The following is a 57671-nucleotide window of genomic DNA, read 5'->3' as shown; positions in this document are numbered from 1 at the left end:
GGGATCATTTTATCTGCTTGAGGAGGATTTACCTTTAGACTTTGCGATTGGTGATTTTGACTCTCTTTCTTCTGAAGAAAGAGAACGAGTGCGACAGAATGCAAAAAATTTTTTTCAAGCTCCGGCAGAAAAAGACGATACGGATACGCAACTCGCATTATTGATGGCTATTGAGCATTTTCCCAATGCAAAGATTGATATTATCGGTGCAACTGGTGGAAGAATCGATCATTTTTTAGCAAATTTATGGATTGTACTGGAGAAACGGTTTCAGCCTTTCGCTCATAATATTAGTCTATTAGATAAGCAAAATGTCATTCGGTTCTTTTTGCCAGGGAAGTATTCCATACGTAAAGAAAAGGGCATGAAATATCTGGCATATTGTTGTCTGACTCCCATTGACAATCTTTCATTATTGGAAAGCAAATACCTATTGGAAAATGTGAAGGTTGAACATCCTACATCATTTGCTAGTAACGAATTCATAACGGATGAAGCATCTTTTATATTTGAAACGGGAATTATTGCTGTTATTCAAAGCAAAGATTAAGAGACATTCAAGTCTCTTTTTTTATTTTTGAAAATTTCAGAAAGCTAATTACAAAAAAAGCATTAAGACGTACAACTTAACTTTTGTTTACATCGTTTTAGTGGTAAAATTAAGGCTATCAGTTTGGAACTCATTGAGGTGTCTTTGTGAAAAAGTTTAATCCTAATAAAAATATCATAATCACATTAATTATTGTGATTTTAGTTGTTTCTGTGTTGAGTGTGACGATTGCTAGAAGAGCAGTTGGGAATTCATCCAGTTTTGTGCAATCGGCAGTCAACGACACGATTGGTATCGTGGACAAGGTGATTACAGCTCCAGTACGGTGGATCGAAACCGGTGCAAACTCTGTAAAGAAACTTTTTGTCACGTATGAAGAAAACGAACGTTTAAAAGAGAAAATCGATAGTTATGATGAGATTGCTCGATCAAATGAAAATTACAAGCGAGAAATCGAATCATTGAAAGAAGAGCTTGAGTTAAACGAAACATTGACTAACTATGAAAAAATTACTGCCAATGTTATTAATCGTTCACCAGATACATGGCAAGACATGCTTGTTGTGGATCGTGGCACGAAAGATGGTGTCGAAGTAAATATGGCGGTTATGTCCCAAAAAGGTTTGATTGGGCGTGTGATTGAAGTGAATGCAGCATCTTCAAAAATCGAATTGTTGACTTCTGAAAATCAAAATTCAAATCATTTTCCTGTTCGAATCAGCGGGAAAGACGGCGAAACTTTTGGAATTCTAAGTAGTTATGATCAAAAAGAGAAGTCCTTGGTTATCAGTCAATTGACTGGAAGTACACAATTGAAAGAAGGCGATGTTGTACAAACCTCGGGATTAGGAGGGAATTCTCCAGCCGACCTTGCTGTTGGGACAGTTGTTAGTACCACCAAAGATGAATTTGGATTAGATACAAAAGTATATGTAAAACCTTATGCACAAATGTATGATATTCAAGCAGTTACTATTATCAAACGTTTGGCGGGTGACAAATAGGCATGAAAAAAAATACGTATTTAAAGTACTTTGCCGGAGCATTTTTTTTCTTGATGATGTTGTTAGATGGACAATTAACCCGTTTACTTGAGCGCTGGACGCAAGATAATTATATAGCGAGTGCACATTTACTATTGATTGCCTTCCTATGTGGTGCCAGATATTTGCCTAAAAACTACTTGATTATAACTGCATTGATCATTGGATGCTTGTATGACCTTTACTATATTGGCATAATTGGTATTTATGCTGTCGCATTCCCGATGATTGTGTGGATCATGTATATTTTAAATAAAACGCTATACCAAAACATATTCACCATGTTTTTTGGAATGATTATTTTCGTTACGGGTCTTGAAATGGTAACTTTGGGGATACAGTTGTTATTTAAAATAGCAACAGTCAATACTTCATTTTTTGTCTCTCGTTTCTTAGCACCGACACTGCTATTAAATATTATTTTATTTGTTATTTTAGTTATTCCATTTATGAAGCTATTCAAAGAAGAATAGCTTCATTTTTTTTGTTATGTTTTATATCGAATCTGGTAGATTATTTGAAATCTGTTTGTAACATTCTTTTTATCTGCTTGACATGTATCTATGTTACAATCGCTTTATCGTAAAAAGACTTTAGATATTCTTATATATTTTAAAATTAACTTAAACTTTCAATGAAAAGTCAGGCGGAGGAATGAAGGGTGAAAAAACGTATTCTATCAGTAATATTAGTGAGTTCCATTGCGCTTACTTCAGTTGTAGCACCAACACTTGTCGCAGCAGACGACTTTGATAGCAAAATTGAACAAAAAGATCAAGAAATCAGTAACTTAAAAAATCAACAAGCTGATGCTCAAGCACAAATCAAAGCATTGGAAAATGATGTTGCAGCTATCAATGAAAAAGCTGAAGCATTATTGACGCAACAATCTACTTTACATGCTGATTCAGAAAAATTACAAAAAGAAATCGACGACTTGAATGTTCGTATTGAAAAACGGGAAAAAGCGATTCAAGAACAAGCAAGAGATGTCCAAGTGAATGGACAAAGCACCAATTTTATCGATGCCGTTCTTGAAGCAGATTCTTTAACGGATGCTATCGGTCGCGTTCAAGCTATGACGACGATTGTTAGTGCTAATAACGAATTGGTTCAACAACAAAAAGCGGATCAAGAAGCGGTTAAAACGAAAAAAAATGAAAATGATAAAAAACTAAAAGAAATTGAAGCAAATCAACTTGAGCTTGAGAAACAAGTAGGAGCACTTCAATCGAAGCAAGCAGACTTGAATGTTTTGCAAGCAGATCTTGCTTTGCAACAATCATCTAAAGAAGATGAAAAAGCCGACCTAGAAAAACAAAAAGAAAGCTATCAGGCTGAACAGGCACGAATTGCTGCCGCAAAAGAAGCGGCAAAAGCAGCTCGAGAACGTGAAGAAGCTGCGCAAGCCGAATCAAGCACAAGTAGTACAACAAAAACAGGCGAATCAACTTCGTCGAATGAGTCAAGCTCAAATGAATCAAGCTCAACAAATGAATCTTCCAGTACTAACAGTACCGGAACAAGTGACTCAGTAGAAAATGATACACCAAAACAAGAAACAATTGTAAATAAGCCTGAAAATAAACCAGAAAACAATACAAACGTTCCTTCACAATCTGTAAACGGATCAGCAATTGTTTCAGAAGCAATGAAATATCTTGGTACACCATATGTCTGGGGCGGAACGACACCGAACGGATTCGATTGTTCTGGTTTTACTCAATATGTGTTTGCAAAAGTAGGAATTTCATTACCTCGTGTGACCTATGATCAAGAGTATTCTGGCACGGTTATCTCAATCAATGAAGCAAAAGCTGGTGACCTATTATTTTGGGGATCGCGCGGAAGTACGCACCACGTGGCTATTGCACTTGGTGGGGGACAATACATTCATGCACCTACCACTGGACAAAGCGTTTCAGTTAGCAGCTACTCTTATTACGCACCAAGTTTTGCTGTGCGTGTTAATTAAATAAAAAATGGTAAAAATAAGGCAATAACTTAAGCTGACGTTTTTCGTCAGCTTTTTTGGTACATTCAAAAGGAGGAAGCATAATCTATGGTTATTCCTTTTTGGAGAAAACCAAATTATACTAGTGTTAGGTAGGTGAGGAGGATGAAGGGAATAAAAGACAGAGGACAAACAATTCAATTTTTAAAACTCTATACTCATTATTTTTCTGATATGATGATGCCAAATGTAAGTATTTTTATTGCATGGGCAGTCATTGCGTTTGCCGTACCCGTACTAGATGCGGATCAGGGGGGGTTGATCAAGTCAGAAGAAGCTATTTTACATTTTCTCTTACCAATATTGCTTGCTTACACTGGCGGAAAAATGGTTGAACCAACAAGAGGTGGAGTTTCAGGAGCAATTGCAATTTTAGGGATGATTTTAACCTCTCAATTTCCACAAGTTTTTGGAGCAATGATTATCGGTCCGTTAACGGGTGGCATGCTTCGATTCTTTGATCATATCTTTTCTCGAAAAGTAAAGACTGGCTATGAGATGCTCTTTCGTAATTTTTCTGCAGGCTTAATTGGAGGTCTTCTATTTTTATGTAACTTTTTTGTATTTGGCCCTTTGCTCGATCAGCTTAGTCAACAAAGTTATCATTTAGTTGATTTTTTTCTCAAGCAGAATTTATTTCCTGCTATTCATCTTTTTCTGGAGCCACTAAAGGTTCTTTTTTTTAATAATATTATCAATCATGGTCTATTTACGCCGTTGGGTGTTGAAGGCGCCAGTATTCATGGAACGTCGATTTTATTTCTGCTTGAAGCCAATCCTGGTCCTGGTTTAGGCGTCTTGTTTGCATGTATGAGGTATGGTTCTAAAAAAGCAAGAAATGGGGCGACTGCTGCTGCATTTGTGCAAGCAATAGGAGGTATTCATGAAGTTTATTTCCCATTTATTTTAATGAACCCATTATTGATTATCGCACCGATTTTAGGTGGAGCTACTGGTACATTTATTTTTCAAATGAGTAAAGTTGGCTTACGATCACCGGCTTCACCAGGTTCTATTTTGGCTATCTTAACAAATACGCCAAATCACATGTGGTCAGGCGTATTAGCTGGAGTATTGGTAAGCACGCTTGTTTCTTTTTTTGTTGCCTATTTTGTTTTGACCTATCACTCAGTGAATGAAAAAAGTACGGAAGGAACAATATGTATGGATAAAGTAAAGAGAATTATCGTTGCATGCGACGCAGGGATGGGATCTAGCGCAATTGGGGCAAGTTTATTAACTAAACATTTAGAAGAAGCAGCCATTTCCATACCTGTCGATTATAAATCAATTTATCAGTTGAAGGATGGAGAAGATCTTTTAGTTATTACCCAATCAGGGCTTGGTGCTTTAGCTCAAACTAAGACACCTCAAGCACAACATTACTTCTTGAGTAACTTTTTAGCGGAATCAGAGTATGAAACACTAGTTAAACTTTTAAAGCAAGAGCAAGAAACGGTAGCAAATGTTTCTTTTAAAGTTGGGGAAAAAATCCCAACATTGATTTTTTTGTATGAAGGCAAGAAAAGAGGCGCTCAAACGATGGCTGTTGCAATCGTTCGTAAAATTGCCAATGAATTAGCCATACCTATTGAGGTAAAGAAAGAAGATATTGAGACAACCCAGTTTAATCCAGAGGCATTATATATCGTTCAAAAAGATTTTCAGCAAATGGCTGCATTAACAAATGTCACCCACTTAGTTGTCGATGATTTAGTGACAACTTCCAAATATCGTCAATTGATGACAGAAGGAGTCGCCTATGTTCTTGACTAAGCGTGAAACTATTTTGTTGACTGAGCTAATGAACAGTAACGGTCCTGTTTCTATGGACCGAATGATGCAGCTTTTGAAAGTAAGTAAGCGGACTGTCTACCGCGAACTAGCCAATTTAGAGAATTCGTTGCGTACTGTAGGGGCATCCTTAGAAAAAGAAGGTCGTGGACATTTTCGAGTCATTGTCGGGAATAGTATCACTCAGCTGCAAGAAGCAATTATGTCTGATCCATCCCAAGAGTTTGCGTCAATAGAGCGACAACATAGGATTTTGCTGCAATTAGCAACTACTGCTAAGCCGATTAGTAGCCATCGTTTTTTAGAGCTCTATCAAATCAGTAATACTACTTTTTTTTCTGATATTAAACAATTAGAAGAAAGTTTGGCGCGCCTTCCGTTGACAATTGTCCGTAATCAAGGATATGAGCTCAAAGGACCAGAAAAACATCGACGTTTAGTAGCAGCGAATACGTTGATGATGGAAATAAATGAATACCAGTTTTTTCATTTTCCTGAAGCAGAACAAACGGCGCATTTTTTATTTGAGTTTATTGAAAAACAGTACTTGATTTTAGCGCAAGATCTTATAAGAGAAGTGGTTGAACCTAAATATCCTGAGTTAAGTGATCGCAAGTTGGCTTTTATTGGTATTATGCTTGCTTTAGCCATGGAGCGAGTAGCAACAGGATTTTCAGTAGAGGAAGAAAGTTATCCAAGTCAAATCAACAAAGATTTGCTGAAGGTAGCTAAACAGATTTTTGCTCAAGTTGCTGAACAAACGAAGCGGTTGTATTCGGTTAATGAAATAGTTTTTTTTGCGATTTTATTAGGGGATTTTTCTAATTCTTTTGACCGCGATTTTTTTGAAGAGAATTTTGATACAACTTTGGCATATCAGGTAAAACGGTTGATCGAACTGATTAGCCAGCACACTGAGGTTGATTTTTTTGAAGATGAAATTTTATATAAAATGTTGCTAACACATATTTCTGGGGTAATGACCCGAGCGATTTTGGAAGAGAACCATCTAAACAATCCAATTTTAGAAAAAATAATGAAACAATATGAGGAAATTGCAGAAGCAATCCGTTTAAGCTTACCGCTTGTTTTCCCACAACAGCAGTTTTCAACAGAAGAAATTGCCTATATGGTATTGCACTTCGCAAACTCATTAGAAAAGAATCCTAAAGTGATGGAAGTCAATATTGCAGGTGTATCACCAAGCGGACTGGCTTCAATTAGTTTGTTAGAGATGCAGCTAAGAAAGCAATTTCCATTTATCAATAAAATTACTTTTTTCCGTGTGGGGGATATCGAACAGGATAAAATTGAGGGCAACTACGACTTGGTGATTTCCACATCTTTGTTGCCAGGTTATCGAGGAAAATATAAGCTAGTATCTCCTATTTTATTGGAAGAAGACATTCAGGAACTAAAAGAAGAATTTCGTCTGCTTAGTCAGAAAAAGAGACTTTCTCATGCAATACCTACGCCAGTTTCTACTAGGGAAGATACCTATGAAGATGTTCTAGCATTTATTGAGGAGATTAACCGCTTATTAGAATTGTTTACTCTTCAAACGATTGACAATGGCCCCAACTTAGAAGAAACATTATCTGAAGTGATGAAACATTTTTCCAAAGCGTTAGTGCAAGACAGAAAAAAAGTAGCCAATAAATTAGTGAAGCGCTATTTACAAGCCCCTGTTGGAATACCGAAGACTCACTTTGCCCTTTTTCATGCGTCAAGTACAGAAATTTTGCAACCAGTTTTCAAAATCTTTGATTTATCACAAGGACTATCACTTTATGCGATGGATAAACAAGAGATTAACGTAACTCGCTTGTTAGTTATGCTCGCTCCTTATCCAATCGATGAGCAAAGCAGTAAAATCTTAGGGAGGATTAGCGGTTCCATCATTATGAATGATCTCAATACAGAAATATTTAATTCAGGAAATTTTTCCATCATTTATCAATTGCTTGCTACGCTTTTGATTGAAGAAATCAAACAATAATGGGGAGGAGAAAATAGTGGATATTCCAGCAACACATATTTTGTTAGATCAGCGATTCCAAAGTGCAGAAGAAGCATTGCATGAGATAGGTACATTCTTAGTAGACCAAAAAATGGTTCAACCTCAGTATATAAACAGTTTAGTTCAGCGACACAAAAAATATGGTGTTTATATAGGAAACTTTGTAGCCTTGCCTCATGGAGAAGAAGAGGCAGACAAATGGATTAATGAAGAAGGGATTTGTCTTGTTCAAGTACCAGACGGTGTCGATTTTGGCGATGCAAAAGAATCAAAGGTCACTACGATTCTGTTTGTGGTTGTTCTCAAAGAAAAGCAGTTATCATGCTTGCAAGAAATTGCTTTTTTTTGTTCAGATATCCAAAATGTAAAACTATTAAGCGACGCCGCTACAATAGAGGAAGTCCAAAAAATACTATCGCTAGAAGAGTAGAAAAGGGCATTTATTGATTAGTCATGCATTATGCATGGCTTTTTTTTGTAGATAAGAGACAAATTTTGTCACAGTTTCCTGTGACAAAGTACGACTTTCGAAGCTTTCGGAAAGCGCCTACAATCAAGGTGTAAAAACAAGTTGGGAGGAGAATGAAGATGGAACAAGTACAAGCAGACAGGAAGGCGTCTTTAAAGTCGAGGGTCCAAAAACTAGGTAGTACATTGTCGAGTATGGTAATGCCCAATATTGGCGCATTGATTGCATGGGGCGTGTTAACGGCTCTCTTTATTCCAGATGGCTATCTGCCAAATGAATCCTTTGCTTCAATGGTCGGTCCGATGCTGACTTATCTAATACCGATACTGATTGGATACACGGGCGGGAAAGTAATTGCTGGAGATCGGGGCGCAGTTGTTGGGGCAATCGCTACAATGGGGGTCATTGTGGGAACAGACATCCCAATGCTTTTAGGTGCAATGATTATGGGGCCATTAGGCGGATATACGATTAAGAAGTTCGATGAATTTTTTCAAGATAAAGTGCGGGCAGGCTTTGAGATGCTAGTCAATAATTTTTCTGCGGGTCTTCTAGGTTTTGCTTTGGCTCTGTTAGGCTTTGTTGTCATTGGACCTGTTGTAAACGCATTGACAGAAGTAATGGCAGCAGGCGTTGCAGTGATTGTCAATGCACATCTGATTCCATTAGCAAATATTTTTATTGAACCTGCCAAAATCCTATTTTTGAATAATGCCATCAATCACGGAATTCTGACTCCATTAGGTACGGAACAAGTAAGCGAGTTTGGTAAATCAATTCTATATTTATTAGAGGCAAACCCAGGGCCTGGATTAGGTGTTTTATTAGCATTCACTTTCTTTGGCAAAGGCGCGGCAAAATCATCTGCTCCAGGAGCAATCATTATCCACTTTATAGGTGGTATTCATGAAATCTATTTCCCATATGTGATGATGAAGCCATTAATGTTTTTAGCTGTTATTGCAGGAGGTGTTTCTGGGAGTTTCACTTTTCAATTATTAGGTGCAGGTTTAAGGGCACCAGCTTCTCCAGGTTCGATTATTGCTATTTTAGCGATGACACCGTTGAATTCGGTGATGAGTGTCGTCTCTGTTTTAGCAGGGATTGCTGTTGGAGCAACCATATCGTTTCTTGTGGCGGCAGCAATTCTAAAAGCCGATGCCAAAGACACTGTAGATAATTTTGATGAGAAGGTACAGGAAATACACCAAGCAAAACAGCGTTCAAAAGGAGTGGCTCTAGAATCGTTAACAGGCATTCAGAAGATTATTTTTGCCTGCGATGCTGGTATGGGTTCAAGTGCAATGGGGGCTTCCATTTTGCGTAAGAAAGTTAAAGATGCTGGTTTGGCTCAACAAGTCACTAATCAAGCAATCAATAATCTGACAGATGATGCGCATACATTGATTGTGACACAAAAAGAGTTACAAGAGCGGGCAAAATTAAAAGCACCAAATGCAACATTTGTTGCTGTAGAAAATTTTTTGAATTCTCCTAAATATAATGAGATCGTGGCCACATTGTCAGGCTCAGGAGTTGAGGAAGAGAAAAAAACGAAAGCAGTAAATTATAAGCCACTGCCTCTAGAGGAATTAAAGGGCATTCATGAAGTTATTCTTGCCCATGACGATCGTGAAGGCTCAGCGACCATGGCGAGAAAGGTTTTTCAAGACTTATTAGCGAAAGAATCTCTCTCATTATCACTTAAAAAGGTTCATATCGATAATCTAAAAGCGGATGCTTCATCATTGGTAATTACCAAAGAAGAGCTGACAAAGCAAGCGCGGTCGCTAGCACCAGATGCAGTCCATCTATCTGTCAGCAATTTGATGCGAACGTCAAACTACCAGCGTGTAATCACAACACTTAAAGAAGCTCTTTAAGGAGGAAGAAAAATGAAACTATTAGAAAAAGAAATGATTGAGCTGAATCAACAGTTTGCGAACAAAGAAGAAGCGATTCGTTATTGTGGGAAAAAACTTGTTGAGGCCGGATATGTTGATCCGGAATACGTCAACGCTATGATCGAACGAGATGCAATGTTATCTGTCTACATGGGGAATTTCATAGCTATCCCACACGGGACAGATGAAGCAAAAAAATATGTCAAAAAATCTGGTATCTGCATTGTTCAAGTGCCTGAAGGCGTAAATTTCGGGACAGATGAGGATGAAAAAATCGTTACGGTATTATTTGGCATTGCTGGAATAGGTGAAGATCATTTGCAGTTGGTACAACAAATCGCTCTCTTCTGTAGCGATATCGATAATGTGGTCGAATTAGCGGATGCTTTGAGCAAAGAAGAAGTCGCCGCTAATCTAACAGTGGCATAGGAGGGGAAAAAGATGAGAGCAGTTCATTTTGGTGCAGGGAATATTGGTCGAGGGTTTATCGGAGAGATTTTGGCAGCAAACGGTTTTGAAATAACCTTTGTTGATGTAAATGAAACGATTATTGCTGCGCTTCAGCAACGTAAATCCTATACAATTGAATTAGCAGATGAGAACCGCGAACAGATTTTTATTGAACACGTGACAGGAATCAATAACGCAAAAGAACCGGATGCGGTTGTTCAAGCAATTGTCGAAGCCGATATTTTAACCACTGCCATTGGTCCTGCAGTATTGCCTCGCATTGCACCGCTCATTGCAAAAGGGCTGGATCAGCGAGCAATCAAGAAAAAGGAGCAAGCAATTGATGTCATCGCTTGCGAAAATATGATCGGTGGATCCACTTTTCTAAAAGAGGAAGTAGAAAAGTATAGCCAACAACTCGCTTACCTGGAGAATAGTGTTGGTTTTCCAGATGCAGCAGTGGATCGCATTGTTCCGATGCAACAACATGATGATCCTTTGTTGGTTCAAGTAGAACCATTTTGTGAGTGGGTAGTTCAAGAAACAGCAATGAAATCAGTACTTCGTCTACAAGGCGTACAATACGTACCAGATCTGAAACCTTATATCGAGCGTAAATTGTTTAGTGTGAACACAGGTCATGCTACAGTAGCTTATACAGGAGCTCTACAAGGCTATGAGACCATCGATGAAGCCATGCGTGACCATCTAGTTGTGATTCAGCTGAAATCCGTTCTAGAAGAAACTGGTCAACTTTTAGTCGCCAAATGGGATTTTGATCCTGATGAACATGAACAGTATATTGAAAAAATTATTCAACGATTCAAAAATAACTACATTTCGGATGCTATTGCTCGAGTAGCCCGCACCCCTTTGCGAAAATTAAGCGCACAAGAACGATTTATTCGCCCCGTCCTTGAATTGCAAATGAGAAATGTGCAACCGTTCCATCTCTATGAAACGATTGGTATGATTTTCAACTATCATGATCCTGAGGACGAGCAAAGTCAACAATTGAGAGAGTTACTGGAAGCAGCTAATCTTTCTCAAGTGATCACAGAAGTCACAGGTGTAGAGGATCAGAGAATCATTGAGAAGATCAAACAAAACATTGAAAAATATGCTTATGTAGCTGCATGATCATTGGCTGCCGATTGCTATTCCAAATCATGGATAAGCCATCGGTAGCCAGTGTTTTTTAGTCTATTTTGACAGGAAGTTTGACCTTCTGAATCATTCACGTGATAATAAAGGGAGAAATGAGGGATCGGGATGGAGAGATGGTTTGAAGAAGCCCAACTACATGTGATTGAATTACCTATCAGTTGGCAAGATGGTCGTCCTTGTTATAGTGCGTTTATTCGAGAATTGCCAATGCTGCAGGCAGAAGGTGGTTCACGGAAAGATGTCTATCGACAATTGGCGGAAGCCTATCAGATCTATTGGGAAAAACACCAACAAACGGAAGAAGAGGAGATGACTTCTTCTTTGCTATCACTCGATGAATTACTTAAATATTATGATGGTGAGACATTTGATGGTTTTGACATTTCTATGGATGAATAGAAATATTAATTAAAAGAACTTGCGAACAAAAACAGCAGGTAAAATCGCTAAAGGATAGAAAAATAGGGAGTACGATATTCGTACACCCTATTTGTGAGTTCTTCGTTTAAAATTTAGGCTTTATTTGTTGCCTTCAAGTGCTGTTGTAATGGCTTGATTAAATGCATCCAAATCATCAGGATTACGACTAGTGATCAAATGATGCGTGTCGTCAATCACCACAGGCTCATCTTTGACAGTAGCACCTGCATATGTTAAATCTGGACGAATGGAATCATAGCCAGTCAATGTTAATTCTTTTGTCAATCCGGTTTGAATAAAGAGTTGAGGTCCATGACAGATAGCAAAAACTGGTTTTTCAGATGTCAGAAACTCTTTGGTCAAAGTGACATAGCGTTCATCTGTACGTAATTGGTCTGGAGAAAAGCCACCAGGAATCAACAAAGCATCAAAATCGGAAAAATTGATTGTATCAATAGACGCGTCAACTGCAAAAGTGGTTCCTTTTTTTCCTGTGACAGTGTCCACGCCTTCATTACTGATAATGACAACTTCATGTCCAGCATTTTCCAGTGCTTCTTTTGGTGAGGTTACTTCAATATCTTCAACTAGATCGGTAATGATAGTGGCAATTTTACTCATCAAATCTCCTCCTTAAAAATTAACTTTTATTCATCTTCAATTTCTATGCTAACGAAGATTCATACCGCTGACAAATAATCTGTTCAGAGCAAAAATAAATTAGATAAAAAAGAAAGAGAGAAAAAAATGGCAACAATTCAATTATTTATTACAGATGAGCCGCTCGTTTTTGAAAAAGCTGTCTTGCAATTTATGGGTGAAGAGCAAATAGTCGAAAAGAATCTGAGGTTCAAAGATGCTACTATAGAATTATCAAAGGAAGTAGAATCTACATGTGTCTCATTGGTCAAGCAAGGCATTCTATGGCTGGAAGAAACAGGTGAAGAAGAAGACTACATTGACTTGCTTTATTTGGATTTTCAAAATACAACCCACTCAAAGACAACGGCATCTATTTTGTCACGACCTTTTTATCAAGTAGAAGAGACTCTCCAACCTGTTCTTGAGGAAGTTGGAGATGTGCTCGCGGAGAAATTCTTCGAAGAGTGGAGCAATCAACTAGCCGAATTGTCTGATGATGAACTGTCCTATGCTTATTTCATCGACGGTGCTCGGATCACTTTAGAATTGACTGAGCCATTTGAGCTACAAGAATCGATCTTATTAAAAGAGCTGATAGTGGATTATCACTCTGCGTTAACTCGTTCTGTACAAAAGTTTTACGAATTTCTTATTTAGAGCCTAGCAGAAGCTAGTTTTTGTTTGTAACCGAAAACATTTTTACTTTTTTTTAAATCTGTTCCGTTAATCCTTCGTAGTCTTGACCATTTCCAAGGAAAGAACTATAAAGAAAGTAAGTACTCAATGAGTGCAAAAAAGATAAGAATCAAGACAAGGATGGAAAATTATGCGAAAAGTACCTCCTATTTTGAAACCAATTGCTCTCTTGACCATTTCAACCATCATCGCTACTGCAACTGGTGTTGTGAATTCCAGTAGCTATCGGCAGTCAAATGGAACTAGTCACTCGACTGAGATTACTGAAACGACCGAAACCATCGATGTTAGTCACTCGCAATCGGTAGACAGTCAACCTGTGTCTGAAAGCACAGAACCTTCAACATCAGCTGAAGATCATGGAGGCACTACATCTTCCACAACAAATAATCAGCGAACTGTTCCTTCATCTTCGATAGAGGATAGCTCTACACCACCAGCTACAGATGTCCCTTCTTCAGAGAACGGGCAAAGCGAGGAAACGACGCCGTCAAGTCAGGATCAGAATGCGGCTGACCAAGAAGCAGTCATCAATGAGGATCAAGAAAATGAGTAGGTGAATAAATGACTTTTTTATTAGATATGATCAATGGGATTCATAAGTTCTTAGGTTATCTGGATATTAGTCCTAAATACTTGAATCGGGCCTATACATTACTTAGTTTGATTCCAACGGCTTATATTCTGCGTATTGTTTATGGTCTCTATCTCAATCAAAATTATTTACAGATGGCTTTATACGGGATAGGATTCTGCGTGTTGCTCTATTTCTGGGTTCTAAATATTTTTTATTACTTTTTTGATAAAAATCTTAAGGTAGATATTACTCAGCTTTTTGTGAAGTATTTACCTGATGAAGTATTCAATATTGAAGGAGAAAAAATTAGCACCACACAAATCGATCGTTTATCTACAGAGAAAGCAGTTATTGATTTTGAAGAAGACTATCAACTGGTATTGGCTGACTATTTACAGAAACTCATTTCAAAAGATGAATTAGCAACGAATGCTATCGCACAAGGATTTGTGATTCCTAAAAATACCCTTTATCCCTACTACTTTGTCAAACAACGGTCAGATTCTGAATACTCGTTGCAAATTGGTACGAGCTATAGTGACTTAACAACAATTGGCCGTATTCATTGGAACGGGGAAAAAGCTTTGGAACCAGTTGGGTTGTTCATTACTGGCGGAGATTTTGTCAAAAATGATGTAAAATATCATGAACCTTATAGTTTGAAGCTTTATGTCAAAAAAGAAGAAATACCCACAGCAACAACTCGACAAGCTTATCGTCAAACTGGTAAGGCAAGGTAGAAATACAACAAAAAAGACTTCAGAAACTGATATTTCTGAAGTCTTTTTTACTTTTTGCGATAATTCAATTATTCGATTGGAATATGCTTACCTGGCGCGTCTTTGTAACTTGCCTTTGGTAAATTCAAGGAAAGGACACCATCTTCGAACCGTGCTTTGATCGCTTCTTCATCAATGTCAGGTATAGTGAATGCACGTTGATAAGCACTGCTAGATCGTTCTTTACGCAAGTAGTGACCAAGATCATCTTTCTCTTCGCTTTCTTCAATTTGGGAAGCAGAAATTGTTAGAGTATCATTCACGAAACTAACACGGATATTTTCTTTTTTTATACCAGGAAGATCAGCTTTGACTACATAATGATCTTCATATTCTTTAATATCTGTATTCATTTGTCGTTCTTGCCAGAAACTGTTCATCAATTTGCCTAATAGTTCTTCTCCACCAGGTAGATCTCTAGGAATTAGATTTGCCATAATTTCCCCTGCCTTCTTGATCAAATTTGTTACTCTTATTTTACGAGGAACGATTTCAAAGAGCAACCCAAAAGCTGATAAAGATCAAAAACAGGAGAAATATCTCAACTATCTCTAAAGAATCTGCTATGATAGAACTAGTTAACTATCAGATGATTGGGTGAATAAGATGGAAATTATTGAAAAAGCGCCTGCTAAGATAAATCTAGGACTTGATGTTTTGGGTAAGCGAGCAGACGGTTACCATGAATTGGAAATGGTGATGTCCAGTGTTGATCTAGCCGACCGTCTGATAATGGAAGAGCTAGAAGAAGATAAAATCATTATCGAAACCAATAAGGCCTTCTTGCCGATCGATAAACGCAATAATGTATATCAAGCAGCCAGTATTGTCAAAAAACGCTATGGTATCAATAAAGGTATCTTGATTCGGATCACGAAAAATATCCCTGTAGCAGCAGGCCTTGGCGGTGGCAGTACAGATTGTGCAGCAGCGCTAAGGGGGATGGACCGCTTATGGCAATTAGGTCTGACGATGCCGGAATTGATCGATATAGGAATGGAAGTAGGTACTGATGTCCCTTATTGCATTTATGGAACGACTGCGTTCATCTCTGGTAAAGGAGAGAAAGTCACGCCGTTGCGCCCGATGCCGCAGTGCTGGGTGGTCTTAGTCAAGCCCCGACTAAGTGTTTCAACAGGTAAAATTTTTCAAGAAGTTGATCTAGATCAGTTGCATCATCCAGATATTCAAGAACTTTCTGATGCAATTCTTGCTGAAGATTATCAACGAATGATTGCTGCAATGGGAAATAGTTTGGAATCGATCACGATTCCTAAGCATCCAGTCGTACAACAAATCAAGGAACGAATGATGAAATATGGTGCGGATGTGGCACTGATGACTGGAAGTGGACCGACTGTTTTTGCCTTGTGCCAGAAATACTCACGGGCTCAGCGAGTGTATAATGCTTTAAAAGGTTTTTGTGAAGAGGTTTATCTAGTTCGCACATTAAAATAGTAGGAAACAAAAGGACAAATTAAAAAGCAGATGCACACATTCAAAAAATGTGACATCTGTTTTTTGCTTAGCGGATATATGAATCAATTTTCCCATGTTTTCCGATTTACTGGCAGAGGAACGCTCTAAATCGGAAAACATACGATTTGTCTTGACGAATGAGGTTTCCTTTGGTAGAGTAATTTTTGCTGATAAATCGGATTAGTTCCGTTTTAATAAGAAAAGAGGAATCATCATGAAAAAATTACTAGCTCTATTTTTGCTTACCAGTACTGTTTTATTAGGGGCTTGCGGAAAAGGATCAGAACAAGTCGCAGAAGAAAGTCAGGATTTGCAGGTTATTACGACTTTTTATCCAATGTATGAGTTTACCAAAGAGGTTGTTGGAGATACAGGTAAAGTATCTTTGCTTATACCGGCGGGCACAGAACCCCATGATTATGAACCTAGTGCGAAAGATATGGCAAAAATTATGGATGCAGATGTTTTTGTGTACAATAGTCTGGAATTGGAAACATGGGTGCCAACAATGACAGATTCGATCGATACTGACAAAACAGTTGTTATCGAAGCGGCCAAAGAGATTGATTTAGCTGAAAATGAAGACCATGGAGAAACGGAAGCAGAAGCAGAACATGGGACAGACGCCCATACCCATGAATTAGATCCGCATGTGTGGACAGATCCAGTAATGGCAATCAAAGAAGTTGAAACGATTCGAGATCAGTTAAGCGAGAAATTTCCAACGAAAGCAGCTACATTTAAAAAGAATGCCGCTGCTTATATTGAGCAATTGAACGCATTGGATCAAGAGTATACTGCTGCTTTGAAAGATGCGGTCAATCGAACATTTGTCACACAACATGCCGCTTTTGGATATTTGGCAAAACAATATGATCTAGTCCAAGAATCGATTGCTGGATTATCTCCAGATCAAGAACCAACTCCTAGTCGGTTAGCAGAGCTAAAAGAATATGTTGAGGATCATCAAGTCAAAGTTATCTATTTTGAAGAAAATGCTTCTTCTAAAGTAGCGGAAACTTTAGCGAATGAGACTGGGGTTGAATTGGCTGTATTGAATCCGTTAGAAAGTTTGACGGAAAAACAGATTAGTGATGGAGAAACATATCTCACAGTAATGAAGGAAAATCTGCAAGCTTTACAAAAAAGTATCAAGTAAGGAGGCACATCTGTGCGTTATATCGATGTAAAAGGACTAACGTTTTATTATGATGATGAGCCTGTATTAGAGGATATCTCTTATTTTGTTGAAGATGGGGAATTCGTCATTCTAACAGGAGAAAATGGGGCTGCAAAATCTACCTTGATTAAAGCAACATTAGGGTTGTTGAAACCATCAAAAGGAGAAGTAATACTGGCTACCAAAAACAGAGAAGGACAAAAGCTAAGTGTAGGCTATATTCCACAACAGATTGCCTCGTTCAATGTAGGCTTTCCAAGTACAGTCTTAGAATTGGTCCAATCTGGCCGTTATCCGAAAGACCGATGGTTTAAGAAGCTGACAAAGCGGGATCATGAACATGTTCGGCGAGCATTGGATGCAGTAGGTATGTGGGAAATGCGCAAAAAACGGATTGGCGAACTGTCCGGAGGGCAAAAACAGCGAATCAGTTTAGCACGTATCTTTGCGACTGATCCAGATTTATTTATTTTGGATGAACCAACGACAGGGATGGATGAGCAATCACGAAATTTATTTTATGAATTACTGCGTCACAATGCACACGATCATGGGAAATCGATTTTGATGATCACCCACGATCACGAAGATATTAAGGAGTATGCGGATCGACAAATTCGGTTGGTTCGAAAGGAGGATTCACCATGGCGTTGCTTTCATATGAATTCATGAGGCGTGCTTTTTTGGCTGCAATTTTTATTGCCGGAATCGCACCGATGCTAGGTGTGTTTCTTGTGATCCGAAGACAGTCTTTGATGGCCGATACACTCTCACATGTTTCATTAGCTGGTGTAGCATTAGGCTTTTTTCTTAATTTGAATCCAGATCTCACGACCTTATTAATCGTAATCATCGCCGCGGTCATTTTGGAATATTTACGAACACTTTATCGGAGTTATTCAGAGATCTCAATTGCGATTTTGATGTCAGGCGGTTTGGCATTAGCATTGGTCCTTATGAATCTGAGTGGAGGAAACTCAGCGACCAGTATCCAATCCTATCTCTTTGGTTCCATCGTGACAATTACTCAGGATCAAGTTTGGTTTCTAGGCTTTTTATTTTTAGCTGTATTCGTTCTCTTCTTTCTATTCAAACGTCCGATGTATGTCCTGACTTTTGACGAGGATACGGCTCATGTAGACCGTTTGCCAGTGCGGATAATGTCGATGCTTTTTAATGTTTTGACAGGGATTGCTATCGCTATGATGATTCCCATCGCTGGTGCGTTACTGATTTCTGCGATTATGGTATTGCCAGCTGCAATCAGTATGCGTTTAGGCAAGAGTTTTAATGCGGTGATTTTGATCAGTGTCTTGATTGGTCTATTCGGTATGCTGTCGGGATTGACTAGCTCTTTTTATCTCGATACACCTCCAGGCGCTACGATCACATTAGTATTTATCGGTTTGTTTTTAGTCATCAATGTGGTCAAGCGTATTGTCATTCTTTTCCAACGAAAACAACGGTTAAAACGATAAGAAACGAAAATTTTTCGTTTCTTTTTTTCTTTGATTGAATGAAAAGCGAACAATTCTTTAGATTTTCAAGATAATGCTCGCATTTATACGCAAAAAGCCTTATAATAAGACGAATAAATTAAAGGAGTGGGCATGTGTGAAAATTCGTCGAAGTGAACGATTGATAGATATGACACATTATTTATTGAATCATCCGCATGAATTGATTTCATTGTCATTTTTTTCAAAACGCTATGCTTCTGCTAAATCATCGATCAGTGAAGATCTAGCGATTATCAAAAAGACCTTCAAAGAACGTGGTACGGGAACTCTCGATACAATTCCAGGTGCAGCTGGCGGTGTTTTTTTTGTGCCTGAGATTTCAAAAGAAGAAGCCTATGCCTATGTTGAAGGGTTAGCGGAACGCCTTTCTGAGCAAGATCGACTGCTGCCTGGTGGTTACGTTTATCTCTCGGATTTGCTTGGAGAACCTGAGCTACTGCGGCAAGTAGGCCGTATCATTGCTTCGAAGTATCTGGATAAACAAATTGATGCAGTCATGACTGTTGCTACTAAAGGAGTGCCAATCGCACAAGCGGTATCTTATTATTTAAATGTTCCCTTTGTGATCGTTCGGCGAGATTCTAAAATTACGGAAGGGTCAACAGTCAGCGTGAATTATGTTTCTGGGTCATCTGAACGAATCGAGAAAATGGAATTATCAAAGCGTAGCTTAAAACGCGGTTCCAAAGTCTTAGTCGTAGATGACTTTATGAAAGGCGGCGGCACTGTGAACGGTATGAAGAGCTTGATCGAAGAATTTGAAGCTGAACTTGTTGGCATAACGGTTTTTGCGGAAGCTAAATTTAAAGGAAAACGTGCTATTTCTGATTATAGTTCGCTGCTGTTTGTTGAAGACGTTGATACTCAGACGAAAACGATCTCGGTCGTGCCGGGGAATTATTTTGAAACAAAAGACTGATTTTGAATCAGTCTTTTTTAATTGGTCTAGTTGTGTTTTTCCTTATATATTGAAAACCATCCTTAGTTGGGCTAAACTGGACATATACAGAAATCAATCAGTCGGAATCGATAGGAGTGGAACACGTGGAATCACGTTTTGCAATTATACTTGCCGCAGGCAAAGGTACTAGAATGAAATCCAAGTTATACAAGGTTTTGCATCCCGTTTGCGGAAAACCTATGGTAGAACATATCATGAATCGCGTAGTGGAGACAGAACCTGATGCAATCGTAACAATCGTCGGACATGGAGCAGAAATGGTCAAGCAACAATTAGGGGACCGCAGTGAGTATGCTTTACAAGCAGAACAGTTAGGAACTGGCCATGCAGTTGTTCAAGCAGAGCCTTTCTTAAGAGAAAAACGGGGAACAACGTTAGTAATCAGTGGAGACACCCCTTTGTTAACGACTGAGACATTGAATAATCTTTTTGAGTTCCATCAGGAACAAAAAGCCTCAGCAACGATTTTAACTGCGCAAGCTGAAGATCCGACCGGATATGGTCGGATTGTACGCAATCAAATGGGTGTCGTAGAAAAAATCGTGGAACAAAAAGATGCCTCTGTGGAAGAGGCGATGATCCAAGAAATCAATACGGGAACGTATTGTTTTGACAATGAATTATTATTTGATGCATTGGCAAAATTAGATACCGATAATGCACAAGGGGAATATTATCTAACAGATATTATTGAGATCTTGAAAGCAGAAGGGAAGATTGTAGCTGCTTATCAAACGGATGATTTCAATGAGTCGTTAGGAGTCAATGATCGATTAGCGCTGGCAGAAGCGAATCGTTTGATGCGCAAGCGTATCAATCAGCAGCATATGCGCAATGGTGTGACATTGATTGACCCTGATACTACTTATATTGATGATGGCGTGGAAATTGGAGCAGACACACTGATTGAAGCTGGTGTCGTCATCAAAGGTGCAACGAAAATTGGTGAAGACTGTGTCATCACTGCATCTTCTCAAATCATAGACAGTCAAATCGGTGATGATGTAACGATCAAGGCATCTGTGGTGGAAGAAAGTCGAATCTACAACGGGGCAGATGTCGGACCAAATGCACATCTGCGTCCAAAAGCAGACATTAAAGAAAGAGCCCATATTGGTAATTTCGTAGAAATAAAAAATGCAACGATCGGTGAGGGAACAAAAGTAGGGCATCTCTCTTATGTCGGAGATGCAACGCTAGGGAAAAATATCAATGTTGGTTGCGGCGTCGTCTTTGTAAATTATGATGGCAAAAATAAATTCAAGACAGTTGTCGGAGACAATTGTTTTATCGGCTCTGGTTCGAATTTAGTGGCGCCATTGCAGATTGAGGAAGAAACCATGATCGCTGCTGGCTCTACAATCACAAAAGATATTCCTAAACATAGCATGGCGATTGCCCGAGCAAGGCAGGAAAACAAAGAAGGCTATGCAAAAAAATTGCCTTATTTGAATGAAGAAACTGCGAAATGACTTGATTTATTTAGCAAAAATGACTACTATTTACTAGGAAGAAGATTCTGGTGAACTAGTAGTCTTTTTGCCAGATGAACGCAAAGAAAGTGGAGGTTCTCATGTCAAATCATTATTTTGATCCAAGATTGAAGATTTTTTCGCTGAATTCTAATCGTCCGTTAGCTGAAAAAATCGCAGCTGCAGTAGGTGTGGAATTAGGTAAGTGTTCAGTGAACCAATTTAGCGATGGCGAGATTCAAGTTAACATTGAAGAAAGTATCCGTGGTTCACATGTCTATGTTATTCAATCCACAAGCAGTCCAGTAAACGATAACCTAATGGAGCTACTGATCATGATTGATGCCTTGAAACGTGCAAGTGCGAAAACAATCAATGTAGTGATGCCTTACTATGGTTATGCGAGACAAGACCGTAAAGCTCGTTCCCGCGAACCAATCACTGCTAAATTGGTGGCGAACATGATCGAAAAAGCTGGCGCAAATCGTATGGTTACCTTAGATCTACATGCTTCACAAATCCAAGGCTTTTTTGATATTCCTGTAGATCACTTGATGGGTGCACCATTGATTGCTAATTATTTCTTGGAAAGAGATATTCAAGGAGATGACGTTGTAGTCGTTTCACCAGACCACGGCGGAGTGACTCGTGCGCGTAAATTAGCAGAATTCTTGAAATCACCAATTGCGATCATTGATAAACGACGTCCAAAAGCAAATGTTGCTGAAGTAATGAATATCATTGGTCACGTAGAAGGCAAAACGTGTGTCTTGATCGACGACATGATCGATACGGCCGGAACAATTACTCTAGCAGCGAACGCATTAAAACAAGCTGGTGCAAAAAGTGTTTATGCTTCATGTACTCATCCTGTTTTATCAGGACCTGCTTTGCAACGGATCGAAGATTCAGCTATCGAGCACTTAGTAGTTACTGATTCAATTTTCTTGCCAGAAGATCGTAAATCTGAAAAAATTGACGAAATCAGTGTTAGTGCATTGATGGGAGAAGCAATCAAACGAATCCATGAGAATAAACCTGTTAGTCCACTGTTTGAATCAAAATTATCGATTTAAAAATGATAACCCAAAAGAAGCATCTCGTCTAGACGCGGTTGAGATGTTTCTTTTTTTATCAGAGCGAGTTTTCTTTTCTTTTTTTTATTTTGTGGTATTCTTGAAGATGACTTGCAGCAGTGCAAGCAAAATAAAATAGAATCTAATCACAAAGGGGAGTCTGAAAAGGCTGAGAATGAGAGTACTCTAAACCCTTCGTACCTGTTTCGATCATGCGAACGTAGGAATTGTGACGAGTTGAAGTGTCTAACACTTCTCCTTTGTGAATTGTGATGATTCTAAAGGAGGAGTTTTTTTGTGGGAAATGGTACAAAAATTTGGATAGAGGGAACGATTATGGCGGCACTGGCGATGGTACTATCGCTGATTCCTTTAGACTTTGGAAGTAGTTTTTCAATTTCTTTAGGACAGATTCCATTAACAATATTTGCTATCCGTAGAGGCTGGAAGCCAGGATTAATGGCCGGATTGGTTTGGGGATTGCTGCATTTCCCATTAGGTAAAGTCTGGTTTTTGAGTGTTCTTCAAGTATTGATTGAGTACCCATTTGCTTTTACATTTGTGGGTTTTGCCGGACTTTATGCAAATAAAATTCATTTGGCGATTAGAAATGGTTCGAAGGGTAGCGTGCAACGACTACTTGTACAAGCAACATTCACAGGCGCATTTGCTCGTTATTTTTGGCATTTCCTTGCCGGTTGGGTTTACTGGGGCGCATATGCTCTCTGGGGGATGAAACCTTGGCTTTTCTCTCTGGTAATGAATACCGCCAGCGGACTTGCTACGGCAATCGTCACGGCAATTATCTTACTAATTGCTTATCGAACGTCCCCAGAGGTATTTGTACCTAAGGACGATTATTTAAATCGGACTGCGTAAAAAAAGACTTGTTCTCCAAAATCAAAATAGGAGAGCAAGTCATTTTTTATCGATAAAACCAAAAGCTAGATCATCTTGATCCAATTCCAACTGCCATTCTTTTTTATTTGCAAAGTAGCGAAGCGTTGCCACTTGATAGTCTTCTTTCAGAGAGAGGTGGCTATTTTTGAGCCCAGATTCCTCGACTAAGTAAATCGGGATTGTGTAGGTTTTATCGACCAATTGTTCTTGATGGAAACATAAGATGATTCCTTCCTGCATGACCCCCCGCAAGTCTTTGAGAAGATTTAAATCAAGTTTAGAGACCGGAGTAGGCTTTTTGAAGAAAGAAAGTCGATCATTTATTTTTTCTAGAACGATGTGCGTGATTTTGTCAGCCAAAATTCGGTAATATTCTTCCAGGTAGCGGTAGTAAACACGGGAACGCTGATCTTTGAGGTCGAAATAAACAAAGTTGTTTTGCAGTTTGTAGAAAAACGGAGAATGAAGATGCGTTTTCATATGCCCAAAATATAACAATTCTGAAATTTCTAGCGGTGTTAGCTCCTTTACCATTTCTAAATCATTAAAGTCGATCCATTTGATTTCTTCTGTGATCCGTCCGCGGTTGAGTTGTTGAAAGAAAAGGTGGACATCTTCAATGCCTCGGATAATCTTTAGCCCTGTATGCGACTCAAATTCACCAAATTCACTAGAGGGATCAAGCAACAACAGATTTTTTGGCTGGTGAACGATGCTCTTGTTGAAATCTTGAGCATCCACTCCGCGAGTCGAAACGGCATTGCTGGTTGTATCAATATGTACATAAATCGTGTTCGACATGCCAATTAATCCCTCCCTGATAATAAGTTCATTCTACAATAAAGTGTATCAAATTGCTTGTATCTTTTCGTTTAAAGTTATATTACAAAATAACGGAAAAAACAATTTTTAAGATTACGTTTTTTTATGAAGCAAAAAACTTTGCTTTTTTATTAAAAAAAATCCAAAATTGGCGCTTCTGCAATGATTTTGTTATGATAGGAGTAATAAAAATTGGAGACGAAAAACGATGAAAAAGAAACGAACTTTGTTCCATTGGCTCTCGAATCTATTTTTGGTCCTTTTGTTATTGATTGGTCTTGCTTTGATTTTTAATAATCAAATCAAAAATTTTCTGATCAAACACAACGGAGATGCTTACGCAGTTTCCGAGATCTCTAGAGCCGATGTCAAAAAGAATATGGAGGCAGACACTACTTTTGATTTTGATGCCGTTGAACCGGCCAGCTCAGAAGCAGTTCTTAAAGCTCAACTAAGTAACAGCACATTACCAGTGATCGGTGGTGTTGCGATACCTAGCGTAGCGATTAATTTGCCGATTTTTAAGGGGTTATCGAATGAAGTTTTGCTATATGGAGCAGGAACTCTTAGCCCAACACAAAAAATGGGCGAAGGAAATTATGCACTAGCTAGCCATCGTGCGCAGTCGCCAGACCTTTTGTTCACACCTTTAGATGATGTGGCTATTGGCGCAACAATTTATATTACGGATTTAGAAAATATTTATACATATACAGCAACTTCAACCGTGCGGGTTCAACCAACAGATGTTTATTTATTGGATGAAGTAGCAGGGAGAAAAATGATCACATTAATTACATGTGGTGAAATGGGTGGAGTAACCAGACGTGTGGTTCAGGGTGATCTTGAATCGGTTACACCAGTTGCTGATGCGACAGACGAGATGCGGGCCGCATTCAATATGGAACAGCGGACTTTTTAAATGATAAGAATACCACGAATGATGTCAGAAATTTTCATTGATCATCCGTGGTTTCTTTTTTGCATTTGAGGAGGAGTCGGATGAAGACAACAAAAATTTATTTTTCTGATTTATATGTATCCCAAGATGTGTTTCAACAAAGCCGACTAGTTTTCCCTTTTTTTTCTAGTCATTCGGAGGCGCGAGCCGCTTTTCAATCAGTGGTCAACGAACAGGGGTGGCGATTGACGAATCAACACGGCACAGTCTATCTGTCTTGTGTCCATGAAGGGCCGCTTCTGACCATTCAGAATTTGTTGCAGGTGCCAAGTGATGCATTTACTTGGGAGACACTTGTTTCGATGACTGAGAGTTTTGCTAGAAGCCGTTTCGTAGACCAGATACTTTGGGAAATGACAAGAAACCCCATCATGGATCAGTGGTTTGTGGGACGTGGATATGGTAGGGTGACACAGGGGTACCACAAGCAACTGGACTACCATACAGCTTTCGTCCTAGGTGGAGGAGGCGCCCATGGCGCCTATCAAATTGGCGTATGGCAAGCGCTGAAAAAACATGGAATCATATTTGAGTGGGTAGCGGGGACGTCAGTTGGTGCATTGAATGGTGCATTGGTTTTAATGGACGATATTGAAGCTGCTGAGCAATTATGGACGAATATTTCTAGTGAACAGGTCCTCCAATACCCAAAAGCTGCTGCTAAAAAAGAAACCTTATTAGATATGATGGAGCAATTACGCTCACTCGTAAAGACAGCACTTAAAGACAATGGTGCGAGTACAAAACCATTAGCACAGCTGTTAGCAGCGACTTTTGATGCAGAAAAATTTAATGCCAGCAAAAGCCAGCTCTTACTTTGTACGACTCGTCTGCCGGATTTCAAAGAGGTTGTTTATCAGTTTGATTCCAGCAAAATTGATTATAGTTTGCAATGGTTGCTAGCATCAGCGTCTTTTTATCCAGCAATGCAGGCACAATTGATTGATGGGATCTATTATATTGATGGAGGGTACCGCAACAATCTGCCAATTGATGTAGCCATTGAGCGAGGCGCTACAGAAGTCATTGCCGTCGATGTCCAAGGGCCTGGAATCAATAAGAAGGTTCAGGTCTCAGAATCAATTGCGCAGATTCAAATTGCTTCACCTTGGACTCTAGGTAGTTTTTTGATTTTTGATGCCAAACGTTCTCTAGAAAACATGACTCTTGGGTATTTAGAAACGATGAAATACTTTGGCAAGTTCAGTGGCTATTGGTATACTTTTGATGAAGAGGTCTTCAACGATTCGTGGAAGCCATTCGTTCATTTGCTTCGACAAGATGCACCGCGATTGTACGCATTTATGAAAAAAAAGGAATTTTGGAAGAAAGTGCGTAAGTTATATCAGCAAGAGGTCCCCTTGGAAATTTGTGGGCGCGTCTTTTTTGAATGCATAGGCAGATTACTACATCTTACACCGACCGTCATTTATACAAAGGAATCTTTCCTGCAAGCGATACGTGAGAAAATCATGACAGAACCAACGAAAGAAACAGAAGTATGGTCAGTGTCAGAATGGTTGTATTACTATCGCGAACAGTTCTTTTTGTTATCTGAACAAAAACGGTTCTTGTTTTTCTATCGAACCCAACAAATTGAAACACCGGCATTTCAGCAGATTCGTGCGCGGTATCCAGAATTGGCTGTGCTGTCAGCCTATCTGGCTTATTTTTTAAAAGGAGAGGAACACAATGGATAATTTTTCTTATGAGATCGTAGAGGAGATCGCCGTTCTTTCGGAAAATCCTAAAGGGTGGCGTAAAGAGCTTAATTTAGTCAGCTGGAATGGTCGCCCGCCTAAGTTTGACTTGCGTGACTGGAGTCCAGGACATGAAAAAATGGGTAAAGGCTTAACGTTATCAAATGAAGAATTCACCGAATTAAAAAAAGCACTGCTTTCTATGTGAAAGGAAGAAATGAATGAAAAGCATGACAGGTTTTGGAAAAGGGAATGGAGAAACAGCTGATTATCAAATAGAGATTGAGATTAAAAGTGTCAATCAGCGATTTATGGATTTGCAGTTGCGCATGCCCAAACAATTGAATGATTTGGAAGCACTAATTCGACAAGAAGTCAAAAAAGTATTACAGCGTGGTCGGGTGGAGCTTTATCTGACATTGAACGAAAAGAATGCGGCTCATAAAGAAGTTATAGTCCAATGGGATTTATTGGTGCTTTTTTTGAAGCAGGTCGAAGAAGAAGCTGCTCAAAGGTTGGATATAAAAGAGCTGTCGAAAAAAAATCTTTTGGAAAAATTAATCGTCCATGAAGCATTTCTTGATATCCGAGAAAAACAACAAGAAGATACCCAGTTAGAGCAAGGTGTGTTAGATGCTTTGTCTCAGGCTCTAACAGCTATCGATCAAAGCCGTGAAATTGAAGGACAAGGGATTTATCAAGTGTTAAAAGAAAATCAGCAGCAATTACTTGGTAAAATCATGGAATTACAGACGTTTATTGCCGTTTATGAAGCCGATCATCGCCAACGTTTTGAGAAAAAGCTGACGGAATATTTAGGCGAGCAAGTAGATCAAGAACGTTTGTTGACCGAGATGGCCATCCTGTTGGAGCGGGGAGATATTCATGAAGAGTTGGATCGAATGATGATTCATTTAGATTCTATGACTACTTTGTTAGAGGCAAAATCGCCGATCGGCCGGGAGCTGGATTTTTTGATTCAAGAAATGAACCGAGAAGTAAATACCATAGGTTCCAAGTCAAGCCCAATTGAAATCAAGAATAGTGTAGTACAGATGAAGACGATTATTGAAAAAATAAGAGAACAAGTCCAAAATATCGAATAGGAGTGATCAACAATGAAATACTATGATATTACTTTTCATGAATTAAGCGGAAAAAACGTCATCAAGCGGAGCGTCCCATCAGATAAAGCAAACTTTGATGCTTGGCAAGATGCTTGTGTCGCGATTGATCAAGAGTTCTTGCAAATTTTGGTCAATGGAAATGCGGTATCGTTGAATCGTCGGTATATCGTTCGGATTGATTGCCAGGAAGTAGAAGATCCTACGGAGAAAGCTATCACGACAAAAGATGAGTTGGCAGGTGTGATCAATACGCTAAGCAACATGGGGTTCTAAAAGTAGGAGAGATGAGTAGTAATTTCATGAATTTCCCATTATAATAAAGTAGTTCTTGAAAGTTGCTGAAAAAAAGTGCAAAATAGACGTTAAGCAAAAGTCAGTGAAAGGACGTCATTATGTCAGAGCGAGGATTACTAATAGTTTTATCAGGACCTTCCGGTGTAGGCAAGGGCACTGTGCGAAAAGCAATTTTTGAAAGTGATGACAACGATTTTCAATATTCTGTTTCGATGACAACACGCAACAAGCGTGAAGGTGAGATCGAAGGCGTTGATTATTATTTCCGCACCCGTGAGGAATTTGAAGCCTTGATCGAAGCAGGCGAAATGTTGGAATATGCAGAATACGTTGGCAATTACTACGGCACCCCGTTGTCTTATGTTCAAAAAACATTGGACCAAGGGAAAGATGTTTTCTTGGAAATCGAAGTTCAAGGAGCTAAACAAGTCAAAGAAAAAGTGCCTGATGGGGTCTTTATTTTTCTTACCCCACCTGATTTAGCAGAGCTACGCTCACGTATCACTGGCAGGGGGACAGATTCTGCTGAAGTGATCGATGAACGAATGCGTGTTGCCAGAGAAGAAATCGAAATGATGGCTTTATATGACTACGCAGTCGTAAATGATGAAGTATCTAAAGCAGTACAACGGATTCGAGAAATTATATCAAGTGAACATTTTCGCGTTGATCGAGTAATCGGCAAGTATATCAAAATGTTAGAGGAGCTGTAAAACGAATGATGTTAAAACCTTCAATCGATTCATTATTGGATCGTGTGAACTCAAAGTATTCCCTTGTGATTTTAGCCAGCAAACGCGCGCATGAACTAGATGCAGGCGCCCAAGCAACATTGGAACAATTTGATTCGGTGAAAAGCGTAGGACAAGCATTGGAAGAAATCGAAGCAGAGCTTGTTGTTAATGATCCGCATCCAGAAATCAAACGTGCTCGCTTGAAAATGGAACAAGAAGAGCGCAAAGCGCAAAAAGACCAAGAGCAAAAAGAACTGGAAGCCCGGATTCGTGACGAACAGAATCTGTAGACAATTAAAAAAGCTAGAGCACAATGCGTGTTCTGGCTTTTTCTTTTGAGTCGATAGCCGTTAAATTTTCGTAAGGTTTACAGACAAATGTCTGTCATTTTAGTAAAATAAAGCCTGGAGGAGGAGAGAAGATGACCTATGCAGCAGAAGTGATCGTGGATGTACCAACGATGCAGACAGATCAACCTTTTACATATGAAATACCTGAATATTTGCGCGCTGTAGCAGAGACTGGCATGCGAGTCGAAGTGCCATTTGGTAATGGGGATCGGCATATCCAAGGCTTTATCGTAGGATTGACGGATACACCGCCAGGTCAACCATTGAAACCTATTCTTCGCTTGCTGGATCTTTCTCCTGTGGTGAATGAAGAATTATTACAGTTAGCTGATTACATGAAAAAAACGACATTTGCTTTTAAGATTACCTGCTTGCAGACCATGTTGCCTAGTGTGATGAAAGCAGAATACCAGAAGAATATTCTTTTATTGGATGATACGCACCCAATAAAAGCGCATTTTCCTGAGACGAATAGCCTGAGCTGGCAAGCTGCTGAGGAAGCGGGATTATTGTCGCAATTGAAAGTATTGCGTGAAGAAGCAGTCGTTGAATTGCAATATGTGGTAAAAAATAAAAATAAAGCCAAGAAAATCCGTATGGTGAAACGCCTGATCTCTCCAGAAGCAATTCCAGAGGCAATGAAGCAAATCAGGAAAGGGGCTAAACGGCAACAACAACTATTGACAGTCTTACAAGAATCTGATCAGCTTCCTGTTTCATTTTTTGCAGAAGCAGGCATTTCGACAGCTGTCTTGAATCAAGGGCAAGCATTAGGCTGGCTTGAATTTCATGAGGTTGAGACATATCGGGACCCCTTCAAAGATCGATCATTTCCCCAAACTGCAGCATTAGCATTGAACGAAGAACAAACCGATGCGGTTTCAAAAATTCTGTCAGCAGCAAAAAGACAAGAGGCACAAACCTTTCTTTTAGAAGGCATCACTGGCAGTGGGAAGACAGAAGTCTATCTTCAAACGATCGCTGAGCTGTTGGAACAAAAAAAGACTGCCATTATGCTGGTGCCAGAGATTGCTTTAACCCCACAAATGGTGGAACGATTCAAGAGCCGCTTAGGTAACGCTGTGGCTGTGCTTCACAGTGGACTGTCACAAGGGGAAAAATATGATGAATGGCGAAAAATTGAACGGGGAGAAGCCCAAGTAGTAGTCGGCGCACGTTCAGCTATTTTTGCTCCTTTAAAAAACATTGGCGTCATTATTGTCGATGAGGAACATGAAGCAAGCTATAAGCAGGAGGAGGCACCAAGATATCATGCGCGTGATTTAGCGATATGGCGCGGAGGATATCATCATTGTCCTGTTGTTTTGGGGAGTGCCACTCCCTCTCTCGAGTCACGGGCTCGGGCGCAAAAAGGCGTTTATCAATTGTTGCGTTTGAATCAACGAGCAAAACTCAGTGCTCGTTTGCCGCAGATCAATGTAGTAGATATGCGGGAAGAATTTGCCAACAAAAACTACCAGACCTTTTCTCGCCAATTACAGGAAAAAATTCAAGATCGCTTAGATAAACAAGAACAAATCGTTTTGCTGCTGAATAGACGCGGGTATTCTTCTTTTGTTATGTGTCGTGATTGCGGGTATGTTCTGCCTTGTCCGAACTGTGATATTTCTTTGACGCTTCATATGGATACCAAGACGATGCGCTGTCATTATTGCGGGCATGAAGAAAAGATCCCTCACCGCTGTCCTAGTTGTCATGCAGATAAGATCCGTTACTATGGAACAGGTACGCAGAAAGTTGAAGAAGAACTAATTGCTAGATTTCCAGAAGCACGGGTATTGCGGATGGATGTGGATACTACCCGCAAAAAAGGAGCACATGAAAAAATACTTACTTTATTTGGCGAAAAGAAAGCAGACATTTTACTAGGAACACAAATGATTGCCAAAGGGTTAGACTTTCCGGATATTACATTGGTAGGGGTCTTAAATGCTGACACAGCATTGAATCTGCCAGATTTTCGTTCTAGTGAACGAACATTTCAATTGCTGACGCAAGTAAGCGGCCGAGCTGGCCGGGCGGAGAAAGCCGGCGAAGTAATCATTCAGACATTTAATCCGGAACACTATGCGATTCAGCTAGCACAAACCCAAAACTATGAAGCTTTTTACCAACAAGAAATGTGGGTTCGGCATCAAAGCGGATATCCCCCTTATTACTACACGGTAAAAATTACCTGCAGTCATCTCGAAGAGCAGGCAGCTGCCCAAAAGATGTTTGCCATTTACCAAGAAGTACAAAAAGAATTATCGGGTCAAAGTATTTTGCTTGGACCGGCACCTAGCGCGATCATGCGTGTCAAAAATCGCTATTACTACCAACTGATTATTAAATACAAAAATGAACCACATTTGCCTGAACTGTTGACCCGGTTATTGGAACAAAGTCAGATCGATCAGCGAAAAGGACTCTATGTTTCCATTGACCAAGAACCGTTGAATTTTATTTAAAGGAGATATTATGCGCTATCCGATTATTATTCATCCCGACGATCAGCTTCGTCGAAAACCAAAACCGGTATCTATGATTACAGATGAGTTGGTACAACTACTAGAAGACATGTATGAAACAATGGTGGCGCATGACGGCGTAGGTATTGCGGCCCCTCAGATTGGTAAAAACCTGCAAGTGGCAATCGTTGAAGTAGATGAAGAGGATCGTTTCGAACTGATTAATCCAGAAATCATCGAGTCATCAGGAGAATCTGTTGATGTAGAAGGGTGCTTGAGTATTCCTCATACCTATGGTACGGTCAAGCGAGCAGATGAGATTACGGTTCGCTACTTTGACCGTGAAGGAGAAGAAATGGAGGTTCAAGCTTTTGGCTACTTGGCTCGGGCTATCCAGCATGAGATTGATCATCTGAATGGTGTCTTATTTATTGATAAAATGATTGATAAGATCCCAGAATCTGAACTAGAACAATATATGGAGGAACACGAAAATGACTAAAGTTGTCTTTATGGGAACCCCCGCGTTTTCTGTACCAATCTTAGAAGGATTGCTGGCAGAAGGCTATGAAATTGCAGCGGTAGTGACCCAACCGGATCGGCCCGTAGGTCGAAAACGAGTAATCACGCCAACGCCTGTCAAAGAAGCAGCATTGAAGCACCAATTGTTGGTTTTGCAACCAGAAAAAATCAGCGGTTCACCTGAAATGGAAATGATCAAAGAATTAGCACCAGACATTTTAGTCACTGCGGCCTTTGGCCAATTTTTACCGGAAAAGCTGTTGCAAGTACCAAAATTTGGAGCGATCAATGTCCATGCCTCCTTATTACCAAAGTATCGGGGTGGTGCCCCAGTGCACTATGCCATCATGGAAGGCGAACCGGAAACAGGTGTCACCATCATGGAAATGATTAAAAAAATGGATGCTGGGGGTATTTTTTCTCAAGCTAAACTGCCGATCACTAATCAAGACGATGTGGGGACTATGTTTGAGAAATTAAGTTTATTGGGTAAAGAATTACTGCTGAAAACATTACCTAAAATCCTATCAGGAGAACTGAAACCAATGCCTCAAGCAGAAGAGCAGGCAACATTCTCCCCCAATATTACGCAAGAACAAGAAGCAATTGATTGGACAAAGACAGCACAGGAGATCGACAATCAGGTCCGAGGGATGCGACCGTGGCCAATTGCTTTCACGACTTACCAAGGGAGCCGTTGGAAGATTTGGTCAGTAGCAGTAGTCGATGAAACAACAGATGCCGCGCCAGGAACCATCATGCAACGAACGAAAAAGGCGCTATGGATCGCTTGTGGTCAACAGACAGTTTTAGCTTTAGAAGAGCTACAACCAGCTGGAAAAGGTCGTCAATCCATTGCGGCTTTTCTAAATGGCACTGGGCAACACATTCAACTAGGTGATAAGGTTGGTACTCATGAAGCGTAAAATAGGAAAAATCCAATATACTGTTCGCTTTGTTGCATTAGAGGCCTTAGTTCGTATCGAAAGAGGCGGTGCCTATTCGAACTTATTATTGAGAGAACTGATGAATCAAGGCCGTTTAAATGATAAAGATGGACGTTTATTGACAGAAATGGTCTATGGAACCATTAGTCGGCAGCTGCTATTGGATTATTATTTAGCGAACTTTATCAAGAATGCAAAAAAAGTCGATCCATGGGTCAGATCATTATTGCGTCTTTCTCTTTACCAAATGCTGTACTTGGACAAAGTACCTAATCATGCTATTTTAAATGAGGCCGTGGAAATCGCGAAAGCAAAAGGAAATCCAGGGATCGGAAAATTTGTTAACGGCGTGTTGCGTACGATTCAAAGAGAGGGTGTGCCGGCACTTGATCAAATCAAAGATCCCTTGGAGCGGTTAGCTATAGAAATCAGTATGCCATTATGGCTAACTGAAAGATTCGTAGCGCAGATCGGCAGCGATAAAACCCGGGAGTTAGGGCTGTCTTTACTAGTACCTAGCCATGCTAGTGGACGCCTTGATCTACAAAGAATTACTCGTAACGAAGCCATCCTTCAACTACAGGAAGAAGGGATCGAAGCTCGAGAAAGCCAACTATCTCCGTATGGGATTGTGGCTGATAAAGGATTTTTAGCCGGCTCTTCTTTATATCATGACGGATTATTGACAATACAAGATGAAAGTTCGATGTTAGTAGCACCAGCACTGCACATTGCACCAGAGCACCAAGTATTGGATGCTTGTGCAGCGCCTGGAGGTAAAACAACCCATATCGCGTCCTTTCTATCTGCAGAAGCAGGTGGGAAAGTCACTGCGTTGGATATTCATCCTCATAAAGTTAAATTGATCACTGAAAATGCTGAAAGACTTGCAGTTTCAGAGGTGGTTCAAGCGGAAGTGATGGATGCAAGGGAAGTCGCTCAACATTTTGAGGAACAACAGTTTGATCGAATCTTAGTGGATGCTCCTTGCTCCGGTCTAGGATTGATGCGTCGTAAACCAGACATCAAATACAACAAGCAGGCAGCTGATCTAGAGCGTTTACCCGAAATTCAGTTAGCGATTTTAGAAAGTGCCGCCCCAACGCTAAAAAATTCGGGTATAATGATCTACAGTACATGCACTATAATGCTAGAAGAAAATCAGGCAGTAGTGGAGGCATTCTTAGCGGATCATCCAGAATTCGAACGAATCGATGTATCGGTAAATGCTGATATTGCTGCGAATATCAATGATCAGATGCTAACGATTTATCCGCAAGATTTTATGACAGATGGCTTTTTCATAAGCTGCCTTCGCAAAAAGTAATGAGGTGAAAAGAAGTTGGAAATCCATTTTCAAACAGATGTTGGTAAACGTCGGAATACGAACCAAGACTTTGCTGCTGTGTATGTCAACAAAAAAAGTATCACATTGGCGATCTTAGCTGATGGGATGGGAGGACATCGGGCAGGTGATGTAGCGAGTCGTCAGGCTGTGGGTGGCTTGGGAACCGCTTGGGAAAAAACAGAATTGACAGATAGTGAAAAGGCTGCTCAATGGCTGATCCAAAAAATCCAGGCAGAAAGTGTCTCGATCTATGAAAAAGGCATCGAGGATGAGGCGCTGAATGGCATGGGAACAACGATCATTGCTGTAGCACTCTTTGAGGATCAATTTACGATTGCGAATGTTGGCGACAGCCGCGCCTATATTTTGCGGGATCATGAGTTGATACAAATTACTGAAGACCATTCTCTTGTCAATGAATTGGTGAAATCTGGCCAAATTACTGCTGAAATGGCACTGAACCATCCACGCAAAAATGTTTTGACTCGTTCTGTTGGAATGCCTAATACAGTAGAAGTAGATGTAGCGATTCATTATTTTGCTGAAAGTGATTACTTGCTTCTTTGCTCAGACGGACTGACAAACATGTTGGCAGATGAAAAGATCGCAGCCATCATTGAAGGCGCGTCGTCCCTTAAAGAAGCGGTTCAGCAGTTGATCGATGCAGCCAATCAACAAGGCGGAGTCGATAATATCACAGTGTTACTGATCAAAGTTGGAGGAACTGCCCATGATTGAAATAGGGAAAAAGTTAAATGGCCGCTATAAAATCATTGGCAATATCGGCAGTGGCGGCATGGCAAATGTATTTCTGGCTCATGATTTGATTCTTGATCGAGAAGTTGCCGTCAAAGTATTGCGATTTGACTTCCAAAATGATAAAAATGCGATTCGCCGCTTTCAGCGGGAAGCATTGGCTGCCACAGAGTTGGTTCATCCCAATATCGTAACAGTGTATGATGTAGGCGAAGAAGATGGGATGCAGTTTTTGGTGATGGAATATGTCAAAGGCATGGACTTGAAGCGATATATTCAAACCCATTACCCAGTTCCTTATCTACAGATTGTCGATATCGTGCAACAAATTTTGTCAGCAGTGGCATTGGCTCACCAACATCGAATCATTCATCGGGACTTGAAACCACAAAACATTCTGATCAATGAAGAAGGCGTCGTTAAGATCACGGATTTCGGGATCGCGATTGCTTTATCGGAAACATCGATCACCCAAACCAACTCGATGTTAGGCTCTGTGCACTACTTATCGCCAGAGCAAGCACGGGGAAGTATGGCTACTAACCAATCTGATATCTATGCGATTGGAATCATCCTATATGAAATGCTGACGGGGAAAGTTCCTTTTGATGGTGAGTCCGCTGTCACAATTGCCTTAAAACATTTTCAAGATGAGATCCCTTCTATTCGTATCTATGATAAAAATGTTCCTCAATCATTAGAGAATGTCGTATTAAAGGCAACAGCGAAAGAGCAAGCCGATCGTTATAAGACAGCTGATGAAATGCGAGAAGATCTTTCAACAGCGCTGTCACCTGAGCGCTTGAATGAACCAAGGTGGGAGCCACATGCGCTAAACGATGAAACTCGAGCGCTGACCCCTATTACCGATGAAATGATAGCTGAACAGCCTGCAGAACTGGCAGTGACGGAGCCAGAAGTAGAAGAGACCGCAGACCAGAAACAAGAAAAACCAAAGAAGAAGCGGAAGAAATGGTGGCTGATCCTGCCAATACTAGTTATTGCAGCGCTGCTGGTCATTGGCGGCTATTTTGTTTTTGGCGGAGGGCGCGGCGATGTTGAGATCCCTAAAGTCAGCGGAGACACAGAGACCGTTGCTCGAGAAAAGCTGGAAGCAGCAGGATTAAAAGTTGCTGATGAAACCGAAGAAATTGCTGACGATGAGATTGAAGAAGGCAATGTCGTTAAAACGGATCCACAAGAAGGAACCGAAGTCAAAAAAAATAGCGAGATCACTTTGTATATCAGCTCAGGGACTGAAAAAATCACCTTAAAAAACTATGAAGAGAAAAATTTTGAAGATGTAAAAGCCGAGTTGATCAAGTTAGGTTTTTCAGAAGACCAAATCAAAGAAGAGACCAAATCCAGTGATGCTATCGGAGAAGGTCTGATCATTAGCCAATCACCAGATGTCGGCGAGAAAGTTTCTCCGAAAGAGGATGACATTACTTTTGTAGTCAGCACGGGACCTGAATCGTTTGCAATGGAAGACTATTATGGTCAGCGAATCGAAGATGTACGGGCGGCATTGACCTCAAAAGGAGTTCCAACCGAAAATATTTATGAACAATCAGCGCCAAGCGATGAACCAGTGGGGACTGTCATTAATCAAGCGCCAGGAGCAGGAGAATCAGTCATTACCTCTCAAACTGTTATCACGCTGACAGTCAGCAGCGGTCAAGAGATGGTCAATGTGCCACGAATCATTGGACAGAGTCGAAATGATGCTGTAGCAGCACTAAATGAGGCTGGGTTAAAATATTCGATCAAAGAAGAATCGGGCTACAATGATTCTGTTCCGGCTGGAGAAGTCACAGATGTTTCGCCAGGTGAAGGGACTTCGGTGGCTGTTGGTTCTTCAGTAAATGTTACTATTTCTAAAGGACCAAAACCAGAGTCCTCTACGAGTGAATCCTCCGCTAGCAGTGAATCAACAAGTACGAGTTCAACGAGCTCTGAAGATTAATCAATAGCTGAAAAAACTATCCGAATGATTTTTAAGTTTGCTCTATAGGTCGCAGTGAGATGGCAACCAAAGACTGTAGAAGTAACCACTTGAAGATGCGGATAGTTTTTTTGTGATGCGAAAAAAGAGCTAGCTGTTTAAGTTTCTTTTAGTAATTCCGCATCTCTAGGCGTACATCTTTTCAAGTTTTCAAAAATTGGGTATAATGAAGGTCAGAATTAGTCAAGGGAGGGAATGAATTGAATCATCATAACACTTCCGATTTGATTGAGGCATATTTGAAGAAAATTCTTGAAGACAGCGAAACAATCGAGATTCGCCGAGCTGAAATGGCGAATTTATTCAATTGTGTGCCTTCACAAATAAATTATGTGATCAATACCCGTTTCACTATTCAAAGAGGGTATACTGTTGAAAGCAAACGTGGAGGCGGAGGATATATCCGTATCGAAAAAGTAAAGATCACGGATAACCACCACTACCTTGAAGAAATGAATCAATTATTTGATGAAACCATCTCGGAAAAAGATGCTTATGCAATAATCCAAAAACTTTATGAGGAAGGAATCCTGTCGAAGCGTGAGGGCAATTTATTGTTGACCGTCATTGCGAAGTCAGTATTAGGACGTTCTCCTTATGAAAATCGAACACGAGCAGACTTGCTCCATGCAATTTTAGAACGTTTAAGTTATGAAGACAGGAAGTGAATGAGATGGATGAACTATTTACACAACGAGCGAAAGCTGTGCTGACGATCGCACAGGAAGAAGCAAAGTACTTTAAACATCAGTCCGTAGGTTCAGAACACATCTTGCTTGCCTTAGTCATTGAACAAAATGGCATTGCCGGCAAAACGTTACGGGAAATGAATATCACTGAAAATGATATTCGCGAAGAAATCGAGCATTTAACAGGTTACGGAACTGTTCGCCAATACCCAGAGAATGCCTATCTAGCCTATTCCCCACGAGCGAAGCAAACATTTGCTTATGCTGGAGATGAAGCTAAGCGTTTAGGCGCTCTTCAAATCGGCACAGAGCATCTTTTGTTAGGATTGCTTCGGGATGAAGATATTTTAGCCTCAAGAATCATGTTGAACTTAGGGTTGAGTTTGGCTAAAATGCGGCAGTTATTAAAGAAAAAAATGGGTATCAATGACACAAAAAATGCCGGTGGTGCGGGTCGTCGTCGTCCTCAAGGAAAAGCACAAGGAACGCCGACGCTGGACTCACTAGCTCGAGATTTAACAAAATTGGCAAGAGATAAACGCTTAGATCCAGTAGTGGGTCGAGCAAAAGAAGTGAAACGATTGATTCAAATCCTAAGCCGCCGGACCAAAAACAACCCTGTTTTAGTAGGGGAACCGGGGGTTGGTAAAACAGCTATTGCTGAAGGATTGGCACAAAAAATCATTCACGGTGAAGTACCAGAAGATATGCAGAACAAACGCTTAATGATGTTAGATATGGGTGCTTTAGTAGCTGGCACGAAATATCGCGGTGAATTTGAAGATCGAATGAAGAAAATCATCGACGAAATTTACCAAGATGGTCAGATCATTTTATTTATTGATGAGCTGCATACACTGATTGGTGCTGGTGGTGCGGAAGGTGCTATCGATGCATCGAATATATTAAAACCTGCATTAGCCCGCGGTGAATTACAAACAATCGGTGCTACGACCTTAGATGAATATCAAAAGTATATCGAAAAAGATTCTGCATTGGAAAGACGGTTTGCCCGTGTTCAAGTGGATGAGCCAACGCCAGAAGAAGCAGAAGAAATTTTACGAGGATTACGTCCCCGTTATGAAGAGCATCACGGCGTAGAGATTTCAGATGATGCCCTGCATGCCGCTGTCCAATTGTCGGTACGCTATATCAATTCACGGCAGTTGCCAGACAAAGCCATTGACTTGATGGACGAATCGGCAGCAAAAGTGCGCTTGGATAAAACAGACGAAAGTTCTGAGTTGGCCGATTTACAAAATGAAATCGCCAATCTGATTGAAGAAAAAGAAGCAGCGATTCGCCAACAAGACTTTGAAGCCGCAGCTCGTTTGCGCATCAAAGAGAAGAAATTGACCCAGCAGTTGACTGAAGTTGCGTTCATGGAAGTGAAAGAAGCTTCTGGCTACGCAGACAGTGTCACTGGCGAAGATGTTGCGGCAGTCGTGTCGCAATGGACGGGCGTTCCTTTACAGCAAATGGAGAAAAAAGAAAGTGAACGGCTTCTCGATCTAGAAAAAATCCTGCATCAGCGAGTTGTTGGTCAAGAAGAAGCTGTGAAAGCAGTCGCACGTTCGATTCGTCGAGCACGTAGTGGTCTAAAAGATCCGAATCGTCCAATTGGTTCATTCATGTTCCTAGGTCCTACGGGTGTCGGAAAAACAGAGCTGGCAAAAGCCTTGGCAGAAGCAATGTTTGGCAGTGAGGATTCACTCGTTCGTGTGGATATGTCTGAGTTTATGGAGAAATACAGTACAAGTCGTTTGATTGGCTCCCCTCCTGGTTATGTTGGTTACGATGAGGGTGGACAATTAACTGAAAAGATTCGTTCAAAACCTTATTCAGTGATTTTACTAGATGAAGTGGAAAAAGCTCATCCAGATGTCTTCAATATTCTCTTACAAGTCCTTGATGATGGTCATTTGACAGATGCCAAAGGGCGGAAAGTCGATTTCCGTAATACAATCCTGATTATGACCTCAAATATCGGTGCACAACAGATTCGTGAAGAAAAGAATGTAGGTTTCAATGTGGTGGATCTTAGCAAAGACCATCAAGCGATGCAAAAACGGATTCTGGAAGAGCTCAAGAAAGCATTCCGTCCTGAGTTCTTGAATCGGGTGGATGAAACAGTTGTCTTCCGTTCATTAGGTGAAGATGAAATTCATGAAATCGTTAAAATCATGAGTAAAGCGATCATCAAACGTCTCAGTGATCAAGACATTCAACTGAAGATCACATCTGCAGCGATTGATGTCATCGGTAAAGCTGGTTTTGATCCAGAATATGGGGCTCGCCCAATTCGTCGAGCATTGCAAAAAGAGGTCGAAGACCGCTTAAGCGAAGCACTATTGTCGGGACAAATCCATTTAGGTGACCGGGTGACGATTGGGGCATCGAAAGGCTCAATTACATTGAATGTAAAAGAAGGCCAATCTCGTATTCTTCAACAAGTATAAGCTCATAAAGAAAAATAAAACTATCTAACTAGCAAACGACTGATGGTCAGCAGAATGTAGGCTGAACCATCGTTTGCTGCTTGGATAGTTTTTTTGTGGGCAAATAGTATTTGTTGGATTTCGAACAATTGAAATGGAGATAAAAACTCATAAAGTTCACAAATTTAAAAGAGTGTTAAAGTTGTATTACCAGTTCTCATCGCTGAGTATTCCTTTTTTTAGTGAAAAAAGTTCAAAAGGAAGTCTTGGAAAGCCGTGTTGCCTGTGATACTATTAGTGAGTTATAGAGGAGGAATATCATGGTTGAGATTATCGCAACGGTGGAGTCGATCGAACAAGCAAAACAGCTCTTACCTTATGTAGATACTATTTTTTTCGGAGAAGAAACTTTCGGTTTGCGTTTGCCGACATCTTTCTCACGAGAGGAACAAAGCGAATTGATCCGCTTAGCGCAAGCAGAAGGAAAACAAGCGATGGCGGCAGTCAATGGCATCATGCACCCGCAAAAAATGACGCTAGTTCCAGAATACTTGGCTTTTTTGAAGGCCAACCATGTTGATAAAATTTCTATCGGCGATCCAGGAATCATTTATCGTATGAAAAAGAATCCGGAATTGGCATTGCCGTTTGTATACGATGGAGAGACGCTGGTCACCAGTGCTAGACAAATCAATTTTTGGGGGCAAAAAGGGGCGATTGGAGCAGTTTTAGCAAGAGAAGTCCCCTTTGGAGAAATGACAGTTTTAGCACCACAGCTAACGATTCCTGCGGAAGTGCTTGTCTATGGGGCAACGTGCATCCATCAGTCGAAACGTCCATTGCTTCAAAATTATTATAATTATACGCAACAGGAAGATGAAAAATCTCGTGAGCGAGGTTTATTTTTATCAGAACCCAAGAAGGAGGATACCCACTACTCGATTTATGAAGACAGTCATGGCACGCATATTTTCGCCAATAATGACATCAATTTGATGAATGAATTGCAGTCTCTTTTTGAAACGGGGTACCAGACTTGGAAGTTAGACGGTTTATTTACTCCAGGGACAGCGTTTGTCTCGATCGTAGCTTGTTTTGCACAGGCGAAGCAGTTGCTTACTGAAGGCACATGGACTGCTGAACAAGCAGCTAGCTTGAGTGAACAAGTACGTCAGCTACATCCAGCTCAACGGGGGTTAGATACCGGTTTTTATGCGATCAATCCAGAGGATATCAAGTAAGGAGCAATGGAAATGACAGTCAAACAAAAATTGAAACGGCCAGAAGTATTGGCACCAGCCGGTACATTAGAAAAATTAAAAACAGCCATTCATTACGGGGCGGATGCTGTTTATATAGGCGGCAACGCCTATGGCTTACGCAGTCGTGCCGGAAACTTTACCTATGAAGAGATGGCTGAAGGGGTTGCATTTGCTAAAGCTCATAATGCTAAAGTATATGTAGCAGCAAATATGGTCACCCATGAAGGCAATCAAGAAGGAGCTGGGGAATTTTTCCGTCAATTGCGGGATGTGGGAATTTCGGCGGTGATCGTGTCTGATCCTGCTTTGATCGAGATCTGTGCGACAGAAGCACCAGGATTGCCGATCCATCTTTCAACGCAAGCTTCCGCGACAAATTATGAAACGCTAGAATTTTGGCGAGAAGAAGGGCTTGAGCGAGTTGTCTTGGCTCGAGAAGTATCCATGGAAGAAGTCGCCGAAATCCGCAAAAATACGAGTGTGGAGATTGAAGCTTTTATTCATGGGGCGATGTGTATCTCTTATTCTGGACGTTGTACATTGTCCAATCACATGTCGATGCGAGATGCCAATCGTGGTGGTTGCTCACAATCTTGTCGTTGGAAATATGATCTTTTTGATATGCCTTTTGCACAAGAAAGAAAGAGTTTGACAAAGAATGGAACGATCGAAGAAGAATTCTCAATGAGTGCAGTCGACATGTCCATGATCGAACATATTCCTGACTTGATTGAAAACGGCGTCGATAGTTTTAAGATCGAAGGACGGATGAAATCGATCCACTATGTTTCAACTGTTGCGAATGTGTACAAAGCGGCAGTTGACAGTTATATGGAAGATCCAGAGAACTATGTCTGCAAACAAGAGTGGATTGATGAATTATGGAAGGTAGCGCAAAGAGAACTAGCTACCGGATTTTATTACCATACACCGAGTGAAAATGAGCAATTATTTGGTCCTCGGCGTAAAATCCCGCAATACAAGTTTATCGGAGAAGTCATGGCCTATGATGACGCAACAAAGATGGCCACGATCCGGCAGCGGAATTTGTTTTCGGTGGGGGACGAGATCGAGTTTTATGGACCTAGATTCCACCATTTCCATCAAAAGGTGGAAGTCATGTATAATGAAGACGGTGAATCGATCGATCGCGCGCCAAATCCGATGATGCTTCTAACGATGCCCGTCGCTGAACCTGTTCAGGTTGGCGACATGATCCGGAAGAAAAAATAAAAACTGTGACAGAAGTATCCAAGGCTGATAAAGGAAAAATAATGAGATTCGAGGGGTAGCGCACTGTGCTAAAAGCGAGTTTGAATTTCGTACATGTTATGTTCCTCTCCCTTTATCATTGACTCGGTGCTTTCTGTCGCATTTTTTTGTAAGATTTGAAAAATCCTTCGATATACACCAAAATGAAGTTGTTCCTAAGGAGGAGACCAATAATGCAAGAGTATGATTACATAGTGATTGGCGGTGGCAGTGGCGGGATTGCTTCTGCTAACCGTGCAGGAATGCATGGAGCTAAAGTTTTATTGATTGAAGGCAATGAGCTGGGGGGTACTTGTGTCAATGTGGGCTGTGTACCCAAAAAAGTGATGTGGCAAGCAAGTGAAATGTTAGAAATGATTAAGCGTGATGCCACGAGCTATGGTATTTATCCACATGTGGATAAATTTGATTTCAAGCAACTTGTGGATAACCGTGAAAAATATATTGATTTTTTACACACAGCATATCAAAAAGGCTTAGATAGCAACAGAGTAGAAGTTATCCACGGTTATGCACAGTTTGTGGATAACCATACTGTGACGGTCGATGGACAAGAATACAGAGCGCCAAAGATCTTAATTGCTACAGGAGGAAAACCTAGTGTCATGTCGATTCCTGGTGGTGAACATGCGATTGATTCCAATGGCTTTTTTGCCTTAAAAGAAGTGCCTAAAGAAATGATCGTCTTAGGAGCAGGATACATTGCGGCAGAACTTAGCGGAATGAGTCAGCAATTTGGCAGTCACGTTTCTTGGGCTTATCGTAAAGAACGTCCATTACGGGCGTTTGATCATATGTTAACTGACAATTTAGTAGAAATTTATCGAGAAGCAGGAATGGACCTTTATTCCGGCTATGTAGCTGAAAGGATCGAAGAACGTGATGGACAATATACGGTTTTCTTTGAAAATGGTCAAACACTGACGGGGGACTGTGTATTGTTTGCTGGGGGACGAGTGCCCAATACCCAACACCTTGGTTTGGAAAATACAGATGTCTCTCTAGATGAAAAAGGCTTTGTCATTGTTGATAAGTACCAAAATACGACTGCTGAATCGATCTTTGCAGTTGGAGATGTGATCGGCAAATTAGAGTTGACGCCAGTAGCGATTGCAGCGGGTCGTCGCTTGTCTGAACGATTGTTCAATGGTCAAACTGAGGCACATTTAGATTATGATCTGGTGCCGACAGTCATTTTTACGCACCCACCAATTGCAACGATCGGTCTTTCAGAAGAAGCTGCAATCGCAAAATATGGCGAAGAAGAAATCAAAGTATATCGTTCACGCTTTACACCAATGTACTTTGCATTGAATGACTATCGTCAAAAATGTGAAATGAAACTTGTTTGTTTAGGAAAAGAAGAGAAGATCATTGGTCTACACGGTATTGGAATTGGTGTTGACGAAATGCTGCAAGGATTCGCCGTCGCCATCAAAATGGGAGCAACTAAGGCAGATTTCGACAATACCGTTGCAATCCATCCGACTGGAGCAGAAGAGTTCGTTACAATGCGATAAACAGTCAAGAGAAAGTGAAGTAAAGAAAAAGAACGATCTCCGATTATAGAAGACGTGTCGTCTAATCAATCGGAGATCGTTCTTTTTTGTCTGAAAGACAGCTAGTTGAAAGCAGCTACCTCTAAATCACTTATCAAACTATTATTTATAGAAAAACCACTCAATTTGTGCGAGCTAGGATTTGGTTTGTGATCTGATACAAATAGTCTTTGGTATTTTTTCCAGGATCAGGTAATTTCTTGATTCCTTGCAGGGCTTTTTTTGTATAACGAGCAGCTAATTGATGTGCTTCTTCAACGCTATGGCTGTCGTGAACGATTTGGTAGACTTGCTGCGCTTCCTGATCGGTCATCTCGGCTTTTTTCTCCAGTAATGGTGTTAGCACTGCCCGCTCTTTTTTCAGTGCCAACAACAACGGCAGTGAGTAGACCCCCTGCTTGACATCTTCAAGGACAGGCTTACCCAAGGCACTTTCGCTTTGGCTGTAATCAAGGATATCGTCCATGATTTGAAATGCTAACCCGATGGATTGACCAATCGTTTTTGCCTGATTGGCTAAACGTAGAGAAGCCCCACTTTCATAAGCCCCGATAAAGCAGCTTAGAGCAAACAGTTCAGCTGTTTTACCGGAAATGTTTTCCAGATAGTCCTCAATCGTCACATTCAGGTCGTAGCGTTTGCTCATTTGTCCTAATTCTCCAGCTAAAATTGTTTCCATGCTGCGAGAATTGATTTGTAGACTTTTGAGAGAACCAGCGTAATCCGCCATTAGTTTAAAACAGCATACAAAGAGATAATCACCCGCGTAAACGGCGACATCATTACCGAATTGTGCACGGATAGTAGGCAAGCTTCGCCGAGTATCGGCTTGATCAACAATATCATCATGAATCAGTGAAGCAGTATGGAGCATTTCGATCGCTGCGGATAGTGCTACTGCTTTTTGAGAATCTTTCTCTTCTCCGAATTCAGAGAACAACAACTGATAGGCCGGGCGGAGCATCTTGCCGCCAGAATGGATCATCGCTAATATCGCTTGTTCTACTGCTTTATTTTTTAGTTTCAAGGATTGTTCCATTAATTGCAGCGATTCAGATAAATCGTTTTGCAACGCAGGATATGCTTGCCACATTGGATGAAGTTTCATAAATGACTCCTTTATTTTGAATCAGAACGCCACTTGACATTGGTTTGCCGTTCATAATCAAGCTGAAATCGCCGTAATGTGTCTACTCTTTGCAAAAGATAGTTGGCGGCGATGCCGATGGCGATCCCTGATAGAATACCGAAAAATGCGAGAACGGGTAGGTAAAGCATGACACTCCAGGATTGAGCAATCCAAGAAGCTGTGACCAATTGGCCAACATTGTGTAAAAAACCACCAGCTGCACTGATCCCGATAATGCTGACGCGCTTAGGTCCTAGTTGTTTTACTAGCAACATACCGAAATAGCTCAAAAGTGAACCACTCATACTATATAAGAATGTTGAAACAGTTCCGCCTAAGAGTGTAGTTAAGATCAAACGTAGCCATATCAGCAAAAAACTGTCTCGTTTAGGCATAGTGAACAAAGCAATGATCGTGATCAGATTGGCTAAACCTAATTTAGCTCCGGGAGCAAAGGCAAAAGGATACGGGATCATATTTTCAATCAAACCGATAACGACTCCTTGAGCAACTAATAATGAGATGAAAATGATTTTCTGTAAACGACTCATAGTATCACGATCAGTAGATTAGATCGTCTGTCTCACTCCCATCTGTTGCACGAACTTCGATCACTAATTTATGTGGCAAACATACGATTGTTTCGCCATTTTTTGAAGCCCAGCCGCGGCGGACGCAAATTTGATCGCCACAGTCAGCTTCTTTGATGCGGATGCGGTCACCAGCGATTTCAATGAGATTGTAATCACCATCTGGATCTTCGTATCGATACGTGTAGCTATCTTGTCCTTCAATCAAATCAAACTCTTTGATCTCCTTGCCATCAACTCGCAAAACAGCTTGTTTGGCGGCAGTAGGGGTACTTTGTGATTGCCCAAAAATCAAAATTGGTAAAAACGAGCTAAGTATCAGTACCAGAATGATGACCCCGTCCCAAGGCTTCAGGTGGGCACGACGGATAAATTCTTTTACTTTCATCAGAAAGACTCCTTTGAAGTTCTGTGTCTCATTCTAGCATAATCCGCTGGTTTTCTACTACTTTTAAGAGAAGGTTTTTCTAGTAGATAAAAAAGTGCTTAACTTGGAAAGAGACTGAGACATTGATCAAAGGATCAGGCTGCCTCAGTCTCGTTTAAAAAGCGATTATTTTTTACCGTATAAGGAACGCGGTGTACCGTACCACCATTTACCAAGTGTACGTTGTAACCATGGGATCACCCAACGATCCAAACCAACGGCACGGCCAGAACCGTTCATTAATGCAAAGGCTACTGGGATGAACCAAATGTTAACCCAATAGAACATACCTGACATACAGAATGTCAAGACTAAAACGATTGTCGTTGCATTCACTAACCAAGTAAACAAACCAGCCATCAATGCTAAAGCTAAAGCAATTTCAAAGAAGACCATGAATTTTTGGAAGAACATTGCTACATCGTTGTTAGGCATAATAAATTGCATCACTTTTGTAAACCAATCTGGTGATTTTTCGATCACGACCATTGGTTGTTCGCCGTAGGCATAACTTAAACCAAAGTGAGCTGCTTGGGTTGCTGCTGCGCCGGCAGCATCGCCTGCACCGCTTGCCGCACTGGCAGCGTCAGCTGCTTCACTCGCGCCGCTTGCTGCATCAGCAACAGTTTGATATTCCCAAGTCCAAGGGAATACGCTGTTTCCTTGGAACCAAGAACCTTCGCCAAACCATGTTCCTGGCTTAAAGACTTCACCATTTGTACCTAGAATTTTCTTGAAGGCTTCAACGAACCATACTAGACCGTAGAAGATTCGCAGTGGAACACTCCAAAGAACGTTTCCGTAACGTGAAGTATGACCACGCGCCACTGTCCGATCATCTTTGATATGGAAGATTTCATGCATCAAGTATTGGAACATGTAGTAGCCAGAACGAATGTCAAAGAAGTATTTCAAGTTGACGATATGTTTCATAATGATTGCTAAGAAACCGCTAAGGTGAATCTTATTGAATAAGTTGGCTACGCCCCATTTAGCGCCAATCGATACCATGAATCCTTGGTAATTTCCTTTAAATTTGTGTTTTTCGCCACCTTTGATCGCTGCGACGATATTTGATGCAGCTGTATGACCAGTTTGTTCAGCGGCTTGAACGATTTGTGGTGTTGGTGTATTTGGAAATTCTTCATAGAAGACCAAGTCACCAATGATATAGATATTTTTGTCTTCATAACCTTTTGCTTCCATATATTCGTTAGCAACAAGGCGGAAACCGCGAGCAGTTTCTAGACCAAAGTCTGCAGCGTCGCTCGTTCCTTTCACACCAGCTGTCCAAATCAGTGTATAAGTTGGGATCGTTGAACCATCTTTTAATTTGATGTGATCTTCAGCCACTTCAACGATTGGTGCGTTCAGAACTAATTCGACATTTTTTTGTTTCAAGTAGCGTTCTGCTTTGGCAGCATCGTTACGATCCAACATGTTAAGGATCGTAGGCATTGCTTCGACCACTTTCAAAGTGATTTCGCTTGGATCCAATTTGTAGTCTTCAGCCAAACGCTCTTTCCAGTCGATCAGTTCACCGATCATTTCAATACCGGTAAAGCCAGAACCGCAGACAACGAAAGTCAACATTGCTTTACGAAGTGCTGCATCAGGCTCGATTGCTGCTTTAGCAACAGTTTTTTCGATGTGTTCACGAATGCGAACAGAATCTTCAAATGACCATAGAGTAAATCCGTGTTCTTTTACTCCTGGAGTGCCGAAGTCATTTGGTTCGCCACCCATACCTAAGATCAAGTAATCAAAGGAATAGCTGCCTTGTTTTGTTTGTACGACTTTCTTTTCTTTATCGATAGCAGTTACCGTGTCGGTTACTAAGCGAACATTTTTCTTACGTGAAAACAAACGTTGCAAGTCATATTGGATTGCGGTCGGCTCGACACGTCCCCCGGCAACCTCGTGCAGTTCGGTCATCATGGTGTGATAAGAGTGACGATCGATCAATGTTATTTCTACATCATTGTCTTTTTTCAATTTTTTTGCCATGTACTTGGTTGCTGAAACACCGGCATACCCTGCACCGACAACGACAATGCTTTTCTTTGCCATTGCAAATCTCTCCTTAAAAAAAATAATCTATGATAATAAATACACAATCGTTCCTATTATATATAGAAATCCATCGTTTGTCTAACTTTTCTGATAGGAAAATACGATATTTCATGAAATTCGTGAAAATTTGCGAAAATCAAAAAAAGTTCAAAAATATTCACAAAAGCCATAGGGAAGCGGTTGACATATTTCTAATTTACTTTAAAATGTTAGATGAATCACAAACTTTTTTTGTGGGAAAATAATTAGTAAAAGGTGGAGCATTATGAAAGCAAAGAAATTAATGGTAGGTATGGCGGTATTTTCATTCTCAGCGTTAGTATTAGTAGGTTGTGGATCTGACAACAACACGTCAGCTTCTTCGTCAACAAAAGAAAGTACTTCACAAGTCGCTAGCAGCGAATCAGCAACAGCAACTTCTGAATCAGAAGCGAAAGTAGTCGCAGGAGCACCATTGCAAGATGGCACATATAAATTAGAAGAAAAAAATTATTCAAATGATTACCGCGTAGTTTTTGAAATCACTGTTAAAGATGGCAAAATCACTGAATCTAAATATGACAACATCAATGCAGACGGCGAATCAAAAACAAAAAATGCGGAATACAACGAAAACATGAAAGCCAAAGCAGGAATCAGTCCAGAAGAATTTATTCCTAAATTCAATGAAGAATTGGTTGCGGCACAAAGCCCTTCAGCAATTGAAGTTGTTTCTGGTGCGACACACTCATTCGATTCATTCCAAAACTATGCACAACAATTGATCCAAGCTGCTCAAGCAGGCAACACAGATACAATCGAGATCGACAACGGTGCAGACTTGAAAGATGGTACGTATAGCTTAGAAGAAAAGAACTATTCAAATGGCTACCGTGTAGCATTCTCAATCACTGTCAAAGACGGCAAAGTGTCTGAATCTAACTATGACTATGTTAACGAAGATGGCAAATCTAAAAAAGATGATGCGGAATACAACGAAAACATGAAAGCAAAATCTGGTACAAACCCAGAAGAATTTATTCCAAACTTCAACGAAGCATTCGTGACAGCAGTCAATGCTGAAGATGGTTCAGTTGCTGATATGGATGTTGTTTCTGGTGCGACACACAGCTTCCACAGCTTCGTGATCTATGCACAACAATTGTTGAACGCAGCAGAAAAAGGGGACGAAACACCTATCCAAGTGGACAACATCGTCACTGAATAATTCATAAATGAACAAGCGGTATTCTGATGTAGAGTACCGCTTTTTTTATGTTCAAAAGCGCTAAATAACCTACCAATAATAAAAAAATTCTAGTAGAAAACCTTTCTACGTGGACTCCCTCTGTCTGATAAAGAAACAGAAGAGATTAAAGAATCGCAAAAGAAACTAAGATTCTGGCGCCAACCCTTTTCATTTTAGAAAAAAAAAGCTATTATAATAAAATTGAATACAACAGAAAAGAGGAAGACCATGAAAAAGAAATTACCGTTTTTTGCATTGATTGTTTTTTTTATCACAATATTATCCGCTTGCGGCAGTGAAAAAGAAACTGTTCAATTAAGAGACGAACCATATTTTCAAGAAGAATTTTTATTAGGCACGTATACACGCATCAGAATTTACGATGAAGGCAAAGAGTCTGCGATGAAACCAGCGTTTGCCCGCATCAAAGAATTGGGAGACAAGATTACGATCAACCAAGCGGGATCAGAAGTTGACGAGATCAATGCCCAAGCTGGAATCAAACCAGTCAAAGTTTCTGATGATATTTATTTTCTATTGAAGGATGCCTATGACTATAGCAAAAAATCTAATGGCGGGTTCAATATGGCTATCGGTGCGATCACCCAATTGTGGCGGATTGGATTTGATGATGCTCGCAAACCGGAACAATCGGAAATTGATGAAGCACTAAAACATATCGATTATCGGAAAGTTGAGTTCAATGATGATGAGAAGACCGTCTATTTAAAAGACAAAGATATGATCATTGACTTAGGAGCGATCGCTAAAGGATATATCACGGATGAAGTAGTCAAAGTATTGAAGGAACAAGGGGTTACCTCGGCAATCGTTGACTTAGGCGGCAATGTCTATGTGTTAGGACATAGCAATCGTGGTGAAGACGAACCTTGGAATGTGGGGATCCAAGATCCCAACGAAGCCCGCGGTTCCATTATTGGCAGTATCAAAGAAACCAACAAAACGGTGGTCACTTCAGGAATCTATGAACGCTATTTGAAAGTCGACGGCAAAACCTATCACCATATCTTTGATTCAGAAACAGGGTATCCGTATGACAATGACATTGCCAGTGTATCTGTGATCACAGATAAATCGATCGATGGCGATGGTTTGACGACGGTGGTTTTTGATAAAGGGATCAAAGCTGGTTTAGAATATATCGAACAGCACACAGACAAAGGAACAGATGCGATCTTCATCACGAAAGAAGGGATCGTCTATGTTACGGATGGAATCAAAGATACCTTTAAGCTGTCTGAAGAATCAGGTTACACGATGGGCGATCGTGCCGATTTAAAATAAGAGGAGGGATCTTGTGTCTCTTGCAGTATTTTTAGAAGTTGTTGAGATTCGAACTAAGGTTGCCAGTATTTTTCCGTTTATTATGGGAATCTTGTTTTCTCTCGTATACTTCCATGAATTCCATCCATTGAACACCATTATATTTTTTGTAGGGATGATCTTGTTTGATTTAACGACAACATCGATCAATAACTACATGGATTTCAAAAAAGCAAAGTCTAAGGTTTATAAGTATGAACAAAATGTGATCGGTCGGGAAAAGATTCCCGAAACCCTTGTACGGAACATGATTTTTGGCATGTTGACGCTGACGTTGTTGATCGGTCTTTATCTGACTTGGATGACAGGCTGGCTTTTATTGCTGATGGGATTAGTCGTATGCTTTATCGGGGTGTTTTATACCTTTGGGCCGGTTCCCTTATCTCGGATGCCATTGGGGGAAGTCTTTAGTGGAGTGACGATGGGATTAGGTATTTTTGCCATCACCATCTATCTGAACACTGTCACACAAAAAGTTTTTTATTTAGACATTGATTTTGCGACCGGAACCTTCGGATTAGTGGGTCATCTGTGGGCGGTATGTGCCATTGTATTAGCATCCTTGCCCCTTGTATTTACGATTGCCAATATTATGTTGGCAAATAACTTGCGTGATTTAGAAACAGATATTGAGAACCACCGGTACACATTGGTTTATTACATTGGTCGGATCAACGGCATTCATCTTTTCCAAGGATTGATGCTGGCATCCTACGGTGCGATTTTGATCGGATTTTTGTTTGGTCTTTATCAGTGGCCGATCTTACTCGTCTTTCTAACCTTACCGAAGATTCGCCAAAACTTGAAAGAGCATCAAGCAAGTTTGCCGCACCCAAGAAGCTTTGGTTATTCAATCAAAAACATGATTTTATTTAACAGTAGCTATGCTCTAGGCCTAATTTTATGCCTGATCTGGCAAATGCTCGTTCACTAAATAGCAAGACAAAGACCCGTCAGACAAAGAATGGCTGCATCGTAAGAGCAGTCTTTCTTGATCTGACGGGTCTTTGTCTGGTTTTTTGAAAAAAATGCTGCTAAGAATATTTCTCCAGACTGATTTCACCAGAAGAAAGGACTTTGACATCCTCTGTTGTCCGAACCACTAATTCACCAGTAGCAGTGATGGACTCTGCGACTCCTTCATAGCGGATGCCTTGTTGTGTGAAGCAAACGGTTTTACCAAGAACAAATGATTTCTGACGATAAATAGTTAGATAATCATCAGCCGGTAATTGATCCAACAAGTCAAAGAAGCGTGTCCATACTGCTGCGATCAAGCGCGCACGATTGACAGGAGCTTCCCCAGTTGGAAAGAGAGAGGTTGCCCTTTGCTGGATATCTTCTGGGAAAGCTGTCTGAGGGATCGCAAAGTTGATGCCTATGCCGATGACGATCGAAGCGATGCGGCCACTTTCAAAGTCACTAGTGGCTTCAGATAAAATACCGCAGACTTTTTTTCCTTCTAAGTAAATATCGTTGACCCACTTGATTTGTGTTTCTTTGCCGGTCAACTCATCGATTGCTTGTGCCACAGCTACCGCTGCCAATAATGTGTATTGAGGCAACTCGCTGAAGGTATGATTTGGCTTCAGCAATAAGCTCATATAGATTCCTTTTCCTTTGGGTGAAAAGAAAGGACGATTGAATCGACCATGCCCGCCTACCTGTGTTTCTGCTAAAAATAGAGCCGGAGTCGAAAGTTCAGATAAAGCAGCTAGCTTTGCTTCTTTCATCGTGGTCTCAACTTGGTCAGCAATCTGGATCGTTGCTACCATCGGCAGTGCTTCCTGTAACGCGCGTTGTTCGTAACGATCTGCTGATAAATAGCGATAGCCGCTGGCTGAATGTTCAAAGTGGTAGCCTTTTTTCTCTAATTCTTTAATCGCTTTCCAGACGGCAGTCCGTGATATGTCCAATTTTTGAGCAATTTTTTCTCCGGATAAAACGGAGGTTTCTTGTTGCAACAATGCCAAAATCTTTTCTCTAGTTGTCATAGTTGCTCCTTTCAAAATGTTTCACGTGTAACGCTCATGCTTTTTTTGCTAGCATAGCAAGAAAACAAGAAAATGCAAAGAAATTTCTCGTCATTTTTTCTAATTTTAGAGAATCCTTTCTTAAAGAAAACTTAGAATTTGCATGCATCGGAAAAGCGTTGCAACTTTCAATGAAAGCTTGACATCAATGTGCTTCATCTGTATAATAAGGAGTTGCAAAAACTATCTGAAAGAAAAAAGCAGAAACGAAATATTGTCCGTTTCGGCTTGGGAATAAGGAAACAAAAGTAGAAAATGCCCAATGCATCCGTTCTATTTTTGGTTTTTTTTTGCCTAAAAGCCGCAAAAAATGCTTTCTGTAATCTATATTTAATATTTGTTACAGTTTTGTAAATAATCGGATAGCCTTTTTGAAAGACTTTATGAAGAGGTGAAGAGCTTGGCTGGACACGTAGTAAAATACGGAAAGCACCGCGAACGTAGAAGTTTCGCACGGATCAGTGAAGTATTAGAATTACCGAATTTGATTGAAATTCAAACCGACTCTTACCAATGGTTCTTAGATGAGGGCCTAAGAGAAATGTTTGAAGATATTTTGCCAATCGAAGGATTTAACGGCAATTTGTCCCTAGAATTTGTAGACTATGAATTGAAAGAACCTAAGTATACGGTGGAAGAAGCTCGTGCGCATGATGCCAACTATTCGGCACCTTTGCATGTCACATTGCGTTTAACAAACCGTGAAACTGGCGAAATCAAGTCACAAGAAGTCTTCTTTGGCGATTTTCCATTAATGACGGAACAAGGTACGTTTATCATCAATGGGGCAGAGCGGGTCATCGTTTCTCAGTTAGTCCGTTCACCAGGTGTTTATTTCCATGGGAAAGTCGATAAGAACGGAAAAGAAGGATTCGGCTCAACTGTGATCCCTAACCGCGGTGCGTGGTTAGAAATGGAGACAGATGCGAAAGACATCTCTTATGTACGTATTGACCGTACTCGGAAGATTCCTTTGACTGTGTTAGTGCGTGCCTTAGGGTTTGGTTCAGATGACACGATCTTTGAAATTTTTGGAGACAGTGATTCATTACGCAACACAATCGAAAAAGACTTGCACAAAAATGCAAGCGACTCTCGGACAGAAGAAGGACTGAAAGATGTTTACGAACGTCTGCGTCCAGGCGAACCCAAAACGGCTGACAGCTCACGCAGCTTGTTGAATGCTCGCTTCTTCGATCCAAAACGCTATGACTTAGCAAATGTTGGTCGTTACAAAGTAAACAAAAAATTAGACTTGAAAACACGTCTATTGAATTTGACATTAGCAGAAACATTGGTTGATCCTGAAACTGGCGAAATCATCGTCGAAAAAGGAACTGTGTTGACTCACCAAGTGATGGAAACATTAGGTGCCTTTATCGATAATGGTTTAAATAGTGTTACTTACTACCCATCAGAAGACGGTGTTGTTACAGAACCAATGACTGTTCAAGTCATCAAAGTCTTTTCACCAAAAGATCCAGAACAAGAAGTGAATGTTATCGGTAATGGCTATCCAGATACGACCGTTCGTACAGTACGTCCAGCGGATATCATTGCTTCTATGAGCTACTTCTTTAATTTAATGGAAGGTATCGGCAATGTTGATGATATCGACCACTTAGGAAACCGCCGCATTCGTTCAGTTGGGGAATTATTGCAAAATCAATTCCGGATCGGACTTGCTCGGATGGAACGTGTCGTTCGTGAACGGATGTCAATCCAAGACACAGAAACATTGACACCGCAACAATTGATCAATATTCGTCCTGTTGTAGCAAGTATCAAAGAATTCTTTGGTTCTTCTCAGTTGTCACAGTTCATGGACCAAACCAACCCATTGGGTGAGTTGACCCATAAACGTCGTTTATCAGCCTTAGGACCTGGTGGTTTGACGCGTGACCGTGCTGGATATGAAGTACGGGACGTTCACTATTCCCACTATGGCCGGATGTGTCCGATCGAAACGCCTGAAGGACCGAACATCGGGTTGATCAATAGCTTGGCGTCTTATGCCAAAGTCAATAAATATGGCTTTATCGAAACCCCTTATCGTCGTGTTGATCGGGAGACTGGCCGTGTGACAGATCAAATCGACTATCTGACTGCAGATATCGAAGACCATTACGTCGTTGCCCAAGCAAACAGCTTGCTGAATGAAGACGGTACATTCGTGAATGACGTTGTTATGGCTCGTGCGACTTCTGAAAACTTAGAAGTGTCGATCGACAAAGTGGACTACATGGACGTTTCACCTAAACAAGTAGTCGCAGTCGCAACAGCTTGTATCCCATTCTTGGAAAACGATGACTCCAACCGTGCCTTGATGGGTGCCAACATGCAGCGGCAAGCAGTTCCATTGATCAACCCTAAATCACCATGGGTTGGTACTGGTATGGAATACAAATCAGCCCATGACTCAGGTGCTGCATTATTGTGTAAACAAGATGGAATCGTCGAATATGTGGATGCTGCTGAAATTCGCGTTCGTCGCGACAATGGCGCATTAGATGTTTATTCGGTAACGAAATTCCGTCGTTCTAACTCAGGAACAAGTTACAACCAACGCCCACTTGTAGCCCTTGGCGAAAAAGTAGAAAAAGGCGACATCCTTGCAGATGGCCCATCCATGGAAAATGGTGAAATGGCATTAGGACAAAACGTTCTAGTCGCATTCATGACTTGGGAAGGGTACAACTATGAAGATGCCATCATCATGAGCCGCCGTTTGGTGAAAGATGATGTCTACACTTCTGTGCATATTGAAGAATATGAATCAGAAGCTCGTGATACAAAATTAGGACCTGAAGAAATCACTCGTGAAATCCCGAATGTCGGGGAAGACGCATTGAAAGATCTAGACGAAATGGGTATCATCCGCATTGGTGCGGAAGTCAAAGATGGCGATCTGTTGGTTGGTAAAGTAACGCCTAAAGGGGTAACGGAACTATCTGCAGAAGAACGCTTGCTTCATGCAATCTTTGGTGAAAAAGCCCGCGAAGTCCGCGATACTTCTCTGCGCGTACCTCACGGTGGTGGCGGAATCGTCCATGATGTGAAAATCTTTACCCGCGAAGCTGGCGATGAATTGTCACCAGGTGTCAATATGCTCGTTCGCGTGTATATCGTTCAAAAACGGAAAATCCATGAAGGGGATAAAATGGCCGGCCGTCACGGAAACAAAGGGGTCGTTTCTCGCATTATGCCAGAAGAAGACATGCCTTTCTTACCAGACGGTACACCAGTTGATATCATGTTGAACCCATTAGGGGTGCCTTCACGGATGAACATTGGACAAGTATTGGAATTACACTTAGGAATGGCTGCCCGCCAATTAGGAATCCACGTGGCTACACCAGTCTTTGATGGTGCCAGCGATGAAGATGTCTGGGCAACAGTTGCAGAAGCCGGCATGGCTAGCGACGCCAAAACCGTTTTGTATGATGGCCGTACTGGAGAACCATTTGATGGTCGAATCTCCGTAGGTGTCATGTATATGATCAAATTGGCCCACATGGTCGATGATAAATTACATGCCCGCTCAATTGGACCATACTCACTGGTTACGCAACAACCATTGGGTGGTAAAGCACAATTTGGTGGACAACGTTTCGGGGAAATGGAAGTTTGGGCACTGGAAGCATACGGTGCTGCTTATACCTTGCAAGAGATCTTGACGTACAAATCAGATGACGTTGTTGGTCGTGTGAAGACATACGAAGCGATCGTTAAAGGGGAACCAATTCCAAAACCAGGCGTACCAGAATCATTCCGCGTATTAGTCAAAGAATTGCAATCACTTGGTTTAGACATGCGTGTCTTAGACATTGATGATGCAGAGATTGAATTGCGTGATATGGATGATGACGATGATGACTTGATCACCGTGGACGCCTTAACAAAATTTGCCGAACAACAAAATGCTCGTGAAATTGAGCAACAAGCACAAACAGAAGCTAAAAATGCCGCCGATGATTTGAACCAACAAATCGAGACAGCAGAAGATCGCTTGCAATAATAGAAACGAGGGGACACCCGTCAAAATCAGACGGAGGTCCCAACCTCGTGTTCTATCGGATATGTCCATGAAATGAAATGGAGGGAACCTTTTTTGATCGATGTAAATAAATTCGAAAGTATGCAAATCGGTTTGGCTTCTCCTGAAAAAATCAGAAGCTGGTCTTACGGTGAAGTAAAAAAACCTGAAACCATTAACTATCGTACGTTGAAACCTGAACGCGAAGGGTTGTTTGACGAGCGTATTTTCGGCCCAACCAAAGACTGGGAATGTGCCTGCGGAAAATACAAACGAATTCGTTATAAAGGAATCGTTTGTGACCGTTGCGGTGTTGAAGTCACTCGCTCAAAAGTTCGTCGTGAACGGATGGGTCACATTGAATTAGCGGCACCTGTATCACATATTTGGTACTTCAAAGGCATTCCTTCACGGATGGGTCTAGTGTTAGACATGAGCCCA

The 57671-nt window shown here is 40.7% G+C and carries 53 protein-coding genes and 1 riboswitch (2 of these 54 running past the window's edge); of the genes, 45 read left to right on the top strand and 8 right to left on the bottom strand.

Features of this window, described 5'->3' with window-relative positions; all coding sequences use genetic code 11:
* The 11 genes from IGJ45_RS16450 to IGJ45_RS16400 all read left to right on the top strand — a co-directional run.
* A protein-coding gene (locus tag IGJ45_RS16450; RefSeq protein WP_103300536.1) for a thiamine diphosphokinase crosses the window boundary here: on the top strand, nucleotides 1-550 show its 3' portion. The gene continues 83 nt to the left of window position 1, outside the view; 550 of the gene's 633 nt are visible here — the last part of the coding sequence; its start codon lies beyond the left edge, outside the window; the stop codon is at nucleotides 548-550.
* A gap of 146 nt (nucleotides 551-696) precedes the next feature.
* Nucleotides 697-1554: a rod shape-determining protein MreC gene (gene mreC / locus IGJ45_RS16445; RefSeq protein ID WP_005469711.1), complete on the top strand. Its 858-nt coding sequence runs from the start codon at nucleotides 697-699 to the stop codon at nucleotides 1552-1554.
* A gap of 2 nt (nucleotides 1555-1556) precedes the next feature.
* Nucleotides 1557-2066 carry a rod shape-determining protein MreD gene (gene mreD, locus IGJ45_RS16440; protein WP_060815004.1) on the top strand — a complete coding sequence of 170 codons (510 nt, stop codon included), beginning with the start codon at nucleotides 1557-1559 and terminating at the stop codon, nucleotides 2064-2066.
* Between the two features lie 188 nt (nucleotides 2067-2254).
* Nucleotides 2255-3568, top strand: a complete 1314-nt coding sequence (locus IGJ45_RS16435) for a C40 family peptidase (RefSeq protein WP_003128810.1) — start codon at nucleotides 2255-2257, stop codon at nucleotides 3566-3568.
* 144 nt (nucleotides 3569-3712) lie between these two features.
* A complete protein-coding gene (locus IGJ45_RS16430) occupies nucleotides 3713-5383 on the top strand; it encodes a PTS transporter subunit EIIC (protein ID WP_409531050.1) in 1671 nt (556 codons plus the stop codon).
* Nucleotides 5370-7400 (top strand): BglG family transcription antiterminator, encoded by a 2031-nt coding sequence (locus IGJ45_RS16425; RefSeq protein ID WP_003128812.1) that lies wholly within the window; start codon nucleotides 5370-5372, stop codon nucleotides 7398-7400. Before IGJ45_RS16430 ends, IGJ45_RS16425 begins: the two co-directional genes overlap by 14 nt.
* Nucleotides 7401-7416: 16 nt before the next feature.
* On the top strand, nucleotides 7417-7851 hold the full coding sequence (locus IGJ45_RS16420) for a PTS sugar transporter subunit IIA (RefSeq protein WP_003128813.1): 435 nt from the start codon (nucleotides 7417-7419) through the stop codon (nucleotides 7849-7851).
* 158 nt (nucleotides 7852-8009) lie between these two features.
* Entirely contained in the window at nucleotides 8010-9773 is a 1764-nt protein-coding gene (locus IGJ45_RS16415) for a PTS mannitol transporter subunit IICBA (RefSeq protein ID WP_113849006.1), read from the top strand.
* 12 nt (nucleotides 9774-9785) lie between these two features.
* Nucleotides 9786-10223 carry a PTS sugar transporter subunit IIA gene (locus IGJ45_RS16410; RefSeq protein WP_003128815.1) on the top strand — a complete coding sequence of 146 codons (438 nt, stop codon included), beginning with the start codon at nucleotides 9786-9788 and terminating at the stop codon, nucleotides 10221-10223.
* A gap of 12 nt (nucleotides 10224-10235) precedes the next feature.
* Nucleotides 10236-11384 (top strand): mannitol-1-phosphate 5-dehydrogenase, encoded by a 1149-nt coding sequence (locus tag IGJ45_RS16405; protein WP_003128816.1) that lies wholly within the window; start codon nucleotides 10236-10238, stop codon nucleotides 11382-11384.
* Nucleotides 11385-11516: 132 nt separating this feature from the next.
* On the top strand, nucleotides 11517-11810 hold the full coding sequence (locus IGJ45_RS16400) for a hypothetical protein (protein ID WP_005469722.1): 294 nt from the start codon (nucleotides 11517-11519) through the stop codon (nucleotides 11808-11810).
* 120 nt (nucleotides 11811-11930) lie between these two features.
* Here the strand turns inward: IGJ45_RS16400 and IGJ45_RS16395 are convergent, their stop codons facing one another.
* On the bottom strand, nucleotides 11931-12452 hold the full coding sequence (locus IGJ45_RS16395) for a type 1 glutamine amidotransferase domain-containing protein (protein ID WP_029487366.1): 522 nt from the start codon (nucleotides 12450-12452) through the stop codon (nucleotides 11931-11933).
* Nucleotides 12453-12578: 126 nt separating this feature from the next.
* Between IGJ45_RS16395 and IGJ45_RS16390 the strand changes: the two genes are divergently transcribed.
* The 3 genes from IGJ45_RS16390 (at nucleotide 12579) to IGJ45_RS16380 (ending at nucleotide 14486) form a co-directional block, all read left to right on the top strand.
* On the top strand, nucleotides 12579-13130 hold the full coding sequence (locus IGJ45_RS16390; RefSeq protein ID WP_005469738.1) for a hypothetical protein: 552 nt from the start codon (nucleotides 12579-12581) through the stop codon (nucleotides 13128-13130).
* 169 nt (nucleotides 13131-13299) lie between these two features.
* Nucleotides 13300-13725 (top strand): hypothetical protein, encoded by a 426-nt coding sequence (locus IGJ45_RS16385; protein WP_409531051.1) that lies wholly within the window; start codon nucleotides 13300-13302, stop codon nucleotides 13723-13725.
* Between the two features lie 8 nt (nucleotides 13726-13733).
* Nucleotides 13734-14486, top strand: a complete 753-nt coding sequence (locus IGJ45_RS16380) for a DUF6681 family protein (RefSeq protein WP_003128824.1) — start codon at nucleotides 13734-13736, stop codon at nucleotides 14484-14486.
* A 68-nt stretch (nucleotides 14487-14554) separates the two neighbouring features.
* Here the strand turns inward: IGJ45_RS16380 and IGJ45_RS16375 are convergent, their stop codons facing one another.
* Nucleotides 14555-14962 carry an Hsp20/alpha crystallin family protein gene (locus tag IGJ45_RS16375; protein ID WP_005469744.1) on the bottom strand — a complete coding sequence of 136 codons (408 nt, stop codon included), beginning with the start codon at nucleotides 14960-14962 and terminating at the stop codon, nucleotides 14555-14557.
* Nucleotides 14963-15131: 169 nt separating this feature from the next.
* On the opposite strand from IGJ45_RS16375, the gene ispE reads away from it, so the two are divergent.
* The 8 genes from ispE to thiT all read left to right on the top strand — a co-directional run bounded on the left by ispE (nucleotide 15132) and on the right by thiT (nucleotide 23092).
* Nucleotides 15132-15983 carry a 4-(cytidine 5'-diphospho)-2-C-methyl-D-erythritol kinase gene (ispE, locus tag IGJ45_RS16370; RefSeq protein WP_003128827.1) on the top strand — a complete coding sequence of 284 codons (852 nt, stop codon included), beginning with the start codon at nucleotides 15132-15134 and terminating at the stop codon, nucleotides 15981-15983.
* Between the two features lie 235 nt (nucleotides 15984-16218).
* Nucleotides 16219-17163 carry a metal ABC transporter substrate-binding protein gene (locus IGJ45_RS16365; RefSeq protein ID WP_409531052.1) on the top strand — a complete coding sequence of 315 codons (945 nt, stop codon included), beginning with the start codon at nucleotides 16219-16221 and terminating at the stop codon, nucleotides 17161-17163.
* Nucleotides 17164-17175: 12 nt separating this feature from the next.
* A complete protein-coding gene (locus IGJ45_RS16360) occupies nucleotides 17176-17856 on the top strand; it encodes a metal ABC transporter ATP-binding protein (protein ID WP_003128829.1) in 681 nt (226 codons plus the stop codon).
* Nucleotides 17829-18662, top strand: a complete 834-nt coding sequence (locus IGJ45_RS16355) for a metal ABC transporter permease (protein WP_003128830.1) — start codon at nucleotides 17829-17831, stop codon at nucleotides 18660-18662. Before IGJ45_RS16360 ends, IGJ45_RS16355 begins: the two co-directional genes overlap by 28 nt.
* Before the next feature lie 136 nt (nucleotides 18663-18798).
* Nucleotides 18799-19623, top strand: coding sequence for a pur operon repressor (gene purR / locus IGJ45_RS16350; RefSeq protein ID WP_003128831.1), 825 nt, complete (start codon nucleotides 18799-18801; stop codon nucleotides 19621-19623).
* Between the two features lie 125 nt (nucleotides 19624-19748).
* The gene (gene glmU / locus IGJ45_RS16345) at nucleotides 19749-21137 is read left to right on the top strand and encodes a bifunctional UDP-N-acetylglucosamine diphosphorylase/glucosamine-1-phosphate N-acetyltransferase GlmU (RefSeq protein ID WP_003128832.1); all 1389 of its coding nucleotides are present in this window, start codon (nucleotides 19749-19751) and stop codon (nucleotides 21135-21137) included.
* Nucleotides 21138-21238: 101 nt separating this feature from the next.
* Nucleotides 21239-22213 carry a ribose-phosphate diphosphokinase gene (locus IGJ45_RS16340; protein WP_003128833.1) on the top strand — a complete coding sequence of 325 codons (975 nt, stop codon included), beginning with the start codon at nucleotides 21239-21241 and terminating at the stop codon, nucleotides 22211-22213.
* A gap of 142 nt (nucleotides 22214-22355) precedes the next feature.
* A riboswitch (TPP riboswitch) is annotated at nucleotides 22356-22457 on the top strand.
* A 92-nt stretch (nucleotides 22458-22549) separates the two neighbouring features.
* Nucleotides 22550-23092, top strand: a complete 543-nt coding sequence (gene thiT, locus IGJ45_RS16335) for an energy-coupled thiamine transporter ThiT (RefSeq protein ID WP_042620412.1) — start codon at nucleotides 22550-22552, stop codon at nucleotides 23090-23092.
* 39 nt (nucleotides 23093-23131) lie between these two features.
* On the opposite strand, the gene IGJ45_RS16330 is transcribed toward thiT, so the two are convergent.
* Nucleotides 23132-23914, bottom strand: coding sequence for a hypothetical protein (locus IGJ45_RS16330; protein WP_003128835.1), 783 nt, complete (start codon nucleotides 23912-23914; stop codon nucleotides 23132-23134).
* Between the two features lie 229 nt (nucleotides 23915-24143).
* Between IGJ45_RS16330 and IGJ45_RS16325 the strand changes: the two genes are divergently transcribed.
* The 18 genes from IGJ45_RS16325 (at nucleotide 24144) to gor (ending at nucleotide 44331) form a co-directional block, all read left to right on the top strand.
* Nucleotides 24144-24857 (top strand): class A sortase, encoded by a 714-nt coding sequence (locus IGJ45_RS16325; RefSeq protein WP_409531053.1) that lies wholly within the window; start codon nucleotides 24144-24146, stop codon nucleotides 24855-24857.
* Between the two features lie 80 nt (nucleotides 24858-24937).
* On the top strand, nucleotides 24938-26596 hold the full coding sequence (locus IGJ45_RS16320) for a patatin-like phospholipase family protein (protein WP_081131178.1): 1659 nt from the start codon (nucleotides 24938-24940) through the stop codon (nucleotides 26594-26596).
* Entirely contained in the window at nucleotides 26589-26804 is a 216-nt protein-coding gene (locus IGJ45_RS16315) for a YdbC family protein (protein WP_003128839.1), read from the top strand. The genes IGJ45_RS16320 and IGJ45_RS16315 overlap by 8 nt, the downstream gene beginning before the upstream one ends.
* A 13-nt stretch (nucleotides 26805-26817) precedes the next feature.
* Nucleotides 26818-27702, top strand: coding sequence for a YicC/YloC family endoribonuclease (locus tag IGJ45_RS16310; RefSeq protein ID WP_409531054.1), 885 nt, complete (start codon nucleotides 26818-26820; stop codon nucleotides 27700-27702).
* A gap of 12 nt (nucleotides 27703-27714) precedes the next feature.
* Nucleotides 27715-27996 carry a hypothetical protein gene (locus IGJ45_RS16305; protein WP_003128841.1) on the top strand — a complete coding sequence of 94 codons (282 nt, stop codon included), beginning with the start codon at nucleotides 27715-27717 and terminating at the stop codon, nucleotides 27994-27996.
* A 119-nt stretch (nucleotides 27997-28115) separates the two neighbouring features.
* Nucleotides 28116-28730 (top strand): guanylate kinase, encoded by a 615-nt coding sequence (gene gmk, locus IGJ45_RS16300; RefSeq protein WP_003128842.1) that lies wholly within the window; start codon nucleotides 28116-28118, stop codon nucleotides 28728-28730.
* 5 nt (nucleotides 28731-28735) lie between these two features.
* Nucleotides 28736-29041 carry a DNA-directed RNA polymerase subunit omega gene (gene rpoZ, locus IGJ45_RS16295; protein ID WP_005469752.1) on the top strand — a complete coding sequence of 102 codons (306 nt, stop codon included), beginning with the start codon at nucleotides 28736-28738 and terminating at the stop codon, nucleotides 29039-29041.
* 131 nt (nucleotides 29042-29172) lie between these two features.
* Nucleotides 29173-31572, top strand: a complete 2400-nt coding sequence (gene priA, locus IGJ45_RS16290) for a primosomal protein N' (protein ID WP_003128844.1) — start codon at nucleotides 29173-29175, stop codon at nucleotides 31570-31572.
* 10 nt (nucleotides 31573-31582) lie between these two features.
* Nucleotides 31583-32074 (top strand): peptide deformylase, encoded by a 492-nt coding sequence (def, locus tag IGJ45_RS16285; RefSeq protein ID WP_003128845.1) that lies wholly within the window; start codon nucleotides 31583-31585, stop codon nucleotides 32072-32074.
* A complete protein-coding gene (fmt, locus tag IGJ45_RS16280) occupies nucleotides 32067-33020 on the top strand; it encodes a methionyl-tRNA formyltransferase (protein ID WP_003128847.1) in 954 nt (317 codons plus the stop codon). Before def ends, fmt begins: the two co-directional genes overlap by 8 nt.
* The gene (gene rsmB, locus IGJ45_RS16275; protein ID WP_005469754.1) at nucleotides 33010-34368 is read left to right on the top strand and encodes a 16S rRNA (cytosine(967)-C(5))-methyltransferase RsmB; all 1359 of its coding nucleotides are present in this window, start codon (nucleotides 33010-33012) and stop codon (nucleotides 34366-34368) included. Before fmt ends, rsmB begins: the two co-directional genes overlap by 11 nt.
* Before the next feature lie 15 nt (nucleotides 34369-34383).
* The gene (locus IGJ45_RS16270; RefSeq protein ID WP_103300522.1) at nucleotides 34384-35127 is read left to right on the top strand and encodes a Stp1/IreP family PP2C-type Ser/Thr phosphatase; all 744 of its coding nucleotides are present in this window, start codon (nucleotides 34384-34386) and stop codon (nucleotides 35125-35127) included.
* The gene (gene pknB, locus IGJ45_RS16265; RefSeq protein WP_409531055.1) at nucleotides 35120-37111 is read left to right on the top strand and encodes a Stk1 family PASTA domain-containing Ser/Thr kinase; all 1992 of its coding nucleotides are present in this window, start codon (nucleotides 35120-35122) and stop codon (nucleotides 37109-37111) included. The genes IGJ45_RS16270 and pknB overlap by 8 nt, the downstream gene beginning before the upstream one ends.
* Before the next feature lie 239 nt (nucleotides 37112-37350).
* Nucleotides 37351-37818, top strand: a complete 468-nt coding sequence (locus tag IGJ45_RS16260; protein ID WP_003128852.1) for a CtsR family transcriptional regulator — start codon at nucleotides 37351-37353, stop codon at nucleotides 37816-37818.
* Between the two features lie 5 nt (nucleotides 37819-37823).
* Nucleotides 37824-40298, top strand: a complete 2475-nt coding sequence (locus tag IGJ45_RS16255) for an ATP-dependent Clp protease ATP-binding subunit (RefSeq protein WP_081131176.1) — start codon at nucleotides 37824-37826, stop codon at nucleotides 40296-40298.
* A 299-nt stretch (nucleotides 40299-40597) separates the two neighbouring features.
* Nucleotides 40598-41518 carry a peptidase U32 family protein gene (locus IGJ45_RS16250; RefSeq protein ID WP_003128854.1) on the top strand — a complete coding sequence of 307 codons (921 nt, stop codon included), beginning with the start codon at nucleotides 40598-40600 and terminating at the stop codon, nucleotides 41516-41518.
* A gap of 12 nt (nucleotides 41519-41530) precedes the next feature.
* Nucleotides 41531-42772, top strand: a complete 1242-nt coding sequence (locus tag IGJ45_RS16245; RefSeq protein ID WP_409531056.1) for a peptidase U32 family protein — start codon at nucleotides 41531-41533, stop codon at nucleotides 42770-42772.
* A 212-nt stretch (nucleotides 42773-42984) separates the two neighbouring features.
* Nucleotides 42985-44331, top strand: coding sequence for a glutathione-disulfide reductase (gor, locus tag IGJ45_RS16240; RefSeq protein ID WP_041120319.1), 1347 nt, complete (start codon nucleotides 42985-42987; stop codon nucleotides 44329-44331).
* Between the two features lie 160 nt (nucleotides 44332-44491).
* Here the strand turns inward: gor and IGJ45_RS16235 are convergent, their stop codons facing one another.
* The 4 genes from IGJ45_RS16235 to IGJ45_RS16220 form a co-directional block, all read right to left on the bottom strand.
* Nucleotides 44492-45478 (bottom strand): polyprenyl synthetase family protein, encoded by a 987-nt coding sequence (locus IGJ45_RS16235; protein WP_029487375.1) that lies wholly within the window; start codon nucleotides 45476-45478, stop codon nucleotides 44492-44494.
* An 11-nt stretch (nucleotides 45479-45489) separates the two neighbouring features.
* Nucleotides 45490-46050, bottom strand: coding sequence for a Gx transporter family protein (locus IGJ45_RS16230; RefSeq protein WP_003128859.1), 561 nt, complete (start codon nucleotides 46048-46050; stop codon nucleotides 45490-45492).
* Between the two features lie 10 nt (nucleotides 46051-46060).
* On the bottom strand, nucleotides 46061-46477 hold the full coding sequence (locus tag IGJ45_RS16225; RefSeq protein ID WP_003128860.1) for a NusG domain II-containing protein: 417 nt from the start codon (nucleotides 46475-46477) through the stop codon (nucleotides 46061-46063).
* Between the two features lie 165 nt (nucleotides 46478-46642).
* On the bottom strand, nucleotides 46643-48586 hold the full coding sequence (locus tag IGJ45_RS16220; RefSeq protein ID WP_005469767.1) for an NAD(P)/FAD-dependent oxidoreductase: 1944 nt from the start codon (nucleotides 48584-48586) through the stop codon (nucleotides 46643-46645).
* Nucleotides 48587-48854: 268 nt separating this feature from the next.
* Between IGJ45_RS16220 and pplA the strand changes: the two genes are divergently transcribed.
* The 3 genes from pplA (at nucleotide 48855) to menA (ending at nucleotide 52095) form a co-directional block, all read left to right on the top strand.
* Nucleotides 48855-49796, top strand: a complete 942-nt coding sequence (gene pplA, locus IGJ45_RS16215; RefSeq protein ID WP_252712399.1) for an extracellular electron transfer flavoprotein PplA — start codon at nucleotides 48855-48857, stop codon at nucleotides 49794-49796.
* 249 nt (nucleotides 49797-50045) lie between these two features.
* Complete coding sequence (locus IGJ45_RS16210; RefSeq protein WP_005469775.1) at nucleotides 50046-51122, top strand: FAD:protein FMN transferase; 1077 nt, start codon at nucleotides 50046-50048, stop codon at nucleotides 51120-51122.
* Between the two features lie 13 nt (nucleotides 51123-51135).
* Nucleotides 51136-52095, top strand: coding sequence for a 1,4-dihydroxy-2-naphthoate polyprenyltransferase (menA, locus tag IGJ45_RS16205; RefSeq protein WP_409531058.1), 960 nt, complete (start codon nucleotides 51136-51138; stop codon nucleotides 52093-52095).
* Nucleotides 52096-52195: 100 nt separating this feature from the next.
* Here the strand turns inward: menA and IGJ45_RS16200 are convergent, their stop codons facing one another.
* Nucleotides 52196-53155, bottom strand: coding sequence for a biotin--[acetyl-CoA-carboxylase] ligase (locus IGJ45_RS16200; RefSeq protein ID WP_409531059.1), 960 nt, complete (start codon nucleotides 53153-53155; stop codon nucleotides 52196-52198).
* 439 nt (nucleotides 53156-53594) lie between these two features.
* Here IGJ45_RS16200 and rpoB point away from each other — a divergent pair, with 439 nt between their 5' ends.
* Together rpoB and rpoC are read left to right on the top strand one after the other, a co-directional pair.
* Complete coding sequence (gene rpoB, locus IGJ45_RS16195; protein ID WP_005469779.1) at nucleotides 53595-57212, top strand: DNA-directed RNA polymerase subunit beta; 3618 nt, start codon at nucleotides 53595-53597, stop codon at nucleotides 57210-57212.
* A gap of 93 nt (nucleotides 57213-57305) precedes the next feature.
* Nucleotides 57306-57671 carry the 5' end (the start) of a DNA-directed RNA polymerase subunit beta' gene (rpoC, locus tag IGJ45_RS16190; protein ID WP_003128876.1) on the top strand. It continues 3285 nt past the right edge of the window, so only the first 366 of its 3651 coding nucleotides appear in the window; the start codon lies at nucleotides 57306-57308; its stop codon lies beyond the right edge, outside the window.

The organism is Enterococcus sp. DIV0574 (assembly GCF_051711125.1).
GTDB lineage: Bacteria > Bacillota > Bacilli > Lactobacillales > Enterococcaceae > Enterococcus_D > Enterococcus_D gallinarum.
Note: the sequence above shows the minus strand (reverse complement) of the source record. Positions and strands in the feature narration are given on the sequence as shown.

Bases quoted from the DNA above. Each gene is read 5' to 3' on its own strand.
- IGJ45_RS16250 (WP_003128854.1), top strand. From the start codon at position 40,598: ATGGTTGAGATTATCGCAACGGTGGAGTCGATCGAACAAGCAAAACAG.
- IGJ45_RS16405 (WP_003128816.1), top strand. From the start codon at position 10,236: ATGAGAGCAGTTCATTTTGGTGCAGGGAATATTGGTCGAGGGTTTATC.
- IGJ45_RS16410 (WP_003128815.1), top strand. From the start codon at position 9,786: ATGAAACTATTAGAAAAAGAAATGATTGAGCTGAATCAACAGTTTGCG.
- IGJ45_RS16380 (WP_003128824.1), top strand. From the start codon at position 13,734: ATGACTTTTTTATTAGATATGATCAATGGGATTCATAAGTTCTTAGGT.
- pknB (WP_409531055.1), top strand. From the start codon at position 35,120: ATGATTGAAATAGGGAAAAAGTTAAATGGCCGCTATAAAATCATTGGC.
- IGJ45_RS16375 (WP_005469744.1), bottom strand. From the start codon at position 14,962: ATGGCAAATCTAATTCCTAGAGATCTACCTGGTGGAGAAGAACTATTA.
- IGJ45_RS16390 (WP_005469738.1), top strand. From the start codon at position 12,579: ATGGCAACAATTCAATTATTTATTACAGATGAGCCGCTCGTTTTTGAA.
- IGJ45_RS16395 (WP_029487366.1), bottom strand. From the start codon at position 12,452: ATGAGTAAAATTGCCACTATCATTACCGATCTAGTTGAAGATATTGAA.
- rpoZ (WP_005469752.1), top strand. From the start codon at position 28,736: ATGATGTTAAAACCTTCAATCGATTCATTATTGGATCGTGTGAACTCA.
- IGJ45_RS16210 (WP_005469775.1), top strand. From the start codon at position 50,046: ATGAAAAAGAAATTACCGTTTTTTGCATTGATTGTTTTTTTTATCACA.
- IGJ45_RS16225 (WP_003128860.1), bottom strand. From the start codon at position 46,477: ATGAAAGTAAAAGAATTTATCCGTCGTGCCCACCTGAAGCCTTGGGAC.
- IGJ45_RS16255 (WP_081131176.1), top strand. From the start codon at position 37,824: ATGGATGAACTATTTACACAACGAGCGAAAGCTGTGCTGACGATCGCA.
- IGJ45_RS16400 (WP_005469722.1), top strand. From the start codon at position 11,517: ATGGAGAGATGGTTTGAAGAAGCCCAACTACATGTGATTGAATTACCT.
- IGJ45_RS16325 (WP_409531053.1), top strand. From the start codon at position 24,144: ATGAAAAAGAAACGAACTTTGTTCCATTGGCTCTCGAATCTATTTTTG.
- IGJ45_RS16385 (WP_409531051.1), top strand. From the start codon at position 13,300: ATGCGAAAAGTACCTCCTATTTTGAAACCAATTGCTCTCTTGACCATT.
- IGJ45_RS16200 (WP_409531059.1), bottom strand. From the start codon at position 53,155: ATGACAACTAGAGAAAAGATTTTGGCATTGTTGCAACAAGAAACCTCC.
- ispE (WP_003128827.1), top strand. From the start codon at position 15,132: ATGGAAATTATTGAAAAAGCGCCTGCTAAGATAAATCTAGGACTTGAT.
- IGJ45_RS16230 (WP_003128859.1), bottom strand. From the start codon at position 46,050: ATGAGTCGTTTACAGAAAATCATTTTCATCTCATTATTAGTTGCTCAA.
- IGJ45_RS16430 (WP_409531050.1), top strand. From the start codon at position 3,713: ATGAAGGGAATAAAAGACAGAGGACAAACAATTCAATTTTTAAAACTC.
- IGJ45_RS16245 (WP_409531056.1), top strand. From the start codon at position 41,531: ATGACAGTCAAACAAAAATTGAAACGGCCAGAAGTATTGGCACCAGCC.
- IGJ45_RS16425 (WP_003128812.1), top strand. From the start codon at position 5,370: ATGTTCTTGACTAAGCGTGAAACTATTTTGTTGACTGAGCTAATGAAC.
- priA (WP_003128844.1), top strand. From the start codon at position 29,173: ATGACCTATGCAGCAGAAGTGATCGTGGATGTACCAACGATGCAGACA.
- gmk (WP_003128842.1), top strand. From the start codon at position 28,116: ATGTCAGAGCGAGGATTACTAATAGTTTTATCAGGACCTTCCGGTGTA.
- IGJ45_RS16315 (WP_003128839.1), top strand. From the start codon at position 26,589: ATGGATAATTTTTCTTATGAGATCGTAGAGGAGATCGCCGTTCTTTCG.
- rsmB (WP_005469754.1), top strand. From the start codon at position 33,010: ATGAAGCGTAAAATAGGAAAAATCCAATATACTGTTCGCTTTGTTGCA.
- pplA (WP_252712399.1), top strand. From the start codon at position 48,855: ATGAAAGCAAAGAAATTAATGGTAGGTATGGCGGTATTTTCATTCTCA.
- gor (WP_041120319.1), top strand. From the start codon at position 42,985: ATGCAAGAGTATGATTACATAGTGATTGGCGGTGGCAGTGGCGGGATT.
- IGJ45_RS16340 (WP_003128833.1), top strand. From the start codon at position 21,239: ATGTCAAATCATTATTTTGATCCAAGATTGAAGATTTTTTCGCTGAAT.
- IGJ45_RS16330 (WP_003128835.1), bottom strand. From the start codon at position 23,914: ATGTCGAACACGATTTATGTACATATTGATACAACCAGCAATGCCGTT.
- IGJ45_RS16365 (WP_409531052.1), top strand. From the start codon at position 16,219: ATGAAAAAATTACTAGCTCTATTTTTGCTTACCAGTACTGTTTTATTA.
- IGJ45_RS16310 (WP_409531054.1), top strand. From the start codon at position 26,818: ATGAAAAGCATGACAGGTTTTGGAAAAGGGAATGGAGAAACAGCTGAT.
- def (WP_003128845.1), top strand. From the start codon at position 31,583: ATGCGCTATCCGATTATTATTCATCCCGACGATCAGCTTCGTCGAAAA.
- IGJ45_RS16220 (WP_005469767.1), bottom strand. From the start codon at position 48,586: ATGGCAAAGAAAAGCATTGTCGTTGTCGGTGCAGGGTATGCCGGTGTT.
- IGJ45_RS16235 (WP_029487375.1), bottom strand. From the start codon at position 45,478: ATGAAACTTCATCCAATGTGGCAAGCATATCCTGCGTTGCAAAACGAT.
- thiT (WP_042620412.1), top strand. From the start codon at position 22,550: ATGGCGGCACTGGCGATGGTACTATCGCTGATTCCTTTAGACTTTGGA.
- mreD (WP_060815004.1), top strand. From the start codon at position 1,557: ATGAAAAAAAATACGTATTTAAAGTACTTTGCCGGAGCATTTTTTTTC.
- IGJ45_RS16320 (WP_081131178.1), top strand. From the start codon at position 24,938: ATGAAGACAACAAAAATTTATTTTTCTGATTTATATGTATCCCAAGAT.
- IGJ45_RS16305 (WP_003128841.1), top strand. From the start codon at position 27,715: ATGAAATACTATGATATTACTTTTCATGAATTAAGCGGAAAAAACGTC.
- fmt (WP_003128847.1), top strand. From the start codon at position 32,067: ATGACTAAAGTTGTCTTTATGGGAACCCCCGCGTTTTCTGTACCAATC.
- IGJ45_RS16355 (WP_003128830.1), top strand. From the start codon at position 17,829: ATGGCGTTGCTTTCATATGAATTCATGAGGCGTGCTTTTTTGGCTGCA.
- IGJ45_RS16415 (WP_113849006.1), top strand. From the start codon at position 8,010: ATGGAACAAGTACAAGCAGACAGGAAGGCGTCTTTAAAGTCGAGGGTC.